Source organism: Sphingomonas sp. Leaf10 (genome assembly GCF_001421245.1).
In the GTDB taxonomy this organism is placed as follows: Bacteria; Pseudomonadota; Alphaproteobacteria; order Sphingomonadales; family Sphingomonadaceae; genus Sphingomonas.
Genome location: NZ_LMKE01000013.1, coordinates 16,756 through 73,902 on the forward strand (window position 1 = coordinate 16,756; position 57,147 = coordinate 73,902).

52 protein-coding genes and 1 tRNA gene (1 of these 53 only partly in view) are annotated in these 57,147 nt (G+C 65.7%); 19 read left to right on the top strand and 34 right to left on the bottom strand.

Annotated features, from left to right (window positions below; genetic code table 11):
- The first annotated feature begins 19 nt into the window (after positions 1–19).
- Positions 20–472 carry an Lrp/AsnC ligand binding domain-containing protein gene (locus ASE59_RS10730; RefSeq protein WP_056455935.1) on the top strand — a complete coding sequence of 151 codons (453 nt, stop codon included), beginning with the start codon at positions 20–22 and terminating at the stop codon, positions 470–472.
- Here ASE59_RS10730 and ASE59_RS10735 read toward each other — a convergent pair.
- On the bottom strand, positions 444–1,502 hold the full coding sequence (locus ASE59_RS10735) for a DUF6976 family protein (RefSeq protein ID WP_056455937.1): 1,059 nt from the start codon (positions 1,500–1,502) through the stop codon (positions 444–446). The two genes, ASE59_RS10730 and ASE59_RS10735, sit on opposite strands and share 29 nt — an antisense overlap.
- Complete coding sequence (locus ASE59_RS10740; RefSeq protein ID WP_235515729.1) at positions 1,499–1,747, bottom strand: hypothetical protein; 249 nt, start codon at positions 1,745–1,747, stop codon at positions 1,499–1,501. Before ASE59_RS10740 ends, ASE59_RS10735 begins: the two co-directional genes overlap by 4 nt.
- A gap of 188 nt (positions 1,748–1,935) precedes the next feature.
- Here ASE59_RS10740 and ASE59_RS10745 point away from each other — a divergent pair, with 188 nt between their 5' ends.
- Positions 1,936–2,466, top strand: a complete 531-nt coding sequence (locus ASE59_RS10745; protein WP_056455940.1) for an alpha/beta hydrolase — start codon at positions 1,936–1,938, stop codon at positions 2,464–2,466.
- A gap of 342 nt (positions 2,467–2,808) precedes the next feature.
- On the opposite strand, the gene ASE59_RS10750 is transcribed toward ASE59_RS10745, so the two are convergent.
- Positions 2,809–3,264 (bottom strand): Lrp/AsnC family transcriptional regulator, encoded by a 456-nt coding sequence (locus ASE59_RS10750; protein WP_056455942.1) that lies wholly within the window; start codon positions 3,262–3,264, stop codon positions 2,809–2,811.
- Positions 3,265–3,386: 122 nt separating this feature from the next.
- Here ASE59_RS10750 and alr point away from each other — a divergent pair, with 122 nt between their 5' ends.
- Positions 3,387–4,496: an alanine racemase gene (gene alr, locus ASE59_RS10755; protein ID WP_156360031.1), complete on the top strand. Its 1,110-nt coding sequence runs from the start codon at positions 3,387–3,389 to the stop codon at positions 4,494–4,496.
- Positions 4,484–5,734 carry a D-amino acid dehydrogenase gene (locus tag ASE59_RS10760; protein ID WP_056455946.1) on the top strand — a complete coding sequence of 417 codons (1,251 nt, stop codon included), beginning with the start codon at positions 4,484–4,486 and terminating at the stop codon, positions 5,732–5,734. The genes alr and ASE59_RS10760 overlap by 13 nt, the downstream gene beginning before the upstream one ends.
- On the opposite strand, the gene ASE59_RS10765 is transcribed toward ASE59_RS10760, so the two are convergent.
- On the bottom strand, positions 5,728–7,701 hold the full coding sequence (locus ASE59_RS10765; RefSeq protein WP_200913238.1) for an EAL domain-containing protein: 1,974 nt from the start codon (positions 7,699–7,701) through the stop codon (positions 5,728–5,730). The genes ASE59_RS10760 and ASE59_RS10765 overlap by 7 nt on opposite strands.
- Before the next feature lie 285 nt (positions 7,702–7,986).
- Here ASE59_RS10765 and moaA point away from each other — a divergent pair, with 285 nt between their 5' ends.
- From moaA to ASE59_RS10785, 4 genes are all read left to right on the top strand, one after another.
- A complete protein-coding gene (gene moaA, locus ASE59_RS10770; RefSeq protein ID WP_056455950.1) occupies positions 7,987–8,985 on the top strand; it encodes a GTP 3',8-cyclase MoaA in 999 nt (332 codons plus the stop codon).
- Positions 8,982–9,749 (top strand): NAD kinase, encoded by a 768-nt coding sequence (locus tag ASE59_RS10775; protein WP_056455951.1) that lies wholly within the window; start codon positions 8,982–8,984, stop codon positions 9,747–9,749. The genes moaA and ASE59_RS10775 overlap by 4 nt, the downstream gene beginning before the upstream one ends.
- Before the next feature lie 338 nt (positions 9,750–10,087).
- Positions 10,088–10,162: transfer RNA gene (locus tag ASE59_RS10780), tRNA-Asn, on the top strand.
- Positions 10,163–10,367: 205 nt separating this feature from the next.
- A complete protein-coding gene (locus tag ASE59_RS10785; RefSeq protein ID WP_200913240.1) occupies positions 10,368–11,393 on the top strand; it encodes a ParA family protein in 1,026 nt (341 codons plus the stop codon).
- 147 nt (positions 11,394–11,540) lie between these two features.
- On the opposite strand, the gene ASE59_RS10790 is transcribed toward ASE59_RS10785, so the two are convergent.
- From ASE59_RS10790 to ASE59_RS10820, 7 genes are read right to left on the bottom strand one after another with little or no spacing between them, the layout of a single operon-like run.
- Complete coding sequence (locus ASE59_RS10790) at positions 11,541–12,071, bottom strand: hypothetical protein (RefSeq protein WP_156360032.1); 531 nt, start codon at positions 12,069–12,071, stop codon at positions 11,541–11,543.
- Positions 12,029–12,208 carry a hypothetical protein gene (locus ASE59_RS20110; RefSeq protein ID WP_056455955.1) on the bottom strand — a complete coding sequence of 60 codons (180 nt, stop codon included), beginning with the start codon at positions 12,206–12,208 and terminating at the stop codon, positions 12,029–12,031. Before ASE59_RS20110 ends, ASE59_RS10790 begins: the two co-directional genes overlap by 43 nt.
- Positions 12,205–13,287 (bottom strand): MazG-like family protein, encoded by a 1,083-nt coding sequence (locus ASE59_RS10800; RefSeq protein ID WP_056455956.1) that lies wholly within the window; start codon positions 13,285–13,287, stop codon positions 12,205–12,207. The genes ASE59_RS20110 and ASE59_RS10800 overlap by 4 nt, the downstream gene beginning before the upstream one ends.
- Positions 13,274–14,482 (bottom strand): hypothetical protein, encoded by a 1,209-nt coding sequence (locus ASE59_RS10805; RefSeq protein WP_162235307.1) that lies wholly within the window; start codon positions 14,480–14,482, stop codon positions 13,274–13,276. Before ASE59_RS10805 ends, ASE59_RS10800 begins: the two co-directional genes overlap by 14 nt.
- A 16-nt stretch (positions 14,483–14,498) precedes the next feature.
- Positions 14,499–15,170 carry a hypothetical protein gene (locus ASE59_RS20700; RefSeq protein WP_235515730.1) on the bottom strand — a complete coding sequence of 224 codons (672 nt, stop codon included), beginning with the start codon at positions 15,168–15,170 and terminating at the stop codon, positions 14,499–14,501.
- The gene (locus tag ASE59_RS10815; RefSeq protein WP_056455960.1) at positions 15,131–15,604 is read right to left on the bottom strand and encodes a hypothetical protein; all 474 of its coding nucleotides are present in this window, start codon (positions 15,602–15,604) and stop codon (positions 15,131–15,133) included. The genes ASE59_RS20700 and ASE59_RS10815 overlap by 40 nt, the downstream gene beginning before the upstream one ends.
- 59 nt (positions 15,605–15,663) lie before the next feature.
- A complete protein-coding gene (locus ASE59_RS10820) occupies positions 15,664–15,846 on the bottom strand; it encodes a hypothetical protein (protein WP_056455962.1) in 183 nt (60 codons plus the stop codon).
- Positions 15,847–15,889: 43 nt separating this feature from the next.
- Between ASE59_RS10820 and ASE59_RS10825 the strand changes: the two genes are divergently transcribed.
- Positions 15,890–16,159 (top strand): hypothetical protein, encoded by a 270-nt coding sequence (locus tag ASE59_RS10825; protein WP_056455964.1) that lies wholly within the window; start codon positions 15,890–15,892, stop codon positions 16,157–16,159.
- Positions 16,160–16,476: 317 nt separating this feature from the next.
- On the opposite strand, the gene ASE59_RS19190 is transcribed toward ASE59_RS10825, so the two are convergent.
- The 4 genes from ASE59_RS19190 to ASE59_RS19835 all read right to left on the bottom strand — a co-directional run bounded on the left by ASE59_RS19190 (position 16,477) and on the right by ASE59_RS19835 (position 18,079).
- Entirely contained in the window at positions 16,477–17,031 is a 555-nt protein-coding gene (locus ASE59_RS19190) for an ImmA/IrrE family metallo-endopeptidase (RefSeq protein WP_162235309.1), read from the bottom strand.
- A 2-nt stretch (positions 17,032–17,033) separates the two neighbouring features.
- A complete protein-coding gene (locus ASE59_RS10830) occupies positions 17,034–17,393 on the bottom strand; it encodes a helix-turn-helix domain-containing protein (RefSeq protein ID WP_056455966.1) in 360 nt (119 codons plus the stop codon).
- A 294-nt stretch (positions 17,394–17,687) separates the two neighbouring features.
- On the bottom strand, positions 17,688–17,930 hold the full coding sequence (locus tag ASE59_RS10835; protein ID WP_056455968.1) for a hypothetical protein: 243 nt from the start codon (positions 17,928–17,930) through the stop codon (positions 17,688–17,690).
- Positions 17,930–18,079, bottom strand: a complete 150-nt coding sequence (locus ASE59_RS19835; RefSeq protein ID WP_156360033.1) for a hypothetical protein — start codon at positions 18,077–18,079, stop codon at positions 17,930–17,932. The genes ASE59_RS10835 and ASE59_RS19835 overlap by 1 nt, the downstream gene beginning before the upstream one ends.
- A 474-nt stretch (positions 18,080–18,553) precedes the next feature.
- Here ASE59_RS19835 and ASE59_RS10845 point away from each other — a divergent pair, with 474 nt between their 5' ends.
- On the top strand, positions 18,554–19,231 hold the full coding sequence (locus ASE59_RS10845) for a CC0125/CC1285 family lipoprotein (RefSeq protein ID WP_056455970.1): 678 nt from the start codon (positions 18,554–18,556) through the stop codon (positions 19,229–19,231).
- A gap of 201 nt (positions 19,232–19,432) precedes the next feature.
- On the opposite strand, the gene secA is transcribed toward ASE59_RS10845, so the two are convergent.
- The 3 genes from secA to ASE59_RS19195 all read right to left on the bottom strand — a co-directional run bounded on the left by secA (position 19,433) and on the right by ASE59_RS19195 (position 23,406).
- Positions 19,433–22,180: a preprotein translocase subunit SecA gene (gene secA / locus ASE59_RS10850; protein ID WP_056455972.1), complete on the bottom strand. Its 2,748-nt coding sequence runs from the start codon at positions 22,178–22,180 to the stop codon at positions 19,433–19,435.
- Between the two features lie 89 nt (positions 22,181–22,269).
- The gene (locus ASE59_RS10855; protein WP_156360034.1) at positions 22,270–22,524 is read right to left on the bottom strand and encodes a hypothetical protein; all 255 of its coding nucleotides are present in this window, start codon (positions 22,522–22,524) and stop codon (positions 22,270–22,272) included.
- Between the two features lie 96 nt (positions 22,525–22,620).
- On the bottom strand, positions 22,621–23,406 hold the full coding sequence (locus ASE59_RS19195; protein WP_162235310.1) for a TonB family protein: 786 nt from the start codon (positions 23,404–23,406) through the stop codon (positions 22,621–22,623).
- 68 nt (positions 23,407–23,474) lie between these two features.
- On the opposite strand from ASE59_RS19195, the gene argJ reads away from it, so the two are divergent.
- Positions 23,475–24,701 (top strand): bifunctional glutamate N-acetyltransferase/amino-acid acetyltransferase ArgJ, encoded by a 1,227-nt coding sequence (gene argJ, locus ASE59_RS10860; RefSeq protein WP_056455976.1) that lies wholly within the window; start codon positions 23,475–23,477, stop codon positions 24,699–24,701.
- Here the strand turns inward: argJ and ASE59_RS10865 are convergent.
- The 12 genes from ASE59_RS10865 to ASE59_RS10920 form a co-directional block, all read right to left on the bottom strand.
- Complete coding sequence (locus tag ASE59_RS10865; protein ID WP_156360035.1) at positions 24,679–25,278, bottom strand: hypothetical protein; 600 nt, start codon at positions 25,276–25,278, stop codon at positions 24,679–24,681. The two genes, argJ and ASE59_RS10865, sit on opposite strands and share 23 nt — an antisense overlap.
- Entirely contained in the window at positions 25,278–25,601 is a 324-nt protein-coding gene (trxA, locus tag ASE59_RS10870) for a thioredoxin (protein ID WP_055760313.1), read from the bottom strand. The genes ASE59_RS10865 and trxA overlap by 1 nt, the downstream gene beginning before the upstream one ends.
- Before the next feature lie 45 nt (positions 25,602–25,646).
- Positions 25,647–29,072 (bottom strand): double-strand break repair helicase AddA, encoded by a 3,426-nt coding sequence (addA, locus tag ASE59_RS10875; protein ID WP_056455980.1) that lies wholly within the window; start codon positions 29,070–29,072, stop codon positions 25,647–25,649.
- Positions 29,059–32,028, bottom strand: coding sequence for a double-strand break repair protein AddB (addB, locus tag ASE59_RS10880; protein ID WP_056455982.1), 2,970 nt, complete (start codon positions 32,026–32,028; stop codon positions 29,059–29,061). The genes addA and addB overlap by 14 nt, the downstream gene beginning before the upstream one ends.
- Complete coding sequence (locus ASE59_RS10885; protein ID WP_056455984.1) at positions 32,021–32,776, bottom strand: nucleotidyltransferase family protein; 756 nt, start codon at positions 32,774–32,776, stop codon at positions 32,021–32,023. Before ASE59_RS10885 ends, addB begins: the two co-directional genes overlap by 8 nt.
- Positions 32,773–33,732, bottom strand: coding sequence for an aminoglycoside phosphotransferase family protein (locus tag ASE59_RS10890; RefSeq protein ID WP_056456433.1), 960 nt, complete (start codon positions 33,730–33,732; stop codon positions 32,773–32,775). The genes ASE59_RS10885 and ASE59_RS10890 overlap by 4 nt, the downstream gene beginning before the upstream one ends.
- The gene (gene tsaE / locus ASE59_RS10895) at positions 33,729–34,172 is read right to left on the bottom strand and encodes a tRNA (adenosine(37)-N6)-threonylcarbamoyltransferase complex ATPase subunit type 1 TsaE (RefSeq protein ID WP_056455986.1); all 444 of its coding nucleotides are present in this window, start codon (positions 34,170–34,172) and stop codon (positions 33,729–33,731) included. Before tsaE ends, ASE59_RS10890 begins: the two co-directional genes overlap by 4 nt.
- A complete protein-coding gene (locus tag ASE59_RS10900) occupies positions 34,172–36,505 on the bottom strand; it encodes a sensor histidine kinase (protein ID WP_056456434.1) in 2,334 nt (777 codons plus the stop codon). Before ASE59_RS10900 ends, tsaE begins: the two co-directional genes overlap by 1 nt.
- A 168-nt stretch (positions 36,506–36,673) precedes the next feature.
- Positions 36,674–39,685: a TonB-dependent receptor plug domain-containing protein gene (locus ASE59_RS10905; protein WP_056455988.1), complete on the bottom strand. Its 3,012-nt coding sequence runs from the start codon at positions 39,683–39,685 to the stop codon at positions 36,674–36,676.
- 209 nt (positions 39,686–39,894) lie between these two features.
- A complete protein-coding gene (gene ahcY / locus ASE59_RS10910) occupies positions 39,895–41,304 on the bottom strand; it encodes an adenosylhomocysteinase (RefSeq protein WP_056455990.1) in 1,410 nt (469 codons plus the stop codon).
- A 92-nt stretch (positions 41,305–41,396) separates the two neighbouring features.
- A complete protein-coding gene (locus tag ASE59_RS10915; protein ID WP_082458270.1) occupies positions 41,397–42,227 on the bottom strand; it encodes a sterol desaturase family protein in 831 nt (276 codons plus the stop codon).
- Positions 42,228–42,265: 38 nt separating this feature from the next.
- Positions 42,266–42,826 carry a YqgE/AlgH family protein gene (locus ASE59_RS10920; RefSeq protein WP_056455994.1) on the bottom strand — a complete coding sequence of 187 codons (561 nt, stop codon included), beginning with the start codon at positions 42,824–42,826 and terminating at the stop codon, positions 42,266–42,268.
- A 328-nt stretch (positions 42,827–43,154) separates the two neighbouring features.
- On the opposite strand from ASE59_RS10920, the gene ASE59_RS10925 reads away from it, so the two are divergent.
- The 3 genes from ASE59_RS10925 to ASE59_RS10935 all read left to right on the top strand — a co-directional run bounded on the left by ASE59_RS10925 (position 43,155) and on the right by ASE59_RS10935 (position 45,576).
- Positions 43,155–43,637, top strand: a complete 483-nt coding sequence (locus ASE59_RS10925; RefSeq protein ID WP_056456435.1) for a peroxiredoxin — start codon at positions 43,155–43,157, stop codon at positions 43,635–43,637.
- A gap of 100 nt (positions 43,638–43,737) precedes the next feature.
- Positions 43,738–44,052 carry a hypothetical protein gene (locus ASE59_RS10930; RefSeq protein ID WP_056455996.1) on the top strand — a complete coding sequence of 105 codons (315 nt, stop codon included), beginning with the start codon at positions 43,738–43,740 and terminating at the stop codon, positions 44,050–44,052.
- A 72-nt stretch (positions 44,053–44,124) separates the two neighbouring features.
- Positions 44,125–45,576, top strand: a complete 1,452-nt coding sequence (locus tag ASE59_RS10935; protein ID WP_056455998.1) for an AMP nucleosidase — start codon at positions 44,125–44,127, stop codon at positions 45,574–45,576.
- A gap of 166 nt (positions 45,577–45,742) precedes the next feature.
- Here ASE59_RS10935 and ASE59_RS10940 read toward each other — a convergent pair whose 3' ends face one another.
- Positions 45,743–47,269, bottom strand: coding sequence for a lipopolysaccharide biosynthesis protein (locus ASE59_RS10940; protein ID WP_056456000.1), 1,527 nt, complete (start codon positions 47,267–47,269; stop codon positions 45,743–45,745).
- A 157-nt stretch (positions 47,270–47,426) separates the two neighbouring features.
- On the opposite strand from ASE59_RS10940, the gene ASE59_RS10945 reads away from it, so the two are divergent.
- On the top strand, positions 47,427–47,810 hold the full coding sequence (locus ASE59_RS10945) for a DUF305 domain-containing protein (RefSeq protein WP_056456002.1): 384 nt from the start codon (positions 47,427–47,429) through the stop codon (positions 47,808–47,810).
- A gap of 34 nt (positions 47,811–47,844) precedes the next feature.
- Here the strand turns inward: ASE59_RS10945 and polA are convergent, their stop codons facing one another.
- Positions 47,845–50,604, bottom strand: coding sequence for a DNA polymerase I (gene polA, locus ASE59_RS10950; RefSeq protein ID WP_056456004.1), 2,760 nt, complete (start codon positions 50,602–50,604; stop codon positions 47,845–47,847).
- Positions 50,605–50,771: 167 nt separating this feature from the next.
- Here polA and chrA point away from each other — a divergent pair, with 167 nt between their 5' ends.
- The gene (gene chrA / locus ASE59_RS10955) at positions 50,772–51,950 is read left to right on the top strand and encodes a chromate efflux transporter (RefSeq protein WP_056456006.1); all 1,179 of its coding nucleotides are present in this window, start codon (positions 50,772–50,774) and stop codon (positions 51,948–51,950) included.
- A gap of 58 nt (positions 51,951–52,008) precedes the next feature.
- Positions 52,009–52,506 (top strand): TlpA family protein disulfide reductase, encoded by a 498-nt coding sequence (locus ASE59_RS10960; RefSeq protein WP_056456008.1) that lies wholly within the window; start codon positions 52,009–52,011, stop codon positions 52,504–52,506.
- Positions 52,507–52,644: 138 nt separating this feature from the next.
- Here the strand turns inward: ASE59_RS10960 and typA are convergent, their stop codons facing one another.
- Positions 52,645–54,489, bottom strand: a complete 1,845-nt coding sequence (gene typA / locus ASE59_RS10965) for a translational GTPase TypA (protein WP_056456010.1) — start codon at positions 54,487–54,489, stop codon at positions 52,645–52,647.
- 388 nt (positions 54,490–54,877) lie between these two features.
- On the opposite strand from typA, the gene ASE59_RS10970 reads away from it, so the two are divergent.
- The gene (locus ASE59_RS10970; protein WP_056456012.1) at positions 54,878–56,071 is read left to right on the top strand and encodes a toxic anion resistance protein; all 1,194 of its coding nucleotides are present in this window, start codon (positions 54,878–54,880) and stop codon (positions 56,069–56,071) included.
- Positions 56,072–56,075: 4 nt separating this feature from the next.
- On the top strand, positions 56,076–56,777 hold the full coding sequence (locus ASE59_RS10975) for a hypothetical protein (protein WP_056456014.1): 702 nt from the start codon (positions 56,076–56,078) through the stop codon (positions 56,775–56,777).
- A gap of 9 nt (positions 56,778–56,786) precedes the next feature.
- Here ASE59_RS10975 and ASE59_RS10980 read toward each other — a convergent pair whose 3' ends face one another.
- Positions 56,787–57,147, bottom strand: partial view of a hypothetical protein gene (locus ASE59_RS10980; protein WP_056456017.1) — the 3' portion only. Its footprint extends 56 nt past the window's final position; the window shows 361 of its 417 coding nt (coding positions 57–417); its start codon lies beyond the right edge, outside the window — the gene reads right to left on this strand; its stop codon occupies positions 56,787–56,789.

Below are 57,147 nucleotides of genomic sequence, written 5' to 3' on the forward strand. Positions count from 1 at the left end.
GAGGGGAGGACGACGTTCTATGGACCAGACCGACCGGAAACTGCTGCGCGTTCTGCAAGGCGACGGGCGCATCACCAATCAGGCGCTGGCCAGCCAGTGCGGCATATCGCCCGCCGCCTGTTTCGAACGCGTCCGGCGGTTGCGCGAGGGCGGGGTCATTCGCGGCTATGCGGCGCTGCTCGACCCGGCAAAGCTCGACCGGTCGCTGCTGGTGTTCATCGAAGTGCTGCTCGACCGCACGACCGACGACGTCTTCACCGCTTTTGCCCATCACGTCCGCGACCTGCCGGAAGTGTTGGAATGTCATATGGTTGCGGGCGGTTTCGACTATTTGTTGAAGGTTCGCATGGCCGATATGGCGGCGTATCGCGCGTTCCTCGGCCGGACGCTGACGACCGTACCGGGGGTGCGCGAGACGCGGACCTATGCGGTGCTGGAGGAGGTCAAGTCGACGACTGCGCTGCCATTGTGACCGGTCCGTCGCGATCGACGGTCACGTACACCAGTGTCTGGGTCATCAGCATATAGGCGATTTCGCCGAACGACATCGGCCCGGTCAGACCCGAGGTATGCCGCCCCTCCAGTCCGGCATAGGCATAGTTCAGCACGCAGTTGCAACTGAACACGATCTCGCCACGCGGCGTGCCCAGCTGTTCGGCGAACAGGCGTTCATAATCGTCGATCGGCCGGGCGAAGCGATATTCCATGCCGGGATGGACGGGCGCGAAGAAATTGACCTGGCCCCGGTCGGTGTCGACCCACTGCGTCGCGACATTGACCATCGCGCCATTATAGTCGGCGACCAGCGGCAACCGGGTGTCGATGCCATGGGCGGCGATGTGGTCGACCAGCCGCGTCGGCACGCCATCGACCTTCGCCCATTCGACGGTGAAGGCCGGTTCGTCGCCGACCTCGCCAAAGGTCAGTGCCGGGCCGTCGGTATCCGGGACGAAGAGGTTGACGATATCGATCCGCGCAAAGGCATCGTCGGGCAGCGCGACGTGCAGCACCAGCGCCTTATCGGTCGATGCGGTGCCGGTGCGGCCATCGAATACCTTCGGCACGTCGATGCCAATGCGATCGTTCGCGACCCCGGTGACCCATCCGGCCAGCGGGCGGGCGAACATGCCCGGCCATTCCAGGCTGTGCAGCGCAAAATCCTGCTGGATCGCGCTCTGCCCCGGCATCAGCACGATGGTATAGCCATTGCCGGCACCACGTTCGGCCATGGTCGGCAGCGAAGCGCGGTCGAGCAGCCCGGCCCACGCGATGGTGGCGATGTCGGGCAGTTTCTGAACGAGGATGCGATCGCGGTCGAAGGTGCCACCGACCTCATGACTCATGAAGAATGGACTGGTGCCGCCGATCCAGTTGCCGCGCGGCAGAGCGGAGAGCGGCGCTTCCTCGGCCGCGAGGATCAGCGCCTCGCCAGCGTCGATCATCGCCGCGACCTCCGCCACCGAAAAGAGCGAGCGGGCGGCGTCGGGGAAAAGGCGGTTCATCGGGCCGCTCCTGCAAAAATCGTCTGAAAGTCTTCGGCAGCGAAGCGCATATTGTCGGCGAAGAAGGTGCGCAGTTCCTCGATTACCGCCGGCCGGTTCGCATCTGGATGCTGATAGGCATGGGTCAGGCGAATCATCAGGATGCGCAGCGCGAGGCAGCGATAACCCGGCCGGGCGTGCCCCGACAGCAAATCGTGCCAGCGACCATCGCCGGCAGGGGGAATGACGTTGTTCATGTGATCCATGCGCCTGCAAGCGTTTGTTGTCGCGGAAATGGACCGGTTTCCGTAAAGATACCGTAACCCGGGCGATCGCGTGGTGCACGGTTCGCGGTGGCCAAGCGTCGCTTTGCCGCCCCGCAACCTTTCCGCCGTTGCGCAGGTTGAGCGCTGTGTTAGCTTTCCTGTCGAGATCCTGAACGGGAGACGAAATCATGGTCGCCATCGCCGCTGCCCGCTGTTCGGTCCTTGCGCTGTTCGATGGACCGCCTCCGCCCGCGCTAGGCGAGGCGATCGAGCGGTTGCGCGCGACGCTGCTGCCGCTTGGTCGCGAAACCGATGGCGATCGCAATTTGCTGGGCGCGCGGATCGATCGCTTCGTGGGCGAGGCGGATCGGCAGGTTATCCTGTTGGCGCATGGCGCCGGCTGTCGTGCGGCGGCATGGTGGGCGCGGTTGTCGCCCAGCCATTATGTGCAGCGCGTCGCCGGGGCGATCCTGGTCGATCCGACGACCCAAGCCGGTGCGGACCGGTTCGCGTCGCCCGCGACATTTCTGCCGTTCCGGTCGGTGACGGTCGACCGCTCGGGCCAGATCGAGGCACTGGCCCGCGAATGGGGCAGCGAGTTGCTGGCGCCGGACAGCGCGGTGCGTGGTGGCGGGTTGCTCGGACTGATCGAGCGGTTGAGCGGCGCGGTGGTCGCGCATGATGTGCGGACGGCGGAGAAACTGGCTCGGTTGCGGTAGGGGATCCTCTCCGCCTTCCCTTTCCCCATTCCCGTTCGCTTCGAGCGCAGGTTCGAGCCTGTAGAGAACCGTAGTCGAGAAGGTGGTGCCCAAGAGAGGCGTTCTCGACGGACGCTTCTCGACTTCGCTCGAAGCTGCTCGAACCGAACGGGAAAAAGTTGAGTTGGTCAGGTCTCGCGGGGATGGGAAATTCATTCCGTTCGTGCTGAGTAGGGGCTGAGCTTGTCGAAGACCCGTATCGAAGCACACGCCTCGGACTGTCCTTCGATACGCCCTTTCGACAAGCTCAATGGCTACTCAGGACGAACGGAGACTCGCGCGAACGGGGGTGTGGCGTAACCCCTACCCCCGCCGCCGTGGCATCAGCGCATTGCGCATCGCGAAACTCGAATTGATCCGCGTCACGCCGGGCAGCCGCGAGAGGATATCGGTGTGCAGCGCCTCGTACGCCGCCGCCGACTCCACCGCAACGCGCAGCCAGTAATCGGACTGGCCGGTCATCAGCCAACATTCCTGAATTTCGGCATGGCGGCGCACCGCCGCTTCGAAGCGGGAGAGATATTCCTCGGTCTGTCGCTCCAGCGTCACCTGTACGATCACAGTCGCGCCGTGATCGCCGGGGTCGGCGCGGGTGACGACGGTGTAGCCGCGAATGACGCCGGCATCCTCCAGCAGCCGCACCCGGCGCAGGCAGGCCGATGGCGACAGGCCGACCTCCGCCGCGAGGGCGTTGTTGGTCCGGCGGGCATCAAGCCGGAGCAGGTTGAGCAATTTGCGGTCGATCGCGTCGAGGTTCATGCAATGTTGCTTTCATACCGCACGACGTTGCGCGAACGAGCTATTATCGACAATCCTGCGCCACAAACGCACATTTTGCACGTAAATCCGCATTAAGATCCGCAATGGAGACGATACCGCTTATGACGCTGACCGTCGACCTGAACGCGCTGGCCACCAACTACCGGATCGTCGCGGAGACGGTCGCGCCGGCGCGGGTCGCGGGGGTGGTGAAGGCCGATGGCTATGGGCTGGGTGCGGCGCTGGTCGTCGGAGCGCTCTATGGCGCGGGGTGCCGCGATTTTTTCGTTGCGCTGACCGGAGAGGCGAGCGCGCTCCGGCCGTCATTGCCGATCGATTCGCGGTTGTTCGTGCTGAACGGCATTGCGCCGGGCGAGGAAGCGGCGCTGATCGCGGCGGATGCGGTGCCGGTGTTGAACTGTCCGGCGGACATCGCCCGCTGGGCGGCGGCGGCGCGGATCGTCGGGCGACGGCTGCCGGCGGCGGTGCAGGTCGACAGCGGCATGTCGCGGCTGGGCCTGTCCCCCGGCGACGTCGCGGCATTGGCAGCCGACGGCGGACCGCTGGTCGATCTCGATATCGTGCTGATCATGAGCCATCTGGCGTGCGGCGACGAACCGGATGCGGCGGCCAATGCGGCACAGCGGGCGCGGTTTGCGGAACTGGCGGCGATGCTGCCACCTGCCCCCCGTTCGCTCGCCAATTCGGGCGGGGCGTTTCTCGGCGCCGGGTTTCATGGCGATCTGGTGCGGCCGGGGATCGCGCTGTACGGCGCGGCGCCGCAGATGGGGCGCGACAATCCGATGCGGCCGGTGGTGTCGCTCGACGCGCGGATCGCGCAGTGGCGCGACGTACCGGCGGGGACCGGGGTCGGGTACGGCCTGACCTCGGTCGCGGCGCATGACCGGCGGATCGCGACGCTGTCCTATGGCTATGCCGATGGCTGGCCGCGGTCGCTGAGCAATCGGGGGGCGGCCTATGTCGGCGGCCATCGTGCGCCGATCGCCGGGCGGGTGTCGATGGACAGCATCTGCATCGACGTGACCGACGTGCCGGCGGACGTGCTGGCGGCGGCGGGCCATGCCGAATTGATCGGACCGCACCAGACGATCGACAAGGTCGCCGAGGATGCGGGGACGATCGCCTATGAAATCCTGACCGGGCTGCGCCACCGCCATGCGCGCCGGATCTTGGGCGTACAGCAAGAGGGGGCAGTGCAATGCGCGTCGTGATCCTGGGCGCGGGGGTGATCGGCGTCACCTCGGCATGGTATCTGGCACAGGCGGGCCATGAGGTCGTGGTGATCGACCGGCAGGCGGGGCCGGCGCTGGAGACCAGCTTCGCCAATGCCGGGGAGATTTCGCCGGGCTATGCCTCGCCCTGGGCCGCGCCGGGCATTCCGGCCAAGGCGGTGAAGTGGCTGTTCATGGAACATGCCCCGCTGATCCTGCGGCCGCAATTCGACCTGGCGATGCTGCGCTGGCTGGTGGCGATGCTCGGCAACTGCAACGCGCGCGACTATGCGGTGAACAAGGCGCGGATGGTGCGGCTGGCCGAATATAGCCGCGACAAGCTGATCGAGCTGCGCGGCGCGACCGGCATTTCCTATGACGAGCGGTCGCAGGGGACGCTGCAACTGTTCCGCGAAGAGAAGCAGCTGGCCGGAATCGACAAGGATATCGCGGTGCTGAAGGCCGACGGCGTCGCCTATGAGGTGCTCGACCGCGCCGGGTGCATCGCCGCCGAGCCGGGACTGGCCGGGAGTAACCAGCCATTGGCGGGCGGCCTGCGCCTGCCGGGCGACGAGACCGGCGATTGCTTCAAGTTCACCAACACGCTGGCGCAGATGGCGGCGGATGCCGGGGTCGAGTTCCGCATGGGGACGACGATCCAGCGACTGGTACGACAGGGCGACCGGATCACCGGGGTCGAGACCGATGCCGGGACGGTGACCGGCGACGCGTATCTGGTGGCGATGGGCAGTTTCTCGCCGAAGCTGGTGGCGCCGCTGGGAATGCGGGTGCCGGTCTATCCGGTGAAGGGTTATTCGATCACCGTGCCGATCGTCGACGAAGCCCGCGCGCCGGTGTCGACGCTGCTCGACGAGAGTTACAAGGTGGCGATCACCCGGCTGGGCGACCGCATCCGCGTCGGCGGCATGGCGGAGATTTCGGGGTTCAACAACGATTTGCCCGAAGCACGACGGGCGACGCTGGAATATTCGCTGGGCAGCCTGTTCCCGGGAGCGGGCGATACGTCGCGGGCGAGTTTCTGGAGCGGGCTGCGTCCGATGACACCCGACAGCACGCCGGTGCTGGGGCCGACCAAATTCGGCAACCTGTTCCTGAACACCGGGCACGGGACGCTCGGATGGACGATGGCGTGCGGATCGGCGGCGGTGATCGCCGATCTGATGTCGGGCAAGCGCGCCGCGATCGAAACGGCCGACCTGTTGATCGCGCGTTATTGATCGAGCAGCTTTTCCAGCGCCGGGACGGTGAGCGGTCCGGCGCACAGGAATCCCTGATATAATTGGCAGCCTTCGGTCGCGAGCGCGTCGCGTTGTTCGACCGTCTCGACCCCCTCGGCGATGATCGTCAGGTCGAGCGAGCGCGCCATGTCGATGACGCCGCGCACCACCACCCGGTCGCGATGCGACCCGAGGATATCCTGCGTCATCCGCCGGTCGAGCTTGAGATAGTCCAGCGGCAGCGCCTTCAGATAGGCGAGGCTGGAATAGCCGGTGCCGAAATCATCGATCGCGACCCGGCATCCCGCCGCGCGCAGCGTCGCCAGCAGCCCCGCAGCCTCGCCAAGTTCGGCGATCAACCCGCTTTCAGTGATCTCGACGGTCAGCCGGTCGCGCGGGAAGCGGCTGGCATCGGCGCGCGCCAGCAGCGTATCGGCGAAATCGGCATGGGCGATATCCTCGGCCGTGACGTTGATCGACAGGCGCAGGCCGGACAGCGGCGCCGCCCAGCCGGCGGCGATGCGCAGCGCGCGGTGCTGGACGTGCCCCGACAGCGCCTCGACCAGCCCGGCCCGGGCGGCGGCGGCGAAGAGCAGTTCGGCGCCCAGTTCGCCGCGATCGGGATGGTCCCAGCGCGCCAGCGCCTCGACCCCGACGATCGCGCCGGACAGCAGGTGGACCTGCGGCTGGAACCGAATGCCGATCTCGCCGCGATCGATCGCGCGCAGGATTTCCGATGCCAGCGATTCGACTTCGTCGACGGGACGGTGGGCCTGCGCCTGATCGGCCGTACTGCCGGACAGGCCGCTGCCGACCCGGTGCAGCAACGCCCCGCCATCCTCATCGGCGTGGACCATGCCATAGGCCTGTTGCAGCGTCAGCGTCACCATCACGCTGCCGGCGACGAACGGCCGGGCCAGCGCCTGCGCCAGCGCGGTGTCGAGCCCGGCATCTGCCCCATGCGGCAGCAGCACCGCAAAGTCGGCGCCACCCAGCCGCGCCAGCGCCGCGCGCGCCACCCCGGCGTCACGCACCGCACGTTCGATCCGCCGCTCGACCGCGCGCAACAGGGTATCCCCCGCGCCGCGCCCCTGTTGCCGGTTGACCGCATCGATCCCGGCGACGGTCAGCATCCGTACGCCCGGCCGTTCGCCGGCAAGGATGCGGCGGTCGAGCCATGCGCGCGCGCCCGCCAGGTCGCGTACCGACCCCAGCGCCTCGCGCACCGCCGCCCCGATATCGCCGATCCGCGCGAGCGGTTCGACCAGGGCGTGCAGCCGGTGGGTATGCGGATCGCGCGCGACATGCTGCACCGCCCGCCCCAGCCCCGGCAGATCATGGGCGAAGGCGGTGGCGGGCAGCGTATCGCCCAGCCGCCGGATCGCGTTCAGCGCGGTCCGCCGCCCCGCCCGCCCGATCGTGCGCAGCGCCGCGCGCGAAGATCCGAGTTCGGGCAGACCGGTCGCCTGCGCCAATGCCGGGGTCAGTTGCAGCGTGCCGCGTTCATCGTCGTGCCGCCAGCCGAGCGCGGCACCGCCGCCGGCCTGCGGATCGTGCCAGCCCCCGCCCATGCGCACGACATGACGCTCGGCCGAGCGCACCGCCTGCAGCAGCACCTCCGCAGCGATCGGACTGACGAGCAGATGGGTCGCGCCGGCATCGTGCAGTTCGCCCAGCCGGTCGCTGTCGTTGCGCGAGAGCAGGACCACCAGCGCATCGCCATGACCGGCGACCTGCGCCAGTTCGGCGGTAGCGGCGATCCCCGCCTCCACCGCGCCCCGCGCGTCGATGATGGTGATCGCGGCACCGCTGGCGGCGACGCGCTGCCGCAACCCCTCCGCCCGTCGGGCAGCGACGACATGCCAGCCGCCCCGCGACAGGATCGCGGCCAATTCGTCGCGCTGCCGGAACGACAACAGGAACAGCGCGCGCTGTCGCGCGGCGTCCTCACCCTGCCAACCGGTCATGCCCCCCGTCATTCCGCGATTGTATGAGGCGGCCGGCGCGGCGGCAATGGACAGCTTGTATGGTTCGGTGGCGGACGGAGGGGTCGGGTCGCCCTGCCCCCCGAGGAGGGAAAACCTCGGCGCAGGGGTATGATAAGAGGCTGGCTGCCGGGCAACGCATACCATGCGTGCGATGCGCGTTTGCGGCGGCGGCCGTCGCCCGAACGATGCGGCATGGATGCATCCAGCGTTCCCGGACCGCCTGCGCCTTGTCCTCCCCCGCATCCGCTCCTAACTTGGCGCATAATGTCCTGCGCCCCCAACCTGATCGACGCGCATGGCCGCACCATTCGCTACCTGCGGATATCCGTTACCGATCGCTGCGACCTGCGTTGTCGGTATTGCATGGCGGAGGCGATGACCTTCCTGCCGCGTGCCAAGGTATTGAGCCTTGAGGAAATCGCGCTGATCGCCGAGCGGTTCGTCGCACGCGGGATCGACAAGATCCGGCTGTCGGGCGGCGAGCCGCTGGTGCGGCGGGGCGTGACCGAATTGTGCCAGCGGCTGGGGCGGATGGTCGGAGGCGGCCTTGACGAGCTGACCATGACGACCAACGCCACACGGCTGCGCGACCATGCGCCGGCACTGGCCGATGCCGGTATTCGCCGGATCAATGTCAGCCTCGACAGCCTCGATCCCGCCACCTTCCGCTATGTCACGCGCCACGGTGATGTTGCGCAGGTGATCGATGGCATCGCCGCTGCGCGGGAGGCGGGCATCGCCGTCAAGATCAACATGGTCGTCCTGAAGGGGCTGAACGAGGATCAGGTCGGCGACATGCTCGACTGGTGCGGGCGCGAGGGGCATGACCTGTCGCTGATCGAAACGATGCCGCTGGGCGCGATCGACGAGGACCGCACCGATCGCTTCGTGCCGTTGACGCGGGTGTTCGATACGCTGTCGCAGCGTTTCACGCTGACCCGCGACACGCACCGTACCGGCGGGCCGGCGCGGTACTGGCGGGTCGGGGAGCATGGCAACCGGCTGGGGCTGATATCGCCGCTGACCGCGAATTTCTGTGCGGGGTGCAACCGCATCCGGCTGACGACCGAGGGCAAGCTGTATCTGTGCCTCGGCCATGACGATCATGTCGATCTGAAGGAGGCGCTCCGCACCGGCGGGCTGGAGGCGGTCGATGCCGCGCTCGACGCCGCCTTGCCGCGCAAGCCCGCCGCGCATGATTTCCGTATCGAGGCTGGGGCTGCCCCCGCCGTCGCCCGTCACATGAGCGTCACCGGCGGATGACGCGCCTCGCCCTGCTCGCATCGCCGACGGCGCAGGCGCGGGCCGCCGAGGAGACGCTGCGCGCCCGCTACGAGTTTCGCGGCGTCGAGGATGCCGACCTGATCGTGGCACTGGGCGGGGACGGGTTCCTGTTGCAGGTGCTGCACATGCTGCTGGAGCGGCGGCGGACGGTACCGGTGTTCGGCATGAACCTCGGCACGGTCGGGTTCCTGATGAACGAGTGGCGGATGGATGAGCTGGAGCGGCGATTGGGCCGGGCCAAGCCGTTCCGGGTATCGCCGCTGACGATGACTGCGACGACGATGGACGGCGAGCTGCGCGTGCTGCCCGCGATCAACGAAGTTTCGCTGCTGCGCGAGACGCGGCAGACGGCGAAGCTGGAAGTAGCGGTCAACGACCGGGTGGTGATGCCCGAACTGGTATGCGACGGCATCCTCGCCGCGACGCCGGCCGGGTCGACGGCGTACAACCTGTCCGCCAATGGTCCGATCCTGCCGATGGGATCGGCAATGCTGGCGCTGACCCCGATCAGCCCGTTCCGCCCCCGGCGCTGGCGTGGCGCGATCCTGCCCGACAAGGCGCGGATCACGCTCAAGGTGCTGGAGCCGGAGAAGCGCCCGGTATCGGCGGTCGCCGACCAGCGCGAGGTGCGCGACGTGGCGCAGGTCGATATCGCGATCGACCGCGTGCGCGACCTGACGCTGTTGTTCGATCCCGAACATGCGCTGGATGACCGGATCACCATGGAGCAGTTTGCGGGGTAGGCTTCGGGCTCGAAGAAGAAATTGGTTCGCGCGGAGGCGCGGAGGCGCAAAGCGGTTGGGTTCGACGCAGCCCTTCCCCGCGCCAGCGGCCTCATTCCCCCTTGCCAGCTTCAATCGGTCTTCCGTTCACGGGCGGCCCGCCCAATGCGCATCCTCTCCGCGCCTCCGCGCCTCTGCGCGAGAATTTACCTTCTTCTTCGCACCCTTTGCGTGAACCCAATCCTTTTCCGCGCCGAAAATCCGCAGAAAACCGCCCCCTTCCGGCATTCTTCCAAAAATCCGAAAATAACCGCTTGCAAAGCCCGATTCCGCTGGTAGAGACGCGGCCTCGCAGTTGTTCCCTGATAGCTCAGCGGTAGAGCTCTCGACTGTTAATCGAGCGGCCGTAGGTTCGAATCCTACTCAGGGAGCCAGCGAACCCCCCGGAAAACCTAGACTTTCTCCGGCGGGGCGGGCCGAATGATTTTGGCATTCTGACAAGCGTTCAGACACACATTCTGACATTCGCCATCTGTTCTCGACTGAGTCTTTTGATCCGTACCCGAGTCGATGCCTCGTTTGAACAGGCCTCTATCGCTATCCATTTCGGTGCAAACTAACCCGTATGGGGTGGCCTTAATGGTTGACCAAAAGATAGAACGCACCCCAATTGCTGCTGACAAGCGCGGGAGGGGTGGAATGATTCCAGTTATTTCGTTGTTCAATCACAAGGGCGGGGTCAGTAAGACCACAACGACCTTCAACCTCGGTTGGAGCATGGCGGAGCGAGGGAAACGGGTGCTGATTGTGGATGGCGATCCACAATGCAACCTTACCGGGACGGTCTTGGGTTTCGCCGGCATTGAGAACTTCAGCGATTTCTACGATGCGAACCCGAATGGGAACATCAGCGATGCGCTGCAGCCGATCTTGCAGGGGGCGCAAACTCCCCTGGTCCCGGCCGGCATCGCGCCGACAGGACATCCGAACCTGTTCCTTTTGCCGGGCAACATCGAACTAGCTGAAAGCGAAACACAGATCTCGGTCGCGCTGTCGACAAGCGCGGCGATCCCTGCACTCCAAAACATTCCCGGTTCGATCGGCGCTCTTCTCCGCATGACAGCTGAAGAACACAAAATTGACGTTGTCATCGTCGATATGAGCCCGAGCGTTGGCGCGCTGAATCAGTGCTTCTTGATGAGTAGTGACTTCTTCATTGTTCCGACGTCGCCAGATTATTATTGCTTACAGGCAATGTCGTCTTTGGCCCGGGTCCTGCCGCGGTGGAACCAGCAAGTCGCCAGCTTCCGTAACCCTAACCTGCTCTACCCATTCCCGTCGTCGCCTCCGAAATTCGCAGGGATCATTTCTCAGCGATATCGCCCGAGGCTCGGTAACCCGGCTATGTCGTTCCAAGGCTGGATCGACAAGATCAAACACGCCGTCACCGACGAACTTGTTCCAGCACTAAATTCTCAAAACATGTCGATTTCTGCCGCCTTGTTCAACGCTGCCCATCCCAGCGACACTCCTTACAATTTAATCAACATTGCGGATTTCAACTCGCTTATCGCCCAGTCCCAGAAATACAGCACCCCGGTTTTTTGCGCTCTCCGACGGTCAAATCGAACAGGCGGGCGTAATTTTAGCGACTATGAAGACTAGCCGTGACAAATTCCGTATGGCTTTCGATAGTCTTGCTAAGTCGGTTGAGATAATCGTCGGAGTTTAAAAATAGGTCGGGTCGCAGATGCATAGCAGATGCGACCTTGCTTAATTTTTACAGTTGCCGACGTATTTGCCGGGAGATCGTTAGGCCGATGTACTGCACTGCGCCTGTCTGTCGGCTGGGTAGCTGATGCCGATTTCCATCTGCATCGCTCTGCCCATGGCTGCGAACACGGCAGCCTTGTAGCTGGGCGGCAATGGCTCGGTACGGTCCGGATCAGCCGCCCATGCTTCGTCGAGATGCCGGAAGCGCGCCCGTCCCTCCTGCGTGCGCTCGTAGCGCGGCCGGAGCCATTGCTTCTCGCGCGCGATCCATGCTGCGTCCGGCATCCCGTGCTTTGCCGCCAAGCGATCGCGGGTGGCGAACGCGCCCTCGGCGACGGCATTGTCGACGTCGCCGTCCTCGATAGCCAGCGTGCATAGCGCGATCAGTGACCAACCGTGGCTGCGCGTCGAATAGGCGTTCAGGCCGTCTAACCCCGGATAATCCGTCTGCCCTTGGCAGTAACAGTCGGCCGGCTGGTGGCCGAGGCACCAGGTGCAGACGGTGCCGTCCGCTCCGCGCGGGCGCATCAACCGGTTCGCCGGCGGGCGGATGCGCGCCCGATCGGCCACACGGTCGACCCTTCGTACCGATAGAGCATGCTTTCGAAGCCGGAGACGGTCATGCCCAGCCGCGCGGCGGCGTCCACCTTCGTGACGCCCTCGATAGACATGCCGCGCACGAGCACCAGGCGCTCGGTCGGTGTCACACCTCGGCCTTCGTGGGCGGGAATTGCAGGGCGAGCCGGTGTGGCAGGTCCACCTTCGCGCTGGTCGCATTGAATTTTGCGACCGTTGCGGCTGCGAGGTCTACGCCCTTCCGGCGGGCCAGCTTGTCGAGGCAGATCAGCACGTCGGCGCATTCATCGGCAAAGTCTCCGGGGGCGGCACGCGACCCGCGCCAACCACGGTCTTCGCGTTCCAGTTTCTTGACGACGTTCAGCAACTCGCCGACCTCGCCGCCAAGTTCGGCGGCGTCGAACAGGATGCCGGCGTCTTGTGCGTCGCCAACCCATGCCCGGTAACGATCGGTGTTGATGCGCCGAAGCTGCGTCAGGAAGTCCTCTGCTGCCGCCGGACGCGGGCGGGCAATGATGGAGCGGGCCTTCTCATAGGCAAGCGCGGGCCAAGCCCCACCAGCAGACATGATATTTGACGAAGCCTCGTCCGGTGTCACGCCGTCGTCGCAACCAGACCAGTATTCCATGGCTTCGCATAGGTCCGTCAGCGCTTCTCGCTCCCCCATCTCTGCGTGCAAGCTGTCGAACACCGACCAATCGCCGTCCGGATGGTATTTGACGGAGACCGTTTCACCGTTGGGCGAGCGGGCGAGGATCGCAGCGAGGAAATCCTCCTTCGACTGCACTGGGTCGTTCCATGGCTCGACCATTGCCGGCCGGCGGGCGAGCGCTGCAGCATCCAGCGCAGCTTTAGCTTGTGCCGTCCACCCCGGTCGGCGCTGTTCAATATTCTCGTCATAGTCGCCAATGCCGTTGACCCGATCGCACATAGCACGCGCCGCCGCTTCGATTGCGTCTCCATCTCCGGCAGGCGCCGAAACGGCGGTGCGGCTGGCGTCGCTCAGCGCGAACCGCCCGTCGGTGAACTCCGCGCTGTTACGCGCCCATATCTTCCCGTCAGCGCCGCGATACACGACCAGCGCCGCATTCTCGTGCTGTGGGCGGCTGGCCTGCAATTCCGCGACGCCGAGCACCTCGTATTCGGTGCCACGCTTCAGATGGCGCCACCGCTGCCCCTCGGCGACCTCAACCGTCTCATACTTCAGCATCGTCGTCTCCCTTGCCCACGGCCGCGCCACCACCGACCAGCGCGATATGCTCGCGCCGGCGGCTGGCGATCCTGACGGCCTTCTCCTGGTTGGCCTTGTTGTAGATCCGCGTGACCTCGAGCGTGCTGTGTCCGCTGACCGCGCGCACGTCGTCGGTGCCGCTGTCGCCGATCTCGGTGATTCCGCCGTGGCGGAAGCTGGTGAACTTCAAGTCGTCGGGCAGCCCGGCCGCCTTGCGGATCCGCCTGTGCAGCTGGACCTGATAGGTGGGGGTGTAGGGCTTGCCGGTCCGCTCATCGCGGACGATCAGCGCGTCGTCGGCGCCGCGCTCCATCCGCGCCAGTTCCGCCTCGAGCTCGGGATACAGGTCGACCCGATCCTCACCCGCGCCGTCGACGAGCGGAATGTCGACCACGTTACCGGTCTTCGACTGGATGAGCCCGATCCGCTCGGCTGGCACATAGCCGCCCCATGTCACCCCGCGCGTGACGCGCTTGTCCGGATCCTCGAACCCGAAGGCGTCATAGACGCGCTGGCACGCCTCGAAGCAGATCGCCGCGGCTGTCGCCATGCTCTGCTTGCCCATGGCGCGCGCGGCGGCCCGGTAGGCGTCGTATTCGGCGCGGGTGGCGGCGCGGTTGCCCCGCCCTGCCCCGCTGCTCGACTGGATGCCCATGCCGGCGAAGGGGTTCTCCTTCACCCCCGTCGCCTTGCCGTGCCGCACCGCCTGGTTCCAGACGAGGCGGCATACCTGCATCATGTAGGCGCTCTGCCGGTCGCCGTGCTTCGCCTTCGCCTTCTTGTAGAGGCTGTCGGCGGCGGTGGCGTCGATCGCGGGCGCGCGGCGCTGCCCCAGCGTGCCGGAGCGCATCTCGATCGCGCAGACCTGCTCCATCGCCAGCTTGTAGCCGGCGCGGGTGTTGTGGCGGAGCGCGGTGAAGCGCTCGAGCTTGCGGTACCAGTCGAACAGCCAGCGGACCGAGCCGGGCGACAGCTTGGCCTGCTCGCCCTTGCGCCACTGGTCGAGCGCCTCGTTCAGCGCGTTGGCGCGGGTAATCGCGGTCGCGACGTCGGTGCCAAGCGCGCTGGACACGACCGGGCACGTCTTCCCGTGCCGCTCGGCTGGCGGCTTGGCCCATGACGGGCGCGTCCAGAAATAGCCGCGCTTGCCGCCCGCCAGCTTCTTCGGCGTCACATAGCGAGGCAGGCGCTCAGTCGCCAAAGTCCATATCCTCAGCAGGTTCGGAAAACAGGTGAGCGAGCGCCGCGTCGAGGTCCGATCGCAGCGCCAGCGCGCCGCCGCGCGGGCCGCGGGCGCGGAACTGGACCTTGCCCGTGCGCTCCCACGCGCGCAGCTGCGCCTCGGCGACGCCGGTATAGGCGAGCGCCGCGTCGCGGTTCATGGCAGCCGGCCAGTCCGGCAGATCACGGAGGGCCAGCGCGCCCATCAGACGCAGCCGCCCATGCGATAGCGCCGCCAGTACCGGTCCCAGCGCACGGCCGCGCCGGCGGCGATCGTCGCGCAGCTGAGCGACCGGCCGTCCGGCAGCATGCAGCGGGCGACGACGCGACTGTAGCTGCGGTCGACCGGCTGGCAGCGCATGACCTTGCGGAGCGTCAGTCGCTCGACGATCCGGCGGCTGGCGCGCGCCTTGACGTCCGAGCAGGTAGGCATGCTCGCCGCCGAACCGTTCGCCCGTCCCGTTTCCGACCAAGACCGCGTCGGGGAAGCGCGCTTTGATGAACTTGCGGAAGCGGCGAATCCACCGGCGCTCGAGGTGCTTGGCCTCGGCGCGATACAGTTGCTCGCGCGCTTCGCAGACCGCGTTACAATATGCGAACTTCACCACCGGCGATGCTGGCGGCAGAGCGTTCGTCGGCATCTATATCGACTATAGCGAGCCGGACAGCGGCGATCCGGCCGCCTACCGCTGGACACGCCTGTCCCTTGCTTGACCGACACCGCCACATTGCGGGGCAGCTGGCCCGGCTTCGTCACGCCGGCATACGTTGCGTTCAGGACGATCGCTGCACTACCGAGGTCGAGCGCGAACGGTGACACCCCGTTCGCACCGTCCGCACCCCGGCTGAGTGACCAGACATAGGCCGCCGGGTCTTGAATGTCGGCGACCTGATAGTCGGTCCGCAAGCCGATGTACCGGCGGTTCAGCGCCTGTGCGTCATCGGTCGTGAAGTCGACCGAGCCGTCAGGCGCGTTCGCATAGGCTGTGTGGACGTAGGGCGTGCGGCCATCGGCGCCCGGCGCGCCGGGCAAGCCGTTGTTGCCGTCAAGGCCGCGCAGCTGGTCCGGCTGCAATGCGCGGTGCTCGCGGCGATCGGCCAGCCGATGCGCGACGACTGCCCGCGCTGACAGCTTTACCGCTCGAGCGCCATCACCGCGACGACCGCCATCTCGCGGAACTTGCTCTGCCACGTCGCACCCGCCTGGTCCCACGGCGTCGCGACCTCAAACTCGCCCATGCGGCTGTCCCACATCTTTTCCGCGACGCGCTCGACTAGCGCTTCGCGGTTATTCGTCGTGCAGAGCCGGCACGCCATATCGAATCCTTGCGTTGATGTTCCCTTTCCGTTCCATAGGCGGATGGGGCGGCACGAGCGAGTCATCATCGAACTGGCGGTAGCCGTCCTGCGCCAAGGCGTGACCCGGTGCGGCGAAGAGCGCGTCGACACGCATGCGGTGCGGCTGGCGCTGCGCTGTCTCCTGCCCCACTGCCGCGAGCGCTGGCCGCTGGTGTCATATTGGGAGGGAGCGGGCGGCGAGCATGAGCTCGGCCGGGCGCAGACGGTGACCGCGGCGTTCAATGGGATCGTGCGGCAGTTGCGTCTATCCGGCGCTTGGGAGGATGCATAACGAAAGCCGCCGGTCGTGCTGGGGCACGACCGGCTTGGAAATCAGGAAGAGTTGGTCCGCTTACGCAGCATCAACGAGGATCCGGAAAGCCTTCTTGCCATACCAGCTGGCATAGACGCGCTTTCCATCCCGCGTGATCCACTTCACGAACACCCACTTCTTCCCCTCAGGGGCAGGAGTCGATGACACAACGTGTCTCCGAATGGGCGGCCCGACGTTATTGCTTCCTTCACCGAAAGCGATTATCTCGCACCTTGTCACAGGGCTTCGGTAAGGATCGCTCACCCGTTTCAGGGGCCGCGTTCTGATCTGGGCTTTTAAGGGGTCTGGCGCATGCTGGGCCCCTTATCCATTGCGAACGGCAGACCGAGCTTGCTTGCTCGGACCGTGGCCGCTGCCTTTGTGATTTTGAATCGAGCTGAAATCTCGTCTGCCGACAGACATCTCCGAACGGAATCAGCGGGTGCTAGAAAGGCTGCTGCGAAGCAATCGGCCTGCCATTCTGGGTCACGGTACGGTTTAACTGCACCTCTCGCTAGTTCTACGCGTCTGCCGGTGTGAAGTAAAAGATGCCCTAGTTCGTGCGCCAACGTGAACTGATAACGAAGATGGCCATCCGAAAGAGCGCGATAGCATCTTTCGCTGATCCGAATGCATCTTTCGTTCATTGAAGTAGTCGCCTCGGCATCGCCTAGTTCACTGTTCGGTACAATATCGTACCAGAATCCTTCCAACGCATCTGGCAATTGAAGCTCTATGAGTTTTAGCATCTCGACTGCTTGGTGGTCGTCGTAACCGAGTGTACGTCGCACCTGTACAGCATACTCTTCGATCTTAGCCTTGCTCAAAGGCGCTACGACCACCGGGTTCATACTCATTTATCCTCACCTCGAACAATGCTCTGGATACGAGTCTTTGCCTCAGGTGTTAGGCGAGCGAATTCATGAGCGAACTCGTTCGCGATGAATTTGTCCTGGTCGCTTGCGGAGCTATCAAGTCTGATTTTGAACTCGCTTACCGAGAGGGCTTCAGCTGAGCGAAGAGCTTCGATCGCCGTAGCATCAAGTCCAAACATCCTTACGACCTTACCGGTCATATCGGACGGGATTGCCTTTTTCCCCGTTTCGATCTGGCTTAAATAACTAGGGCTCATGGCTAGAGCCTCAGCCATTTCGCCCAGCAGCATCGCATGGTCGATCCGGAGATGTCTGATCGCTTTGCCGTAAGGGGTCATCGCGCCTGTCCTTTCCCGCCAGTGGACCCCCCACGTACAATAGCCGTCCCATTAGCTTTTCCTCGCATTAGATTACCCCCCGGTGTTGCCGAATCGCTTTTAACCGATCGGTAAATTTATTGCAAGGCAGGTAAACCAGTCGCGGCGCTAGGGAAGCCAGGCTGCTGCGGTTATCATGCGCATGGAAGGACTAGGCCAGCAGCCAGCGCACGGCAGTTGCGACCGTCGACGTGACCGCCAGCGCCATCAGCACCGCGATCACCGTCGCCTCGATCTGGAACAGCGTCGGTCGTTTCATTCCGCCGCCTCGGCTGGCGTCCACGGCTCCCGCGCGCCCAGCCGCCGTTCGTCCACCCGGAAGTGCTTCGCCAGCACCAGCCGGTCCGCCTCGTCCAACCGCGCCGGCGTCCCGCGCGTTACGAACTGGTGCAGGTAGGCGGCGTTGCGGCCGATCAGTCGCGACAGGGACGACAGACTGTCGCCGCGATCCTCGGCGAGCGCGACCAGTGTGGCGCGGACCTCGTCGGGGGACGGCATTAGACGTCGAGGCCACGACGCTCGATCTCGTCCGCGAGCGCATCCTGCTCGGGATCGCCGGCTTCGGCGTCGCTCTCGATGTAGGCGCGGCGCAGGTCATGGTCGGACATTGCAGCGATGCGTACCTGCCGTTCGTCAGTGTCTGTCATCGGCCGCCCTTCCCTGCCCGGCTATCGGCCTAAACCGTCGCCTATCGCCTATCGCCTGCCGAATGTCGAGTGGTGACACGGTTCAAAACCGACACAGCTTTCGACGCCAGCCGCCATTCAGACAAATTCGATATCCCCAGAGGGTATCAACGCGGTACAGAGCATGAAAACCGGTGAACGCGCGTTGAAAAATAACGGTTTACGCTCGACTGTTAATCGAGCGGCCGTAGGTTCGAATCCTACTCAGGGAGCCAGCGACACCCCCCGGAAAATCTGGAATTTTCCCCGATCGGGGCACCGCGTTGTTGCGGCAAGGTGGCGGTTGTTTTCGGCGTCGGGCTACACCCGATGGACGTCGCCGGAAATGCTTCGTCACACAATTGCTGAACCGGCGTTCAGCATCGGGTAATCTGATGTACGCCACGCTCCGTCGTGCTGCGTCCCTGGACCCGAACCCACGGCGGATCGTTCTTTATGGCAATGGACGATCGCCATGAGTCGGTAGCCATGGCGGCATTGGAGAAACTGATGTTGCTGCATCCTACCCCGCGTGCCCGCATTCGCGCGATCGGCACCACTCTTGTTGGAGCGCTGGCACTGGCCGCCTGCGCGACGCCGACCCCGTATCAGCCGGCATCCGGGTCCGGCTTCTATCGCAACGGCTATACCGACCAGCAGATCGAGCCGAACCGGTATCAGGTGGCCTTTTCGGGTAACAGCCTGACCTCCCGCGAGACGGTCGAGCGCTATCTGCTGTACCGCTCGGCGCAACTGACGCTGGAACGCGGTTACGACTATTTCCTGATGGCCGACCGCGATACCAATCTGCGCAGCCGGACCTATTCGACGCCGGGCGTCGGTGGATTTGGTGCGGGGTTCGGCGGCTGGGGCGGTGGCTTGGGCTGGGGCGGCTGGGGTCCGGCATGGCGCTATCGCAGCCCGGCGTTCGGCTGGCGCGCATGGGATCCGTTCTGGGGCGATCCGTTCTTCGGCAATTCGATGGATATCCGCACGGTCGACAAATATGAGGCGATGGCGGAGATTGTGCTGGGCAAGGGTCCCAAGCCCACCAACAACATCCGCGCCTTCGACGCGCGCGCGGTGTTGCAGAGCCTCGGGCCGAGCGTGATGGAGCCAGAACCGCGGCGGTAACGCCGTCATCCGGGCTTGAATATGGAAAGGCCGCCGTTCCCATGGGGAGCGGCGGCCTTTTCTATGGCGCTGTAGACATGCGCCGGGCGATCCATCGTATCCCCGCGCAGGCGGGGATCCAGGGTTACGAAGCGTAACGCTCTTGGCTCTGGATTCCCACCTGCGCGGGGATACGGGAAGGTACCGGACTACGCGGAGTGCTTACGCGACCAGCGCGCCGTGGCAGTGCTTGTACTTGCGGCCCGAACCGCACGGGCAGGGCGCGTTGCGGCTGACGCGGCCTTCCCAACTGGCCGGATCGTCGCCCAGATCCTCGTCGGGCACCGGCGCCGCCATCTGCAGCATCGGCACGCGGGTGGTGATCAGGCCCTGCGCGCCCTCCCCGCCCCAGCTGTCGTCCTCGCCGGTCAGCGGGTCGATATGCATGGTCAGGAAATCGGGCAGTTCGGGAAGCTCGGGCGGTGCCTGGAAATTGAAGTTGGCGTGCGCCATCGTCCGGGTCACGTCCTCGCGGATGCTGGCGAGCATCCGTTCGAACAGCGCGAACGCCTCCTGCTTATATTCGTTGATCGGCGTCTTCTGGGCATAGGCGCGCAGGTGGATGACCGCCCGCAATGCGTCGAGCATCGCCAGATGCTCCTTCCAGTGATGGTCGAGCGTCTGGAGCAGGATCGACTTTTCGATCTGGGTCCAGCTGTCGGCATCGAGTTCGGCCGACTTCGCATCGACCAGCGCGTCCGCATCCTTGCGAATGCGCTCTTCGAGGGTTTCGGCGTCGAGGCCGTCCTCGTTCGCGATCCAGTCGGCGACCGGCGCATCGACGCCAAGCAGCTCGGCCGCACGCTCCCGCAGCCCCTCGACATTCCATTGTTCGGGATAGCTGTCGGGCGGCACGGCGTCGCCGACCACGGTGTTGACCGTCGCATGGCGCATATCGACCACGACGTCGCCGACCGTCTCCGCGTCCATCACGTCGGCGCGCTGTTCGTAGATGACCTTGCGCTGGTCGTTCATCACGTCGTCATATTCGACGACCTGCTTGCGCACGTCGTAGTTGCGCGCCTCGACCTTTTTCTGTGCGGTTTCGATCGCGCGGCTCAGCCACTTGCTGCCGATCGCCTCGCCGTCTTCGATATTGTTGCGCATCATCTTGGCGAACAGCGTGTCCGGTCCGAAAATCCGCAGCAGATCGTCGTCGAGGCACAGGTAGAAACGCGACAGGCCCGGATCACCCTGACGCCCCGAACGGCCGCGCAACTGGTTGTCGATGCGGCGGCTTTCGTGGCGTTCGGTGCCGAGCACGAACAGACCGCCGGCCTCCAGCACCTTCTGCTTTTCCTCGACGATCTCGGCGCGAACGCGAGCCAGCGCGGCGTCATATTCGCTGGTGCCCTCGACCAGATCGGGGTGTTCGTCGAGCATGCGGAACTCCGCATTGCCGCCCAGCTGAATGTCGGTGCCGCGCCCGGCCATGTTGGTGGCGATGGTCACCGCGCCCAGACGGCCCGCCTGCGCCACGATATGCGCTTCGGATTCGTGGTAGCGCGCGTTCAGCACCTTGTGATCGACGCCCTCCTGCGTGAGGAAGTCGGACAGCATTTCGGACTTTTCGATCGAGACGGTGCCGACCAGCACCGGCTGCCCCTGCGACGCATGGACGCGGATCTTCTTGGCGATCGCGCGGAACTTGTCGTCGAGCGTCTTGTAGAACTCGTCCTCTTCATCGACGCGGCGGACGGCGACGTTGGTGGGGATAGAGACGACGTTCATCTTGTAGATGTCGAAGAATTCGGGCGCTTCGGTCGCCGCTGTGCCGGTCATGCCCGACAGCTTCGGATACATGCGGAAATAATTCTGGAAGGTGATCGAGGCGAGCGTCTGGTTCTCTGGCTCGATATTCACGCCTTCCTTGGCCTCGGCGGCCTGGTGCAGCCCGTCGGACCAGCGGCGGCCGTCCATCATGCGGCCGGTAAATTCGTCGATGATGACGACCTTGCCGTCCTTCACGATGTAATCGGTATCGCGCTTGAACATCATGTTCGCGCGCAACGCCTGATTCACATGATGCACGACCTGCGTGTTTTCAAAATCATAGAGGTTGGCGCCGACCAGCAGCCCGGCCTCCTCCAGCATCCGTTCGACCTTCTCGGTGCCGTCCTCGGTCAGAACCACCGACTTCTGCTTCTCGTCCTTCTCATAATCGTCGGACGCCAGCCGCTTCACGATCTCGTCGACCGAGCGATACAGGTCGGACTTGTCGTCAGTCGGACCCGAGATGATGAGCGGGGTACGCGCTTCGTCGATCAGGATCGAGTCGACCTCGTCGACAATCGCGAAGTTGAACGGCCGCTGCGTCATCGACGCGCGGTCGAACTTCATATTGTCGCGCAGGTAATCGAAGCCAAATTCGTTGTTGGTGCCGTAGGTGATGTCGGCGGCATAGGCTTCGCGGCGCTGGTGATCGGGAATGTTCGGCACGATCACGCCGGTCGTCAGGCCAAGGAAACCGTACACCTGCCCCATCTGGGCCGCGTCGCGCCGTGCCAGATAGTCGTTGACGGTAACGACATGGACGCCCTCACCCGGCAGCGCGTTCAGATAGCAGGCGAGCGTCGCGACGAGCGTCTTGCCCTCGCCGGTGCGCATCTCGGCGATCTCGCCGCGGTGGAGGACGATACCGCCGACCATCTGCACATCGAAGTGGCGCATGCCGAGCACCCGACGCGCGGCTTCGCGGACAGTGGCGAAGGCTTCAGGCAACAGCGAGTCGAGCCTGGCACCGTTCGCCAGCTGCTCGCGGAACTTCGGGGTCTGCGCCGCCAGTTCCTCGTCGGACATGGCGGTCAGGGTGGGTTCGAACCCGTTGATCTTGTTGACGATCGAACCGAGCGACTTGACGTAGCGGTCGTTGGACGACCCGAACAGCGATTTGGCGAGGCCACCGAACATGGATGTGCTTCCTTGGGAATGCGGAGCGCGCGCCGCGAACGATCCGGCGGCTGCGCGTTGGAAAAGGGACGGAGAAGCGCGGGTGGGCGCTATTCGTGGGTGCGCAGCGTCCGGTCGCGGACGGCGACATGCGGGGCGGGCGTCAGGAACAGCGGTTGCGGATCACCGGCGAGCGGCTGTTCGGGTCGAACGATCGTGGCCGACGGCGCTTCGACGATCGCGACCGCGATCTGCCCCGCAACCGCCTGCGCAGCCGCCACCTGCCGCGCATTCGCGACTCCCACGCCGGGGAGCAGGCCGGTCAGGCCCGTCAGCAGCGCAGAGAGGAACAGCAGCAAACGCAAGCGATACGTCCAGACGGTTTGGTTTCGCGACGGGTCGCCCGGTCGCAAGTGGGCGAGACATAGGGAATGGGCGGCCCGGCGTCCACCCGGTCGGCGCTACTTGTTCGGCTGGAACGCCCAGCGTGTTTCGAAGGTCACCCGGTGAGGTCGTCCGTTCGATGGCGGTGTGTAGCTTCCCCGCGTTTCACACGGTACGATGCCTTTGCCTGACTCCCGCTGCGAACAGTCGGCAATCGTACCATCCGGTTGCAACGTGAAGTTTCGCTCCACTATCCAGTTCGGCGGCACGTCGCTGGACGGCGCATCTGCAGGCATTGGATCACCTTCCACAAGCTGCCTTACCGTGCGTGTCGCCACGCCGTTGCGATGCCGACCGGTCATAAACTGGCTGACGACCAACGAGTCGCCTACGCGCAGGCATACCGGCATTTCACTGCCCAGTTCGCCCGAGGCGCGTCCGGCACAGTCGGCAATATTGCCCTGTGCATCAAACGTCAGTTGCTCAATTAGCGCGAACGACCGTACCACCGTTGGCGCGACTACCGTCGACGGCCGGTTCCACTTGACCCGCATCTTCCATTTGCCCGCTACGGACCTGGCTTTGGCGTCGGTTGCGGGTTTGAAAGAGCCACGTTCCATTACCAGACGGCAGGTCGTGGTATCGAGAATTGCACTACCGCTGGACTGCGTCGTTTGACAGCTGGTCGGTTTACCGGCCGGATCGACCTGCGTTTCGAACGCGACGATGCCCGCTTCCCCCTTTTGCAGCGCTTCGGCCGGGTAATCGTCTTGCGTTACCCACAGATGGGCGTCCTTTGCTTGCGGATCAGTCTGCGCCCACGCCCCACCCCCACAACAAAGCGTTGCAACCGCCGCGCCCATGCGTAGGAACCGTCGCATCTCCACCCCCTGCCCCATCTGCGGCGCAGGCTAGACCGGACACCGCGCCCATGTCGACTGCCGTATCGCCGCTCGCCACGCCCTTTCCCGCGCTGCCGCCTATCGCGGGGGTGACGCTGCGCGTGGCGCGGGCGCGGTACAAGAATTGGGATCGGTGCGACCTGACCTTTGCGACGCTGGCCGAGGGGACGGCGGTGGCGGGGGTGCTGACCAACAGCAAATGCCCCTCGCCCGAAGTCGAATGGTGCCGCCGCGCGCTGGTGCTTGGGCGCGCGCGGGCGCTGGTGGTCAATGCGGGCAACAGCAACGCCTTTACCGGCGACCGGGGCCGCGCAGCGGTCGAGGCGATCGCGGCACGTACTGCGCAGGCGATGGGGTGCCAGCCCTCCGATGTGTTCGTCGCCTCGACCGGGGTGATCGGCGTGCCGCTGCCGATAGACAAGGCCGAGGCCGGGCTGGACGCGGCGTTCGTCGCCGAACCCAGTGACTGGGAAGCGGCGGCGGAGACGATCGGCACGACCGACACCTTCACCAAGGGCGCATTCACCGCCGCGAAGGTCGGCGACCGGACGGTCAAGCTGGCCGGCATCATCAAGGGGTCGGGCATGATCGCGCCCGACATGGCGACGATGCTGGGGTTCATCTTTACCGATGCAGCGGTCGATCCGGCGTTCCTGCAAGCCGCGCTGGAGGCGGCCAATCGCCAGACCTTCTCGTGCATCACGGTCGATGGCGATACCTCGACCAGCGACACGGTGCTCGCCTTCGCGACCGGCGCGGCGGGCGGACAGCCGATCGCGTCGTTCGATGACGACGGGGCGGATGCGTTCGTGGCGGCGCTCCACGACCTGTGCCGGCAGCTGGCGCATCTGGTGGTGCGCGATGGCGAGGGTGCGACGAAGTTCATCGCCGTCACCGTCGAAGGTGCGGACAGTGACGGCAGCGCCCACCGGATCGCAATGAGCATCGCCAACTCGCCTTTGGTCAAGACCGCCATCGCGGGCGAGGACGCGAATTGGGGCCGGGTGGTGATGGCGGTCGGCAAGGCTGGCGAGCCAGCCGAGCGCGACAAGCTGGCGATCCGGTTCGGCACGACGCAGGTGGCCGAGGGCGGTCTTGCGGTGGCGGGCTATGACGAGGCGCCGGTCGCCGCGCACCTGAGGGGACAGGACGTCGAGATCGGCGTAGACCTGAACCTCGGTGAAGGGCGCGCGACCGTTTGGACCTGCGACCTAACGCATGGGTATATTTCGATCAACGCCGATTATCGGAGTTGATGGTTCGCGGGTCAAAACCGTCAGGTAGATAGTCGTAATGGGTCAGGAGCAGGTCGGCTTTGACCATGCGGTCGACAAGCAGCAGGCGCTTGCTCATGCCCATATGACCATAGCGCCCTGGTCGCACCGTTTCGCGACCGACGAACCTGACCCGCCACAGCCGATACTGACCGTCGCGCTTGCCAAAATTGCTGGCAAAAGCCCGAGCAGCGCGCAGGTTGGACGCCTCGTCGACGTCGAACCAGATAGAAGGTGCAGTATAGTTACGTCCGCTCGGCCAATCGATCGGGACAAATCGGCGGCCTTCGAATTCATCTACGTAAATGCCGTCGTAGGAACGGGGTGGCAAAAAGTCGTAGCATCGGCGGGGACCGACGAACTGGTTAATCCTTGTTCCACCAACGCTTTCGATTTCGAAGCATCGGAATTTCGGGTCGTAACCGGTCAACAATCGAATACCGTTGTCGACCAACCGCTTCGCGGATGACGTGTCCGTGGGCGATGCCCAGCCAAGGCCGACGCAGACAAGAACCAAAAGGGCGAAGATCGTCCATCCGACCTTCACCCTCCGTGTCATCAGCCCAGTTCACCCTCGAGCCACGCCTTCAACTGGCTCTTCGGCCGCGCGCCGAGCAGGTCGGCGACCGGCTGGCCGTTCTTGAACAGCTTCAGCAGCGGGATCGACTGCACGCCCATCGAACCGGCGGTGTCGGGGTTGGCCATGATGTCGACCTTGGCGATCGTCACCTTGTCGCCCAGTTCGTCGGCGATTTCTTCGAGCGCCGGGGCGATCATCTTGCACGGGCCGCACCAGTCCGCCCAGAAATCGACCAGCACCGGCTTGTCGGATTGCAGGACGTCGGCGGAAAAGCTGGCGTCGGTAACGGTCTTGGTCGGCATATATATCTCCTTATGGCCGATATCTATGGTCGGGAGCGTGGCTCCTCAAGCTTCGCGAGGCAAGCTTTGTTCCCCTGCCCCCAAGCCGGGCTTGTGCGTGTCGAGCAGGTCGGCGGGCAGGACGAACAGCGTCGGGCCGGCGGTGTAGAGCAGTGCCGCCTCGATCGCGCGGTCGGGAAAGATGACCGCTAGCGCGGCGGCATAGGCGGCCATCTGCTTCAGGTGATAGACCGGAATGTCGTCGATCGAGGACGGCACGCGGCGACCGGTCTTGAAGTCAACGACGCGCACGATCCTGTCGCCGATGCACAGCCGGTCGACGGTACCGGCGACGACCTGCGTGCCGACGACGGCGGCGATCGGCGCTTCGGCAAGCGCGTCGGGACCGAACAGGTCGCCGAAAACCGGATCGTCGAGGATCGCCATCGCGTCGCGCGTGACGCGCTGGCGCAGCTTCGCGTCCTCGACCCCCGCCGCCCCGGCAAGCCAGCGTTCGGCGGCGTCCGCGCGGTCGGCGCGTGGCAGGTCGGGCAGGCGTTCGAACAACTGGTGCAGCAGCCGTCCGCGCTCGGCGGCGGCGCTCATCGTCGCACTGGGCGGCGGGTCGGACACCTCGTCCTCGCCCAGCGCGGACGGGGCAAGCGGGCGTGGCGGGCGCGCTTCTTCGGGTGCGGAAGCGCGCAGCCATGCCGGTGGGGCCTCTGACGCGGGTTGAGGTGTGCCGCGCCGGGTGCGAGCCGCGACAGGGGTCTGGCGGGTCAGGCCGGTGAACACGCGCTCGCCCTCCCCTTCCGGTACGCCGAGCGCGTCGAAAGCGGCGGCGGCGGCGCTGTACCAGCTGAGCGCCGGCGGCACGCCCTGGCAGCGGGCGGAGGGGGCACCGGCGATGACGAGCCGTTCCTCAGCGCGGGTCGCGGCGACGTAGAAGAGCCGCCAATGTTCTTCCAAATCACTCCGGTCACGCTTGGCAACTTCGTCGTCGACCGACGTGCCGCGTTCGCTGCTGCGCGGGCGGAACACCGGAAAGGAGGCTCCGTCATGCCCTTCCGGCGACCACGCGACGATATCGCGGCGGCTGTTGGCGGGATCGATCGCAGCGTCCGCCAGCAAAACCAGCGGCGCCTGTAACCCCTTCGACCCATGGGCGGTCATCACCCGCACTGCGCCGCCCGATGCACCGGCGTCACGCTTGATCTCCACCTCGCCACGGTCGAACCATTCGACGAAGCGCTGGAGCGACGAGGTCGCGACGCTTTCGAACGACAGGGCGGCGTTGAGCAGTTCGTCGATCGGATCGCGCGCTTCCTCGCCCAGCCGCGCGATCAGTTTGCGGCGGCCGTCGAGCTCACCCGACAGCAGTTCCTCGAGGAAGCGATAGGGGGTGGCGAAATCGGCACGGCGCAGGATGCGCGACAGCGGCTCGACCGCGTCGCTGTTCGTTTGGCGAAGATGCCGCCACAGGCTCCCGCCCTCGCGCAGCGCGCCGGCCAGCAACTGTTCCTGCGTCCAGCCGATCAGCGGCGATACCAGCAGGTTCGCGAGGCTCAGATCGTCCTCGGGTTGGAGCGCGAAGCGGATCGCGGCCAGCAGATCCTGCACCGCGAGCGGCGCATCGAGGCGCAGCCGGTCGACACCCGCGACCGGCACGCCCTCCGCATAAAGCCGCGCTACGATCAGCGAGGCGAGGTCGCCGCGCCGCTTGACCAGCACCATGATGTCACCGGCCTGCAGCGTCCGCCCCTTGGATTCCAGCGGCAGCGTGCCGATCCAGCGCTTGATCGCGCTAGCGATGTCCCGGGCGATCACGCGGGTCGAATCGTCGATCCAGCCTTCCTCGTCATCGACCGCCGCCTCAACGACGGTCGGCGCCCACAGAGCGACGGTGCCCGGACCAGGCACTTCACTGTCATGGGTTTCGGGCGTGTCGATGCCCATGCCGGGATCGGGCAAGGCGGCAATAGCGGCGTCGACGAATTCGAGGACCGGCCGCGTTGTCCGAAAACTGTGGGTCAGCGACAGCGTGTCGAGTTCGCGTGCGTCGCCGCGATATTCGCTCGGCAGTTCGGCGCGACGGGTAAAGTCCTGATGCGCGGCGCGGAAATAGATCGGGTCGGTGCCCTGGAAGCCGAAGATCGCCTGCTTGTAATCGCCGACGACGAACAGCGTCCGCATGCCCGCCGCGCGCACCGCGTCGCCGCTGAAAAATTCCTCGACCAGCGAACGCACGATCGCCCATTGCTGCGGATTGGTGTCCTGCGCTTCGTCGATCAGGACGTGTTCGGTGGTCTGGTCGAGCTTGAAGCGGACCCAGTCGCCAATGCCGGGTTGCGCCAGCAGGTTCAGCGTCTCGCGGATCAAATCGTCGAAATCGACCGCCCCGGCGCGCCGCTTGGCGCGGACATAGGCATCGGCATAGGCGCGGCCTGCCTCCAGCGCACCGGCCAGCGCGTCGGCATAGCCGGCCTGTGCGCGGATCGACAGCAGTTCGGCGGCGCGAGTGCCGACCGCATCGGCCAATTCGTCGTAGTCCGGATCGGCGGCGATCAGCTTGGCCGATGCTTTTTTCAGCGTATCCTTCTGGGTAAAGAACATGCCCCGCACGTCGCCCAGCCGCAGCGCGCGCTCGGCCGGCGGTTGCGCGAGCCAATCCATGATCGCGCCATGCAGTTTCTGCCCCGTCGCGGTGCCCCAAAGGCGATTGGCCTCCGCCAAACGTTCGAGCGCGTCGCGGTCGAATTCGTCGTCGCTGCACGCCTGCGCGATCACCTCGTCGACATCGCCCGACGGTAGGTGGAAGGCGCGGCGCAGGAAGGGCTGGATGCCGCTCGGCAACTCGGCCATCGCCTGCGGATTGCGCGCACATTCGCGCAGGAAACCCTCCGCCGCCCCCTCGCCCATGCGCAGCGACATGGCGGCGATGGCGTCACCGATCCGGGTAGAGCCGGTGCGTTGTTCTTCGACCAGCAATTCGGCCAGCGCCTCGCGCGCCATGCCGGCTTCCTCGCGCGCCTCCAACGGGCGGAAGCCAGGTACCAGCCCCGCCTCGACCGGAAAACCGGCGAGCAGGCTCTGGCAGAAGCCGTGGATCGTCTGGATCCGCACGCCGCCCCCCGGTGCGTCGAGCACGCGCGCGAACAGGGTGCGCGCTCGGGCCAGCAGCGCGGGATCGTTCACATCCTCGCCCAGCGCGAACAGATCGGCCTTCAGATCGGCGGTCGGCAAGCGGACCCAGCGCGCCAGACGGCTGGCGACGCGCTCGGCCATTTCCGCCGCCCCCGCCTTGGTAAAGGTCAGGCAGAGGATCGCCGCCGGATCGACGCCGCGCAGCAACAGCCGGAATACGCGCGCCGACAGAACGTGCGTCTTGCCGGTGCCGGCGGAGGCCGACAGCCAGACATGGCGATGCGGGTCGCTGGCCGCCGCCTGGTCGTTCTTCAACCGCTGGAGCGCGCGGACCTCACTCACGGCCATACCATTCGTCGCGGCGCATCAACTGGTCATACTCGGCATAGGGGGCATATTCGGGGACGAGCTTGGCGGTGAACGCCTCATCGCCGGTCAGAAATCGGGCGACGGCGTTTTCAAAATGCCCCTTGGCGATGGCAACGAAATCGTCGGCGACCACCCGCCCCTTCGATCCGTCAACATTGACCGGCGAGGTCATCTTGCCGAAGCGGTCGCCGTCCTTAGTCAGCGACCAATATTCGAACGCGGTGGCGGTACCGCGCACCCCGCCGAAGCAGCCGCGCTCCGCCATCAACCCCAACAGCCCCAATTGCAGGCTGTAGCCGGCGGCGACCGCCTTCGCACTCGGGGCCTTGCCGGTCTTGTAGTCGATGATGGCAAGGCTGCCGTCGCTCGCGCGGTCGATGCGGTCGGCCTTGCCCGACAGTTCGACGCCCGCGATCTCCAGCCGGCCGTCGCATTCGACGCCCGCGACGATCCGGCCCTCGGCCAGCTTCTCGTGGGTGAAGGCGGCGACCCAGTCGATCGCCTCGCGCAGCCGCGGCACCCACAAGGCGCGCAGCAGCGGGTGGGTGCGCGGATCGTCGGATAGGGCCTGCAACCGGCGATGCAGCTTCGCCGGGTCCAGCCCGTCCTCGCGCGCCCAGCGTTCGAGCACGCCGTGCACCGCCGTGCCGCGCCATGCGGCGGTCGGATCGGCATCGACCGCGTCGAGCGGCGACAGGCGCAGCATCCGCTTGGCGTAAAAGGCGTATGGATCGGCCTTCAACCGGTCGACCTCGGTCACCGAGATGCGGCGTGGGCGCTGCGCCACCGGCGGACGCGGTGCCGGACGCGACGCGGCGGCATAGCGATCCGGCGTATCGATCGCCCGCGCCCAGTCGCGCAGATGGCCGGCACGCTCCAGCCCGTCGTCCAATGCCTGCAAGCGCAGCCACAGTCGCGAGGCGATGGTCGGCGCTGTCGCATCGCGCGCCGCACGGGTCAGGATCACGTCGCGCGCACCCAAGGCCCCGGCAAAATCATGCGCGGCAAGGCCGATGCGGCGTTCGAGGCCGGGCAAGCCAAGGTCGGCACGGATGCGCGGCGCAAGCCACGGATCGGGCGACGGCAGTTGCGGCCAGACCCCTTCGTTCAGACCGCCGAGGATCATCAGGTCGGCGGTCTGCAAGCGTGCTTCGAGCAGGCCGAGAATGGCGAGCCGGGGATGCGCCCCCTGCGGCGGACGCACCGCGACTTCATCGAGCAGCGTGCGCAACAGTGCCGGCAACGTGCGCGGGTCGATCGTAGGCGGTCCGATCGGTGCCTGTTCCTCCAGCGCGGCGATCAGTTCGGCGGCGGCGCGCCCCTCGGGTCGGCTCCACGCGGCATCGCCCGCCAGTTCGCTCGCGGTCTCGCGCAGCAGCACCAGCAGATCGGCCAGCGGCTGTGCTCCGGCGGCAAAGGCGGTCGCCAGCGGCGTCAGCAACGGGCAAGCAATGTCCCAAAAAGACTGCGCCGCCGCGCGGATCGCGGCATCGCGCGGTTCGCCCTCGCGCAGATGTCGCTCGATCCCGGCCAGCCCCGGCGCCGGGCGCGGTCCGCGCAGGGCACGGTCGAGTCGCCGCACCCCGTCCAGCCAAACGACGCGCTGTTCGGCCTCGCCGCTGCGCACCAGCGGATGTTTGAGCAGCGCCAGCAGCGCGACCGGCGCGAAACCCTGCGCCGCCGCCTCGACCAGCGCCAGCAGCAGCGTACCGGGGGCCAGCAGCGACAGTGGCTGTCCGGCGGAATCGTCGACCGCAACGTCCCAGCGCGCCATGTGGGCCGCGACCCGCCGGGCAAGCGCCCGGTCCGGCGTGACCAGGGCGGCGGTGCGGCCGGGCGTCTCCAACGCCTCGCGCAGCGCGATGGCGATCGCCTGTGCTTCCTCGGCAGGGGTCGCGAGTTCGACCATGCGAACGCCCGACAGCCGGCGATCGGCAGCGGGCACGTCAATCCAGTGATGCGTGCGATCGGCGGGGCTGAGCGCGGTGGCGATGGCACGGCTGCGCGTCGGCGTCGCGTCATGCTCGCTCGCCGCCTGCCATCGGACGAATTCGCGGCGGTTGACGCCCATCCGGTCGAGCAGCAGTTTCAGGTGATATTGCGGGTGGGTCTCGATCGATCGCCTGCGCCGCCCGGTCACCGGATCGGGCGCATGCGGCCCCAGCGACGCCCATTCATCGTCATCCATCGCGAGGTCGAGGCCCGGCAGGACCACCATCCCCCTGGGCAGTCCGGCGACGCATTTCTGGATGCGGGCGATGGCGGGCGCGTTGGTGGCAATGCCCGCCGCGCAGACGAACCCCTTGGGCGGCTGCGCGGTCCAGCGCGCGCACAGCCGCTTGAGCAGGCGCGTGCGACGGTCCGCCAAATCGATCCGCCCCAGCGACGCCAGCTCGCCCGGCCAGCGATCGAGCACGATGCGGAACAGTTCGAGCGAGCGTTCCCAATGCGCCGACAGTGCCTCATCGAGGTTCAGGTCGCGCAAGGCCGCCGGATCGACTTCCTCGACCAGCAGCTGGTCGAGCGTCGCGGCAAGATCGCCCGCCAGCCGCACCGCCTCCGCGCCATCGACCGGGCGGCCGGCGCGCTGGCGCTCCTCCGCGACCAGCCGGGCGAGGATCATCCGCCGGGCCAGCGGATCGATCGCGGGCGGGATCGGCGTGGCATCGGCGGGATCGGCGAAGCTGCCTGCCCCTTCGTCCAGTTCGGGATCACCGATCGCGACCAGCCGGGGGAGCAGCAGACCGCCGCCGCTGGCGCGGACGAACGCCTCCTGCACCGTTCGCTTGGCACGGTTGGTGGGGACCAGCACCATGCCCTGTGCCAGCGCGATCGGATCACTGCCGAACCGGCGGATCAGCCCGACCGCGAGCGCGTCGGCGAACGCGCGGTGGATCGGAATGGTGTAGAGGCCGAGGCGCTTCGCCTCAGCCATCGGCGAGGAACGCTTCGGTCATGGGAATCGCACTGGGCGTGCCGACGTCGAACCACAGTCCCTGATGCACGACACCGTAGGCGCGGCCCGCCTCGATCGCGCGGTTCCAGAACAGGTTGGTGGAAAAGGCACCCTCAGGCCAGTCGGCGATGACGCGCGGCGACAAGATCTGCACGCCGGTGAACACGAACGGCGCGAGGCGACCGGGCTTGCGGCGGCCGGTGATGCGGCCCATCGCGTCGATATGGAAATCGCCCGGCCCGCGATGGCCGTGTGCCAGCGCCTGCGGCACCAGCAGCAGCAGCGCGTCCATCTTCGCATCGTCCCACAACGCGCTGAGCAGCTTGATCGAATCGACCGGGCCGTCGACCCACAAATTGTCCGAATTGACGCAGACGAACGGCTGGTCGCCGATCAGGTCGCGTGCCTGCACCAGCCCGCCACCGGTCTCCAGCAACTGCGCGCGTTCGTCGGACACGGTGACGTCGATGCCCTTCACCCGGTGCTTCAGATGCGCTTCCATCGCATCGGCGAGGTAATGGACGTTCACCACCGCCCGCTTGACCCCCGCTCCGCGCAGACGGTCGAACACGTGGTCGATCAACGGCTTGCCCGCCACTTCGACCAGCGGCTTCGGACGCATCGCGGTCAGCGGGCGCATCCGCTTGCCCAGCCCCGCCGCCAGCACCATCGCGGTTTCGGGCACCTGCGCCTGCGGATGGGGGCGGATCGAACGGAGCGTGGTCATGCGAGTTCCTGCGGATCGCCGCGTTTGTGCGGCGGAATGTTGAGATCGAACCAGCGCGCGACCCCGGCCAGCGCCGGATGGGCGAGATCGCGTTCCAGATAGCGCCACACGCGCGGGCACAGCGCCCCATAGCGCGGCTTGCCGTCGCGCCGCCACAGCCGGGTGAAGATGCCGAGGATCTTCGCATTCCGCTGGGCGCCGAACAGGTGATAGGCGGCGTCGAACCCCTCCCCCACGCCGGTCGATTCACGGTAGCGGGCGATCATCGACGCCTCGACCACCGCCGGCACGTCGCGCCGCGCATCCTGCAACAGCGACACGAGGTCGTAGGCGGGATGGCCGGCCAGTGCGTCCTGAAAATCGAGCAGGCCCAGCCGCGCATCGTCGAGCAGCATCAGGTTTTCGGCATGATAGTCGCGCAACACCGTAACGACCGGCATGTCGGGCAGCGCATCGAACGCGGCATTCCACACCGCGGTGTAGCCCTCGCGATCGACCGACAGCGCCAGCGCATCGCAATACCATTCGATCAGCAGATCGGCTTCGCGCAGGATGAAGGCGCGATCATAGGGCGGGACCGGTGCCGCTTCATGCCGTTGCAGCCGCAGCAACTGGTCGACCGCCGCCGCGTACAGCCGCGCCTCGCTTTCCGGTGCGGCGTCGACGGTCTCGCGCATTCGCATGTCGCCGAAATCCTCCAGCAGCATGAAGCCGGCGGCGGCATCGTCGGCGAGGATCGCGGGTGCGGCAAATCCCCGTTCGGCCAGCCACGCCGCCATCTGCGCGAACTTGCGCGTATCCTCGGGCGGGGGCGCGTCCATCAGCACCGCCGTCCGCCCGGTGCCGATTACCCGGTAATAGCGGCGGAACGAGGCATCGACCGCCAGCGGCAATATCTGGGCATCGCCCCATCCGGCTTGCGTCAGGAAAGCAGGTGCCGCATCGCGCGGGTTCAGGTCAGCGGCCATCGACCTTCCCAAGCGCCCGGCACCCGCGCTGTCAAGCGCCGCCCGCCGCCCGCATCGAAGGCGAGGGTCAGCCACAGCGCATCGGGCCATGGATCGTCGCCCAGCCGTTCGGGCCATTCGACCACCAGCGCGGCGTCCTCCAGCGCCTCGTCCAGCCCCAGTTCGCGCGCTTCGTCGGGATGCTCGATCCGGTAGAGATCGACGTGCAGCACGCTCATCCGCACCTCGGGCGGGTCATAGGGCTGGACGATCGCGAAGCTCGGCGACGGTGCCTCGCCCTCCAGCCCCAGCGCCGCCAACAGCCCGCGCGCGATGCTGGTCTTGCCTGCTCCCAGCGGCCCGGACAATGCGACGACATCGCCCGGTTGCAATACCGCGGCCAGCCGCGCACCCAAGGCGTGGGCGGACGTTTCGTCGGGCAGATGCATCACGGTTCGCGCGGCAGGTCGATCGTAACCAGCGTGCCCAGCCCCTTTTCGGACACCAGTTCGATCGTGCCACCATGCGCCTCTACCGCCTGCCGTGCAAGCGGCAGGTCAAGGCTGAGCGCGCGTTCGCCGACCCGCGCCGCCCCTGCCTGCGCGAACCGGTCGAAAGCGCGGGCGACGGCATCCTTCGACATGCCGGGACCATCGTCGGACACGACGACCTGCGCCCGCTGTGCATCGCCATCGACGTGCAACAGCACGCGTCCGCCCTGCCGCAATCCGCCCAGCGCATGGTCGAGCAGATGGCCGATCGCCTGCCGCAATCGCCGTGCATCGCCCAGCATCACCCCGGCCGTCGGCATAACTTCGACTGCCAGTTCGATGCCGCGCGCGATCGCCGTCGGGCGCGCCGCCTCCGCCGCTTCGGTAGCGATCATCTTCAGCGCGACCGTCGCCCGCGCCACCGGCAGCGTTTCGTTGGCGGTCAGGTCGAGCGTGTCGTCGATCAACCCGCTCAGTCGTTCGACCGATTCGAGGATCGCGTCAGTATAGCGCCCGCCATCCTCGCTCAGCTTGCCGGCATAGCCCGCCTGCAACATCTCGGCGAACCCCTTGATCGAGGTCAGCGGCGTGCGAAGTTCGTAGCTCATCGACGCGACGAAGGCGTTCTTGACCCGGTCGGCTGCCTCCAGCGCCTCGTTCCGGTCGCGCAGCGCCTGTTCCATCCGCCGGCTGTCGGAAATGTCGAGCATCGTCAGCAGCGCGTTGCCATCGGGCAGCGGCACCGCGCCGAATTCATAATGCCGTCCGTCGGCCATCGCGAAGCGCCCCGAACGCTGCATCCGCTGTTGCGTGGCGAAACGGACCAGTTCGGGGATCAGCGCCGCGCGGCCCGGATTGGCGAGACTGTCGGCGACCCGCTCGGCCAGCGCGTCGACGCGGGGATGCGCGTCGAGAAACGCATCGTCCAGCCCCCAGACCTGCCGGAACTTCGCGTTCCAGATCTGCAAACGGCCATCGGCGGCGAACACACCCAGCGCCTCGAACAGATTGTCGAACGTCGCCGTGCGCACGCGCAGCAACGTGTCGCGCGCGCTGGCCAGCTGCACTTCCTCGGTCCGATCCTCGAAGATCACCAGCAGTCCGCCTTCCGGCAGCGGCTGGGCGACGACGCGCAGATGGGTGCCGCCGGGGACATGCCATTGCTCCTCGATCGCGCCCTCCGCCGCCCGGAACCAGTCGCGCCGCTCGGCCTTCCACCCCGGAAAGTCGCGCACTTCGGGCAGGCGCTTGGCCTCACGCATACGGTCGAGCACCCGATCGAATTCGGGCCGGTCGGCCAGCCATTCGGGCTTCATCGCGAAGGTGCGGATGAAGGGCTGGTTGTAGAATACCAGCGTCCGGTCGGGTGCGAATTGCGCCACCCCCGCCGACAGCCGGTCGAGCATCGCCCGCTGCGCATCGCGGCTGCGCTTCAGCTTGCCGCGCGCCTCCTCGATCTCGTGCACGTCGATGGCGAAGCCACCTGTACCGCCATCGCGCAGCGGCATGTCGTGAACGCGCAGCATCCGCCGCTCGCCATTGATCGTCGCCGGCATCGCCGCCTGTTGCGGCTGCCCGGTATCGCGCGCGATCGATGCGCTGGCCAGCGGGCCACCCATGCCGACACCCTCGACCAGTTCGACCTGACGGCCGATGACCTCCCCCGCATCGGTCGCGTCGACCGCGTGGACATAGGCGGTGTTGACCATGGCAAGGCGCAGCGAATCGTCGCGATACCACATCGGCATCGGCGCGGCCTCGATCAGGCTGGATAACGCATCGAACGCCGAGCGATATTCCTCGGCCTCGGCGCCCAGCGTGGCGATCTCGTCATGGAATTCCGTCGCGTCGAAGAACCACACCAGCACCCCGCCCGGCGTGTTCAGTTCGGGCGGGGCACGGTCGCCGATCGCGAACAGCGAGCGGGCCGATCCGGTGGCACGGATGACGGTACGGAACGGTTTGCCCCCGCGCAGCGCACCGTTGATCGCATCGAGCAGCCGGTCGGCGCTACCGGGCTCCAGACCATTGTCGGGATTGCCCAGATCGGCGGCGGTCGCGGGCAATTCGTCCTGGCCCAATCGGTCGGCCAGTGGCCGGTCGATCGACAGCCGCCCGTCGGCACGCACTACCATCGCCAGCGCCGGCGACCCTGCCAGCGTCGCCCGCAGCGAATCGTACAGCCCCCGATCCGCCTTCGCCTGTCGCCGCGCCGACAGTCCGGCGTACAGCGCCCACACACTGCCGACGATCAACACCGCCAGCACCGCTCCGCACAACAGGGCGGTCATGGTCGTGACGGTAATCACGGGCGATCTCCAACGGGCGGCGGCAGACAGGCAAACGTGAACACCATCCCTGCCTAGTCCTTCGCCGCGTCATAAAAAAGGGGCGACACCGCATGGCGCCGCCCCTTTCTAACGTCATGCGACGGACCGTTGCGGTCCGCCGCGTCGGTATCACATCTTAACGCGTGCGCCGGCAAAGACGTAGCGACCGACGATCTGCTGAATATAGCTGCTGTCCGCCAGGTCGGGACGCTGCCCGAACAGATTGTTGACGCCGCCATAGAACTGGAAATTATCGGTCGCGTCGACCGCCAGATACAGTTCGTGCTGCCAAACCTGCTTGATGTACTTGTACTCAGGGGCAACGACGTCAGGATTATTGTCGGTGGTCTGATTGCTGTACCGCAGCGTCTTGTCGAGGAAATTGATCCCGTAATTCACCGTCAAATTGTCGAGCGACCAGGTCAGATCGGCGGTCGCGGTGAACTTCGGCGCGCGGAACGCCGATTCCTGACGACGGTTGGTGATCGGCGCGCCGGGCGTGCCGATGAACTCCAGCTTGTCGAGATAGTTGCCGATGAAGCGCAGGTTGAAAGTACCAGCCTTCGCCGTATCGAGCCGGTAGTTGACGTTCAGGTCGAGGCCGGCGGTGTTGAACCCGGCAACGTTCTGCGGACCGACGTTGAAGCCGACGATATTACCCGGCTGGGCGCTCCCGACCGCGACGTTGGTGCGCGTGATCGATTGGCAGAATACGTTGTCCAGCGTCGGCTGATCCACGCAGAGTTGCGCCAGCTGTGCCGAGGTCACGGTGTTGATCGCGCCAGCGAGCTTGATGTCGTACCAGTCGCCACGCACGGTAAGGCCGGGAATGAAGCGCGGCTGGACGACGACGCCGGCGGTCCAGGTCGTGCCCTCTTCCTCCTTCAGATTGGCGTTGCCGCCCGAAAAGCCCGGAATGTTCGAGGATCGCGTGTCACGATACGCCGCCGGATTCGCCACACCGAGGCCGGAGAGCAACGTCTGGCAATTCGCCCGGCGGAACTCGGTTCCGTTCTGCAATTGGTTGAGATTGCAGGGGTCGGTGATGAACTGGAACGTCTGCGAACGGCCGTTGAACAACTCGCCGATGTTCGGGGCACGCACCGCCTTCGAATAGGTGCCGTTGAACGTGATGTCGCGGATCGGTGCCCAGGTGCCGTCGACCTTCCACGTCGTGGTCCCGCCGATCGTCGAATAGTCCGACAGGCGCAATGCCGCGCTGAACGTCAGGCGGTGGAAGAACGGAACGTCGCGCAGCAACGGCGCACCGAGTTCGGCGAATCCTTCCTTCACGTCGAATTCGCCACGTGTCGCACCGAGTGCGTTAGTGAAGGTCAACCCGCGTGCCGCGATCGGATCGGGACGGAACGCGCTTTCCTCTTTCCGATATTCGCCACCCAGCACGAAGCTGACCGGACCACCCGGAAGCTTGAAGATCGCGCCGGTGTCGCCCGACAGCGATCCGGTGACCACCTGCTGGCGCAGCGTCGACCGATCGGTGGTGTTGGCGCGGACGAAGTCATAGGCGGCCTGACTGGCGACGCCTTCGCCGAACAGGTTGAGCGGAACGCACTCGCCGGGTGCGAAGGTGGTCGGCTGGAACCGCTGGCGGGTCGAGTTGTACGGCTGGTTCGGACGCCAGCTCGGGTCGACGTTGACCCGGCAGGTGATCTGTCCATTAGGACCGCGTACCGCGTCGATCGCCGCATAATAACGATCGTCGTAGACGTCGTTCACATACCGGTTCTCAATCCGCGACTGTCCCCAGGTATAGGATAGTTCGTAATTTGCGTTAGGAGTCACCGCGCCGCGGACACCGCTGACGCCGCGCATCGTCTCACGAGCGATCGTCGCGCCACGCTGCCCGATATCGAAATTGTCGCGCGTCACCAGAACGCCACCGTTGACCAGCGTCGGCAGACCAGCCGGCAGGTAAGGATTGTCGGCCGGGATCAGCAGGTTGAAATCGAACGACGGCTGCCCGAGCGTGTAGGCGGTGCTATGCGCATACTTGCCCTCGACGAACACTTCGAACGCCGGGCTGAATTCGAACCGGGCAATGGCGTTGGCGTTGTGGCGCTTGATTTCGGGAAGCAGATCGTTGCCGAAATCGGACACCAGCGTCGCATTGCCACCCTGCTGATACGCTTCCGGTACATAAGTACCCGGATCGAAGGCGACCAGCCGGCCTCCGTCGACGATGAAGTCGGGGAAGCCATCGAAGTCGACATCGATGCCGCCCTGCCGTGCGGTGTCGAAATAACGGATGTTGTTCAGCGGAACGTTGTCCGGGACGCCATTGTCCTCGCCATCGGGATCGGCGGGATTGGTGAAGAAGCCGACCTGTTCGGTCCCGCGCAGATACCGGCGGTCGCGGGTCTTCAGCCGGCTTTCATCACCATATTCATAGGCGACAGCGATGTTGCCGCGCCCGTCACCGAAATTCTTGCCGGCGGTGATCGCGATCAACCGCTTCCCCGCATCGCCATATTCCGAGATGCCGGCCTGCCCACGGGCGGTCACCCCCTCAAAGTCCTTGCGTAGGATGAAATTGACGACGCCGGTCACCGCATCGGCGCCATAAATCGCCGATGCACCGCCGGTCAGCACGTCGACGCGCTGCACCAGATCCGACGGGATGGTGCTGATATCGATTGCCTGGCTGCCCGGTACCGACGCCACCTGCCGGCGACCATCGATCAGGACGAGCGTGCGCTGCGTGCCAAGGTTGCGCAGGTCGAGCAGGTTGAGGCCCGCACCGCCGATCCCGGCACCACTGCCTGCCGTGTCCGCCGATGTGGTCGAACCCTGCAGCGCCGGAAGCTGCGCGAGGAAATCGGTGATGTTGGTCGTGCCCGACTGCTGGATCGTGGCGGCGCCAAGGCTGATGACCGGGCTCGGCGTATCGAAGTCCGGACGACGCAAACGCGAACCGGTCACCACGATTTCCTGCCCGTCACTCGCATCGGCGGCGCTCTGTGCGGCAGGATCCGATGGGATGGGAATGTTGCGATCGTCGCGCGACGGCGCTGCTTCGGTCGACACTTCCTGCGCGCCGGCCGACGCTGCGGCCAGCAAGGCGGTTAGCGCGATCACGCCGCGAGCGGCGCTCAATTGCCAGCGCGAGGTGGATTGTTTCATGTTCGGACCCCTTTTCCGAGTTGTGCGTATGCTTCTGCCGTTACATCTTCCACGCGCACATCCAACCGCCGGCCGCCGGAGATGCTCCTCTGTGCCGCGCTTTTGCGCCTGCGTGTTGTAGGATAGCAACACGCCGCCATATGCCAGCAATGAAAAGGGCGGGCACCCTCCCGGATGCCCGCCCTTTCCACGCTAACGATCGGCTGGGATCAGTAGCGATAGTGATCCGGCTTGAACGGTCCTTCGACCGGCACGCCGATATAGGCGGCCTGCTTCGGGGTCAGCGACGACAGCTTTACGCCCAGCTTTTCGAGGTGCAGCGCCGCAACCTTTTCGTCGAGGTGCTTGGGCAGGACATAGACTTCGTTCTTGTAGTTGTCGCCCTTGGTCCACAGTTCGATCTGCGCCAGCACCTGGTTGGTGAACGACGACGACATGACGAACGACGGGTGGCCGGTCGCGCAGCCGAGATTCACCAGGCGCCCCTTGGCCAGCACGATGATCTGCTTGCCGTCGGGGAACTTTACCAGGTCGGTGCCCGGCTTCACTTCGTCCCACTCATAGTTGCTGAGCGCGGCGATCTGGATCTCGCTGTCGAAGTGGCCGATGTTGCAGACGATCGACATCGGCTTCATCGCCTTCATGTGATCGGCGGTGATGACGTCGGCATTGCCGGTCGCGGTGCAGAAGATGTCGGCGCGGGTCACCGCTTCCTCCATCGTCACGACTTCGAAACCTTCCATCGCCGCCTGCAACGCGCAGATCGGATCGACTTCGGTGACCATGACGCGCGCGCCGCCGTTGCGGAGCGACTGGGCGCTGCCCTTGCCCACGTCACCGAAGCCCGCGACGCAGGCGACCTTGCCGGCCAGCATCACGTCGGTTGCGCGACGGATCGCGTCGACCAGCGATTCCTTGCAGCCGTACAGATTGTCGAACTTCGACTTGGTGACGCTGTCGTTGACGTTGATCGCGGGGAACGGCAGCTCGCCCTTCTTCGCGATCTCGTACAGGCGGTGGACGCCGGTCGTCGTCTCTTCCGACACGCCCTTCAGGTTCTTGACCGTCTCGGTCAGGTAACCCGGACGCTTCGCGATGAACGCCTTCAGCGCGCGCTGGAACTCGACCTCTTCTTCATTCTCCGGCTCGCCCAGCGTTGCGCCGGCTTCGAGCTTCGCGCCCCACAGCGCGAACATGGTGGCGTCGCCGCCATCGTCGAGGATGATGTTGGCGGTCTGGTCACCCCAGTTGAAGATGTCGCCGACATAGTCCCAATAGTCGGCGAGGCTCTCGCCCTTGATCGCGAATACCGGAATGCCCTTGGCCGCGATCGCGGCGGCGGCATGGTCCTGCGTCGAGAAGATGTTGCACGTCGCCCAGCGGACGTCGGCACCCAGCGCGGTCAACGTTTCGATCAGCACCGCGGTCTGGATCGTCATGTGCAGCGACCCGGTGATCCGCGCGCCCTTCAGCGGCTGCGACGCACCGAACTCCTCGCGCAGCGCCATCAGGCCCGGCATCTCGGTTTCGGCGATCTCGATTTCCTTGCGACCGAAATCGGCAAGGGCGATGTCGCGAATGACGTAATCGGTCTGCTTGTCGGCGATGGCGGTAGCCATGGATACTCCTGGAGCTGTGCCACGGGCGCGCCCGTGGCGGATGACTGCGCCTCTACCCACCCACCGGGCGAAACGCAAATATAAAGATTTCTTTATATCCGATCGGGCAGGTCCGGACGTCGCGCTGCGACGGCGACCGCCTGGTCATAGGCGACCGGCAGCGTGACCCATTGATGCAGCGTCCGTGGCTGGTCGACCTCGGCAATGCCGGTCGCCGGCCATTCGTCGCGCGCCGGCATCCATGCCGTGCCGAACAGCCGGTCCCACACGGTCGTGAACGCCCCGAAATTATGGTCGAAATGCTTGTGCTCGACCGAATGGTGGATGCGATGGAAGCGATTGTCGACGAGCAGCCGCGACAGGGGGCCGAGATGCCATCGGCTCGGGCTGTGGATGAAGGCCGCCTGCAATTGCATCAGGACCAGCATCGCCGGCACCACCGGCCCCGCTTCGGACGCGATCAGGCTGGTCGGGATCGCAATCAGCAGGATCTGGATAAACGGTTCGATCGGATGGTGGAACGCGTTCACCACCGACATCTCGCGGATCGAATGATGCACGGCGTGATAGCGCCACAGCCAGCGATGCTGCGCGCGGTGGCACCAATAGAAGAAGAAATCGTAGATCGCGGCCCCGACGATCGGCGCGACCACCCACGCCACCGGTCCGCCCCACCCTGCTCCGGTCGGCAGCGTCAGCAACGGCGGAATCCCGATCGCGCTCCATAGGGTGCGAAAACCGGCATAGGCGATGCCGCTGATCGTCAACCAGATCGCCCAGAACAACACGCCCGGCAGCCGTCCGCGCAGCGAATGGCGTTCGCGCGGTGCCAGCAACTCGATCGCCGTCATGACCGAAAAACTGAACGCCGTTACGCACAGCGTCGGCTTCACGGCTTCCCACAGTACGGACGATAGAGACATAGCCGCGAAGCTAGCGGCTCGTCCCTAACAAAGTCTTGTCAGGCGGTGCCGGCCCCCGGCGACAGCAGCCGCGTATCGATCCCCGCCCGGTCGAACCCGGACCGCCAGCGCTGCGCGGTCGGCACGTCGAACAACAGGGCGGCATCGCCATCGACATTCATCCAGCCGTGCCGCGACATTTCGGCGTCCAGCTGCCCGCCCTCCCAGCCGGCATAGCCGAGCGCGATCAGGAACCGTTCCGGCCCGGTCCCGGCCGCGATCGCGCGCAGCACGTCGACCGATCCCGACAGCGCCCATTTGCCGGCGACGTCGATCGTATCCTGCCCGCCCCAGCCGGCATCGTGCAGCACGAAGCCGCGCCGCGTCTCGACCGGGCCACCCTGATGGATCGGCACGTCGGGCGCCGCGCCCGGATCGATCTCCAGTTGTGCCAGCAGCGCGTGCAGCGACAGCCCCTCGATCGTATCGCCGATCCCGACCCCCATTGCCCCATCGGCGTCATGGCTGCACATCGCGATGACCGCGTGGTCGAACCGGTGGTCGCCGATGCCGGGCATTGCCAGCAATATCTGTCCGGTCAGGAATCGGGTCTGGTCCATGGTCATCCGACGCTAGAGCGGGTTGTGATCATAGGGAGGCGTCGTGATTGCCGTGTCGCGACGCAGCCGGCGGACGCGACAGGGCAACCGCTTTGCGGCGGGCCGATTTCGGCCCAGGGCGGAGTCGCTTGTCGGTCACGATGCCTAAGCATCGCTCCGCTCCTCGCTCCTTGCCCTGAACCAAAATCGGCTCCGTCACGATGCCTCCCTATGGTCACAACCCGCTCTAATCGCCCGATGGTCCGGGCGCCATGCTTGAAAACGGCCGAGACCGCTCCCACGCTCCGCCCGTGCGTATCGTTGCGCAACGAATTTTTCGGAGAAGATGATGACGATCCAGATCGGTGACCGCCTGCCCGACACCAAGCTGGTCAAGGTGACCCCCGACGGCCCCGATCAGGTGTCGACCGGCGACTTCTTCGCCGGCCGGCGCGTTGCGCTGTTCTCGGTCCCCGGTGCCTTCACCCCGACCTGCTCGGCCAAGCATTTGCCGGGCTTCGTCGAACAGGCGCAGGCATTCCGTGACAAGGGCGTCGACGAAATCGCCTGCACCGCCGTCAACGACGCCTTCGTGCTCGGTGCGTGGGCCAAGGCGGGCGACGCGACCGACAAGGTGACGATGCTGGCCGACGGCAACGCCGATTTCGCCAAGGCGACCGGCTTGGACATGGACGGCTCGGCCTTTGGCATGGGCATCCGGTCGAAACGCTACGCGATGCTGGTCAATGACGGCGTGGTCGAAGCGCTGCATGTCGAGGCACCGGGCGAATTCAAGGTCAGCTCGGCCGAAAACCTGCTCGCTTCGATCTGACGCGGTTGGCCGGTTCCAATATGCGGATGTCGGAACCGGTCGGCTTCTCCCGGGTTGATAAGTGGTTACGCAACCATATCGAACGGGAAAGGGAAGCGTCATGACCAACTCGACGACTACCAAGGATGTCAGCAACGACGTCGCCGAGGCTTCGGGCAGCTTTGCCGAAAAGGCTTCGGCGACCTATGCGTCGGCCAAGGAAAGCGTGAGCGACGCCGCCGCCAAGTCGCGCGATGCCGTAACCGATGCCGCCAAGTCGACTGCCGAGACGGTAAAGGCCCATCCGGCGGCCACCGCCGCGATCGTCGCCGGTGCCGCCGCCGCGATTGCCGGCGCAGCCTTTGGCGCATCGAAGCTGATCGACAAGAAGCGCGAAGCCGATGCCACGCCGAAGGTGCCGTCCTCCGCGACCTGACCGTTACGACCCGGTGCACACGGCGTGCGCCGGGTCTTGACCTGTTACGGCCGAACGCCTTAGCCATGGTCGATGACGCAGGCTTCCGATATCGTTGCCGAACTTGATCGGCTTTACACCGCTTCCGTGGCGCGACTGCGCGCCGCCCTCGACCGTTACCTGACCGATGGTACGCCGCCGCCCTCCTCGTCGCGGGTCGATGGGTCGTTCGCCTATCCCGAAATCCGCCTGACCTATCGCGGCGGCAGCGACCGGCCGATGCCCTCACGCGCCTATGGCCGGCTGAACACGCCAGGCGAATATCGGATCAGCGTGACCAAGCCGGCGATGTTCGCCGCCTATCTGACCGAACAACTCGACTTGCTGATCGCCAATCACGACGTCACGGTCGAGGCGGTCGGCGGTCGGCAGGAAATCCCCTTCCCCTATGTCCTCGACGCCGGTCACGCGCTCAGTCTCGACGCGGTATCGGCGGCTGAACTGGCGCGTTTCTTCCCAGCGACCGAACTGGCGCATATCGGCGACGAGATCGCCGATGGCCTGTGGGCGGCGCATGACGACAGCCGTCCGCTGGCGCTGTTCGACGGATTGCGCACCGATTTCTCGCTGGCGCGCCTTCGCCATTACACCGGCACCCCGCCCGAACATATTCAACGCTATGTGCTGTTCACCAACTATCACCGCTATGTCGACGAATTCGTCCGCTGGGCCGGTGAGCAGCTGAAGCCTGCCGCCGATGGCACCCCCAGCCGCTACACCGCATTGTCGGGGGCGGGCGGCGTGCTGGCGACGGCCGAGGACGACGCCGAACGCATGGTCAGCGACAGCGCGTGGCGGCGGCACCAGATGCCGGCCTATCACCTGGTCGCGGCGGACGGCACCGGCATCACGCTGGTCAATATCGGCGTCGGCCCGTCCAATGCGAAGACGATTTGCGATCACCTTGCGGTGATGCGGCCCGAGGCATGGTTGATGATCGGCCATTGCGGCGGCCTGCGCCCCAGCCAGCGGATCGGCGACTATGTCCTCGCCCATGCCTATCTGCGCGACGATCATGTCCTCGACGACGTCCTTCCGCCCGAAATCCCCGTGCCGGCGATCGCCGAAGTGCAGGTGGCGATGGCCCGCGCGGCGGAGATCGTGTCGGGCCAGTCGGGCGACGAACTGAAGAAACGGCTGCGCACCGGCACCATCGTCACCACCGACGACCGCAACTGGGAATTGCGCTTCAGCCGATCGGCGCTGCGCTTCTCGCTGTCGCGCGCGGTCGGGATCGACATGGAATCGGCGACGATCGCGGCGCAAGGATATCGCTTCCGCGTCCCCTATGGCACGTTGCTGTGCGTCTCGGACAAGCCGCTCCACGGGGAACTCAAGCTGCCCGGACAGGCCAACCGCTTCTACGAACGCGCGATCAACGAACATATGCGCATCGGCATCGAAGCGTGCGAACAACTGCGGCAGGAAGGCGCCCGCCTGCACAGTCGCAAGCTCCGCGCGTTCAACGAACCGCCGTTCCGGTAAGTGGGTTGCGAACCACCCTTAAGCATTCCCGAACCGTTCATCCTGAGTAGCCATTGAGCGAAGTCGAAAGGGCGTATCGAAGGACCGCCACAGGTGCTTCGATACGGGTCTTCGACTGCGCTCAGCCCCTACTCAGCACGAACGGCTCTCGGCCACGATACAATCGCTAAACCTTGTACCGATCCGTCGGAATATTGGCCTCGCTCGCCGCAGCGCTCTTGTGGAACAGTGCCTTGTCCTCGGGCCGGAACGCCCAGCGCCACAGCACCGCGAAATAGATGCCGAGCATGATCGGGATCCCGAACAGCAATTCCGCCCATTCATAGCGTTTCGGCAGCCGCATGATCAGCGACCCGGCCACCGCCGCCGCCAGCACCGCCCACACGAACGCCGGCCGGAAATCGCGGACGCTGACCCCCAGCAGCTTCGACAACAGCCCCGACTTGATGACCGAGCCGAGCGCGACCGAGATCGACAGCGCCATCGCCGGTCCGACCGCCGCATAATTTTGCGGCAGGGCCAGTCCGCGCATCAGCGCGACCAGCGCGAAGCTCAGCACCACCTGGAACGTCAGCAGCCCCATCGAAATCATCAGGTTCCGGTGCCGCGCGATATAGACCAGCGCCGCTTCCGACACCGCACCCTTTGCCGCCAGCACCTCGGCGATCAGCAGGAACGACAGCGCCCCCGCCCCGCTGACGAACTCGCGCCCGACCACGCCCATCACCCCGGTCGCCGGGATGCTGCCCGCCAGCGCCAGCGCCGCCTGCGCAGTGATGATCCAGAAACCGACCTGCCGCACCTGCCGCGCGACCGCCGGCTTGTCCCCGGCGGCAAGGCTGTGGGTGATGACCGGCCCCAGCACCGGATCGAAGCTGGTCTTCAGCTTCTGTGGCAGCGATGCGACCTGCTGCGCCATGTAGTAGATGCCGACGATCGCCGGCCCGAACAACAACCCGAGGATGAAGCGGTCGACGTTGCGCGTACCCCATTCGATCGCGTCGGCCCCGGCCAGCGGCATGTTGCGCTTCACCAGCGCCAGCATCGGCCGCAGGTGCGGCGACCAGCCATAGGGCAGGCCATAGCTGCGGATGAACGGCACGATCGATGCCGCCAGCGCCGCCGCCATCGACAGCACATAGCTCATGATCAGCCCGTCGCGCGTCGAATAGTAGCTGAGCGCCCACGCGGCGATCGAAATCGTCCACGGCTCGATCACCGCCCGCGCGGTTACCGCCGCCTTGACGTTCAGGCGGTAGGCGAGCGCCGCCAGGCTGACGTCGGACCACGCGATCGCGAATACGATCAGCGGCAGCAGCCGTTCGAACCCGATCACCTGGCTGTTCGGGTACATGATCTGCGGAAACACGAACAGCACCGCGCTCGCCGCGACCGACAGGATGAACGCCACCGCCAGCGCGTCCCACACGACATGCGCATGCGGCCGGTCGGTCGACGACAACGCCTGCGCCAGCCCGCGCTTCAGCCCCAGCGTCGCGACCAGCGCCGCCAGTTCGACCACCAACACCGCCAGCGCGAACCGCCCGACGATTTCCGGGCCATAGATGCGACCGGCGATGAACAGGAACGGCAACCGCGCGACCAGCCGCAGGACGAATCCGAACACGTTCGTCCGCCCGCCCTTGGCAAGTGCGGCGATATCGTCGGAGGGCTGGGTCGGCGCGTCGGTCATGCGGCGCGCGGGGGCTGGATCATCACCGCGTCATACGCGAGGGCGACGGCGGACCATAGCCCCCTGTTGCGCTTTGGGCGCGGGGTGCGGCTTGGCGGCAACGGTTGGAACGATCGGGCGGCGGGGCGCGTCTGTTCGGGACGGTTGGAGAATCACGATGAAGCCCTTTGCCCTGATCCTCGGCGCGCTCGCGCTGACCGCGTGCGGTGGCCAACCACCCGCGACCAGCTACCAGACCGACGGCGCACCCGACCCGCATGGCGACGCAATGCACGCCGCCCCGAACGACACCGAAGCGACCCGCGCCTACAAGCAATCGATGACGGCGATGATGACCGACGCACCGCCCTTTACCGGCGATGCCGATGTCGACTTCATGCAACAGATGCGCGTCCACCACGTCGCGGCGGTGGCGATGGCCCGTGCCGAACTGGCGCACGGCAAGGACGCGGAGGTGCGCAAGCTGGCGCAGACGGTGATCGAAGCGCAGCAGCAGGAAATTGCGCAGATCGACCGCTGGCTGCGAGCGAAGGGGCGGTGAGCGACGCTCCGACCTGACCGGTCGGAGCGCGGCATCAATGCGCCGCGCCCCAGCTCGGTCCCGTCCCGATCTCCACGCCCAGCGGCACCGACAGTTGCACCACCGGCTCGGCGGCGCTCTCCATCACCCGCCGGATCACCGGCGTAGCCGCCTCGACCAATGCTTCGGGCAGTTCGAACACCAGTTCGTCGTGCACCTGCAACAACATCCGCACCTCACCCAGCCCGGCTTCTGCCAGTGCCGGCCCCATCCGCGCCATCGCCCGCTTGATAATGTCGGCGCTGGTCCCCTGGATCGGAGCGTTGATCGCGGCGCGCTCGGCGCCCTGCCGCTCGTGCTGCACCTTCGACTTGATGCGCGGGAAATGCGTCTTGCGCCCGAACAGCGTCGTGGTGAAGCCGGTCGTCCGCACGCTCTGCGTCGTCTCGGCGATATAGCGGTTGATGCCGGGGAAGCGGTCGAAATAGCGATCGATCATCGCCTGCGCCTCCTCCGCGCTCACGTCCAGCCGCCCGGCTAGACCCCAGCGGCTGATGCCGTACAGGATTGCGAAGTTGATCGTCTTGGCACGTCCGCGCGTGTCGCGGTTGACCTCGCCGAACAGTTCCTGCGCGGTGATGCTGTGAATGTCGTCGCCGCGTTCGAACGCATCGCGCAGCTGCGGCACGTCGGCGATATGCGCCGCCAGTCGCAACTCGATCTGCGAATAGTCGGCCGCCAGGATGACATTGCCCGGTTCCGCCACGAACGCATCGCGGATCTGCCGCCCGACCTCGGTCCGGATCGGAATGTTCTGCAGATTTGGATCGGTCGACGACAGCCGCCCGGTCTGCGCACCGGTCAGGCTGTACGACGTATGCACCCGCCCGGTCGCCGGGTTGATCTGCGCCTGCAACGCGTCGGTATAGGTGTTCTTGAGCTTGGTCAGCTGCCGCCAGTCGAGCACCTTCGCCGCGATCACCGCGCCGGGCGAATCCTTGTCGGCGGCGATCCGCTCCAGTTCGTTGACGTCGGTCGAATAGACGCCCGACTTGCCCTTGCGCCCGCCCTTGATCCCCAGCGTCACGAACAGCACGTCGCCCAACTGCTTCGGCGACCCGATGGTGAATTTCAGTCCGGCCAGTTCATGGATTTCGCCTTCCAGCGCGGCAATCCGCGTGGAAAAATCCTCGGACAGTCGCGCCAGCACCTGCGCATCGACCTTGATCCCCGCCGTCTCCATATCGGCGATCACGCGGACCAGCGGCCGGTCGACCATCTCATAGACCTTGGTCGCCTGTTCGTACGGCAGGCGCGGCTTGAACCGCCGCCACAGCCGCAGCGTCACATCGGCATCCTCGGCAGCATAGCGGGTCGCGGTCTTCAGATCGATCTCGCCGAAGCCGACCTGCTTCTTGCCCGTCCCCACCACGTCCTTATACGCGATGCAGCTATGCTGGAGGTGCGTTGCCGCCAGTTCGTCCATACCATGCCCGTGTAGCCCGGCGTCGAGGTCGAAGCTCATCACGATCGTATCGTCATAGGGCGCGACGTCGACCCCGGCGCGCGACAACACGATCATGTCGTATTTCAGATTATGCCCGATCTTCAGGACGCTCTCGTCCTCGAACAACGGCTTAAGCGTCGCCAACACCGTCTCACGTGACAATTGCTCGGGACGCTCGGCGAACATGTCGGTGCCACCGTGTCCGATCGGCACATAGCAGGCGAGGTTCGGATGCAACGCCATGCTGATCCCGACCAGTTCGGCACGCGTCGCGTCCAGCCCCGTCGTCTCGGTATCGATCGCCACCCAGCCCTGATGCCGCGCGACCTGGACCCAGCGGTCGAGCGCCTCCTGCGTCACCACCGTTTCATAGGCATCATGGTCGCACGACGGTTCCTCATCCTGCGCGACCGGCGCCGCCGCCGGTGCCACCGGCTCGTCGGCGACCGTCGCCAGCTTGGTGAGCAGCGTGCGGAAGCCATGATGTTCGAGGAAGGCGCGCAAAGGCGCCTCGGGTATCCCTTGCATCGCCAGCGCATCGAGCGGTTCGGGCAGGCCGCCATCGCATTTCAGCGTCACCAGCACCTTCGACAACCGGGCATTGTCGGCATGTTCGATCAGATTGTCGCGCAGCTTGCCCTTCTTCATGTCGGGCGCGGCGGCGAGCACGGCTTCAAGATTGCCATGCTCGGCGATCAGCTTCGCGGCGGTCTTCGGCCCTACGCCGGGCACGCCCGGCACATTGTCGACGCTGTCGCCCATCAGCGCGAGGACGTCGCCCAACTGCTCCGGCCCCACCCCGAACTTCTCGCGCACATGGTCGGGGCCGAGCGTGCGGTTGTTCATCGTGTCGAGCATGTCGACCGACGGATCGGTCATCAACTGCATCAGATCCTTGTCGGAACTGACGATCGTCACCGCCCACCCTTCCGCCAGCGCCGCCTGCGTATAGCAGGCGATGATGTCGTCGGCCTCCAGCCCTTCTTCCTCGATACACGGGATCGAAAAGGCACGCGTCGCATCACGGATCATCGGAAACTGCGGCACGAGGTCTTCGGGCGGCGGCGGCCGGTGTGCCTTATACTGGTCGTACAGGTCGTTGCGGAACGTCTTCGACGATTTGTCGAGAATCACCGCCATATGCGTCGGCCCATCGGCCTTGTGCAGCGCATCGGCCAGCCGCCACAGCATCGTCGTATAACCATAGACCGCACCCACCGGCTCGCCATGCTGGTTGGTCAGCGGCGGCAGCCGGTGATAGGCGCGAAAGATATAGCCGGAGCCGTCGACGAGATAGAGATGAGGCATGGGCGGGAGATAGCAGCGCCCGCGCCCCCATGCGAGGGGGCGATCTTGACTTCGTACCCCACTCGGTGTGGATTGCGCATACGGGCCAGCGCGGACGCCCGTTCAGACGGGTTCGTCCAAGTTCCGCTCCACCGGCCGCGTCCGCGCGGTCTTGGGAGCGTTCGTCCATGGAAGTTGCCGTACCGTCTCGTCCGCCGGCAATCGGCCTGATCCCGTTGTTCCTCAAATTCCTGCGCTTCGGCTGTCTCGCGTTCGGCGGGCCGGTCGCGCAGATCGCGATGCTGCGACAGGCGCTGGTCGAGGAGGAAGGCTGGATCGACAAGGCGCGGTTCAACCGCCTGCTTGCGGTGTTGCAGGTACTGCCCGGGCCTGAGGCGCATGAACTGTGCGTCCATTTCGGCGTACTCGCGCGGGGACGGATCGGCGGGCTGCTCGCCGGCCTCGGCTTCATGCTGCCCGGCTTCTGCCTGATGCTGCTGGTCGGCTGGCTCTACGTCACCTTCATGCAGGAGAGCGGCGGCTTCAGCGGGATATTGCTCGGTATCCAGGTGGTGATCCTCGCCGTCATCCTGCGCGCGGTCGTGCGGATCGGGCAGCATGTGATCGAGGACCGGTTGCTCGGCGGCATCGCGGTTGCCGCGGCGGCCGCGACGCTGCTCGGCGTACCGTTCTGGATACCGTTGCTGGTCGGTGGCGCGGTCTATGCGGCGATGGCCCGCCCGGCATTGGCGGTCGTGATCGGTGTCGCCGGCATCGTCGCCGCGATCGGCGCGATGCAGCTTGCCGCCCCTGCCCCGGCCGGATCGGTCGCGCAGCCGCTGACTGTCCTTGCACTGTTCGTCGCGGGATTGAAGGGCGGGCTGCTGACCTTCGGCGGTGCCTATACCGCCATCCCCTATGTCCGCGCGGACACGGTCGGGCGCGGCTGGATCGGCGATGCGACGTTCCTCGACGGGGTCGCCTTCGCCAACGTGATCCCTGCGCCGCTGGTCATCTTCGCGACCTTTGTCGGCTATGTCGCCGGGGGATTGGCCGGCGCGCTGGCAATCACGCTCGGCATGTTCCTGCCCGCCTTCGCCTTCTCGCTGATCTTCTTCGAACGGCTGGAGGGGATCGTCGATGCGCCGTCGCTACGCCACGCGCTGACCGGGGTCGCGGCGGCGGTCGTCGGCATCATCGCCGCGACCTTCGTGCAACTGGCGCTGGCGACCGGCGAGCGGGTCGATGCGCTGATCGGCGCCCTGTTGTTCGCGGGCGCGCTGACGATGGCATGGCGGCTGAAGGGCGGCTGGGTGACGCCGCTGATCGTCCTGGTCGGGGCGTCGGCGGGATGGCTGCTACTATAGTCCCGCTTGACGCGCTCGTCGTGCCGGAGAAGATTGCCGTCCGGGGGGACTTTCGAACATGCGTATGAACATGCTGCTGCCGCTCGCCGCCGCGATGCTGGCGGCGACACCGGCCGGTGCCAGGGAACTGAAGGTCGGTGAGCCGGCACCGCCCATCGAATTGACACTGGTCGACGGGACGAAGACGACGCTGGCCGAGCACCGCGGCGAAGTCGTCATCATCAATTTCTGGGCGACGTGGTGCGTGCCGTGCCGGGTCGAGCTGCCGTTGCTCGACGGCTATTACCGGCAGGTGCGCAAACACCGGATGCAGGTGTTCGCGATCACGACCGAAGGGTCGGTCCCGGTCCACAAGATGAAGAACCTGTTCGCAACGCTGGCCATCACGCCCGCCAAACGCATCAAGGGCATGTCCGGCAGCCCGACCGCCGTTCCGACCAACTATATCATCGATCGCCGTGGCGTCGTCCGCTACGCAAAGGCTGGCGCACTGGATCTGGACGATCTGAACCGCGAAATCATCCCGTTGTTGAAGGAACCGGCTCCGGTCGATTGAGCACCGGGTAGCGGTGAATGCGAAACTGCCCCGGAATCGCTTCCGGGGCAGTTTTCTTGGCCCGACGTGGCGAAGCCACGTCGTCGGTCCTCGCCTTGGCGAGGCCGGCCGGGCGAGCCTTGTTCGGCTCGGCCGGGCTTAAGCCGCGGCCTTGGCCCGGCTCGCCTTCTTCCGCTCGTGCGGATCGAGGTGCCGCTTGCGCAGACGGATGTTCTTCGGCGTCACCTCGACCATTTCGTCGTCGTCGATATACGCAATCGCCTGTTCCAGCGTCATCTTCTTCGGCGGGGTCAGGCGGATCGCGTCGTCCTTGCCGCCCGATGCGCGGAAGTTCGTCAGCTGCTTCGCCTTCATCGGATTGACCTCTAGGTCGTCCGTCTTGGCGTTCTCGCCGATGATCATGCCTTCATACAGCGCTTCACCATGCCCGACGAACAGGATGCCGCGCTCTTCGAGCGGACCCAGCGCATAGCCCTGCGCTTCGCCGGCGCCGTTCGAGATCAGCACGCCGTTCTTGCGGCCTTCGATCTGGCCCTTGTGCGGACCGTATTTCTCGAACAGCCGGTTCATGATGCCGGTGCCGCGCGTATCCGACAGGAACTCGCCATGATAGCCGATCATGCCGCGCGACGGGGCGGAGAAGGTGATGCGGGTCTTGCCGCCGCCCGAGGGACGCATGTCGGTCATCTCGGCCTTGCGCAGGTTCATCTTCTCGACGACCGTGCCCGAATATTCCTCGTCCACGTCTATGATGACGGTTTCGTACGGCTCGGTCTTCTTGCCGTCCTCGTCCTCGCCGAACAGCACGCGCGGACGCGAGATGCCCAGTTCGAACCCTTCGCGGCGCATCGTTTCGATCAGCACGCCCAGCTGCAATTCGCCGCGACCCGCGACTTCATAGCTGTCGCGATCGGCCGCTTCGGTCACCTTCACGGCGACGTTCGATTCGGCTTCGCGGAACAGGCGGTCGCGGATCATGCGCGACGTGACCTTCGTGCCTTCGCGACCCGCCATCGGCGAATCGTTGACGGCGAAGCGCATCGACAGCGTCGGCGGATCGATCGGCTGCGCATGCAGCGGCTCGGTCACCTGCGGATCGCAGATGGTGTTCGAGACGGTCGCGACGGCCAGCCCGGCCAGCGAGATGATGTCGCCCGCCTTCGCCTCGTCGACCGGCACGCGCTCCAGCCCGCGGAACGACATGATCTTGGACGCGCGGCCCGTTTCGATGACGTTGCCGTCGTTATCCAGCGCGTGGATCGGCTGGTTCAGCTTGATCGTGCCCGAATTGACGCGACCGGTCAGCACGCGGCCGAGGAAGTTGTCGCGGTCGAGCAGCGTGACGAGGAAGGTGAACGGAACATTGTCCACTTCCAGTGCGGGCGGCGGCACATGGGCGACGATCGTCTCGAACATCGGGATCAGCGTGCCTTCGCGCGCGTCCATGTCGGTCGAAGCATAGCCGTTGCGGCCCGACGCATAGAGCACCGGGAAATCGAGCTGTTCGTCGTTGGCGTCCAGCGACACGAACAGGTCGAACACTTCGTCCAGCACTTCCTGGATGCGCGCGTCGCTGCGGTCGACCTTGTTGACCACCACGATCGGCTTCAGGCCCAGCGCCAGCGCCTTGCCGGTCACGAACTTCGTCTGCGGCATCGCGCCTTCGGACGAATCGACCAGCAGGACGACGCCGTCGACCATCGACAGGATGCGCTCCACCTCGCCGCCGAAATCGGCGTGGCCGGGGGTGTCGACGATGTTGATGCGGATCGATTCATCGCTGCCCGGCGGGGTCCAGTCGACCGAGGTCGGCTTGGCGAGAATCGTGATCCCGCGCTCCTTTTCGAGGTCGTTCGAATCCATCGCGCGTTCCTCGACGCGCTGGTTGTCGCGGAACGTGCCGGACTGACGGAACAACTGATCGACGAGCGTGGTTTTGCCGTGATCGACGTGGGCGATGATCGCCACGTTGCGAAGGCTCATGGTATTTCCTGGATCATGCGGGAGTGCAATTGGCCGCGCGCTTAGCGCATTTCCTGCGAAACCGGAAGTCCCCTCCGTGCTGCGTTGCAGCATGGGAAGAAGAAGAATTTTCGCGCAGAGGCGCAGAGGCGCAGAGAGGGTTCGCTTGGCGCGACTTCATCCGCGCCAGCGGCCTGCCTTCTTCGGTTAAACGTAACTACTCGTCTCCCGATCGCGCGCGTTCACCCCGATCGCGACCTCTTTGCGCCTTTGCGCCTCTGCGCGAACCACCTTCTTCCTTCTTCTGGCGAATTCGCGACCTTGCACCCCAAACGTGTATTACATAAATAGCACAGTTGAACGATACCGCGTCCGCATGGCATCACCCGGCGGACGACGTGGAGGAATTATGGCGACGCAGACTGAACAACCCGCGCTGGTGCTGACCCCGCCCGATCCGGTGCCGACGGTCCCTGCGGCAAAGGCGGCCGGGCTGGTGCCCGTGGACGACGTCAAGAAGAGTGAATTGCAGACCCGCGTCGACGACTTCATCGATCAACTTGTCGCGCAGGACGTGAACTCGCCTGAATTCGGCAAGCGCGTCGACGCGATCAGCAACCTTGGCGCGCGCGAAATCCGCGAGGCCGCCGGCCAGTCGAACCGCTTCCTCGACCGCCCCGTCCGCGCGATGGACCAGGAATCGGGCGTCGGCGCCGACCTGGCGCAACTGCGCCGCACGATCGAGGATCTCGATCCCGGCCGGCAGGGCAATCTGCTCGAGCCGAAGAAGCTGTTCGGCATGATCCCGTTCGGCAGCAAGGTCCGCGACTATTTCGACGGCTATAAATCCGCGCAGAGCCACATCGGCTCGATCCTGAAGCGTCTGCAATCGGGCAAGGACGAGCTGTTGATGGACAATGCCGCCATCGACACCGAACGCGCGAACCTGTGGACCGCGATGGGTCGTCTCGAACAGATGATCTACCTCTCGCGCGAGATGGACGCGAAGCTGGAGGACAAGGCCGACGAACTGGATCACAGCGACCCGGCCAAGGCCAAGGCGATCCGCGAGACCGCGCTCTTCTATGTCCGCCAGCGCAGCCAGGACCTGCTGACGCAGATGGCGGTGACGGTGCAAGGTTATCTCGCGCTCGATCTGGTCAAGAAAAACAATGTCGAGCTGGTCAAGGGCGTCGACCGCGCCAGCACCACCACGGTCGGCGCGCTGCGCACCGCGGTGACGGTCGCACAGGCGCTGACCAACCAGAAGCTGGTCCTCGAACAGATCACCGCGCTCAACACCACCACCGCCAACATCATCGATTCGACCGGCAAGCTGTTGCGGTCGCAGACCGCGACGATCCACGAACAGGCCGCCGCCTCGACCATCCCGGTCGAAGTGCTTCAGCGCGCGTTCCAGAATGTCTATGACACGATGGACGCGATCGACACCTTCAAGCTGAAGGCGCTCGATTCGATGAAGACCACCATCAACACGCTCGGCAACGAGGTCGAGAAGTCCAAGGGTTACATCGCCCGGGCCGAGGGCGCGTCGCAAAATGCCTCGGGTCAGGGCGAGACGTTCAAGCTGGAGGCGATGTAGGCTCATGTCGCGCAGCGACGAGGTATTGGAACGTGCCAGCCTGACGCTGGAGCGCGCGCGCGAACGCCACGGACAGGTCGCGCCGCGCGCCCGGCGCAGGCGTGAGGCTGAGGTGCTTCGCCGCCTCGGTCGCATCGCGCTGGCCGATGGCGCGATCCTCATTGCCGCGCTGGTGCTGGGCTGGTTCGTGCCGCTGGGCGTCGGCGGCGCGCTGCTGGTGGTGACGCTGCTGATCGCCGCGACCTTGCTGTTCGCGGCCCTCCCGGTCACGCGCCCCGTCGCGGTCGAACAACTGGTGCAGGCCCCGATCAAGTCGCTCCCGTCGCAGACCGAACGCTGGCTGGCGACGCAGCGCCCCGCTTTGCCGGCCCCCGCCGTCAGCCTCGCCGACGCGATCGGGGTGAAGCTGGACACGCTGTCGGCGCAACTCGCCACGCTTGGCGACGACGAACCGATGGCGGCTTCCGAAGTTCGCAAGCTGGTCGGCGAACAACTCCCCGAACTCATCCGCGGCTACAACCGCGTCCCCGAACCGCTGCGCCGCGTCGAGCGCAACGGCCGCACGCCGGACCAGCAACTGGTCGATGGCCTGCGCATCATCGACGGCGAAATCGCCGCGATGACGCAACATCTAGCGCAGGGCGATCTTGATAGTCTGGCGACGAGAGAGCGGTATCTGCAGATCAAATATCAGGGCGAGGAGTGACGCCGTTTATCAGGGTACCGACGGCAGAATCAGCGGATCGCTGGCAATATAGGTAATCGACGCCCCTTCGGCGGATGGCTCGCGTCGGAAGACACGCGCCTTGGACGCATCGGCGATCGACAGGACGCCAGGCCGCGGCCAGACTACGCTGATCCCGATGTTGCCCGCCCGTTGCAAATCGGTCGCGCCATGATCACTGTCGGCAACGAATACTTCAGTCAGCGTGTCAGTTGGAAGGATCGAACGGCCAAGCTTCACGATCGTCGCCGTGTCCGTCGTTGCACCGCAGTCGCGCGCTTCGACCAATGCATATCGGTCACTGCCCCGATCAAATGCCTTGTGCACGATTTCGGTCGAGCACGGAGGCGCC

Coding starts and splice junctions, on each gene's coding strand:
- ASE59_RS10905 (WP_056455988.1), bottom strand. CDS start 39,685: ATGAAACAATCCACCTCGCGCTGGCAATTGAGCGCCGCTCGCGGCGTG.
- ASE59_RS10735 (WP_056455937.1), bottom strand. CDS start 1,502: ATGAACCGCCTTTTCCCCGACGCCGCCCGCTCGCTCTTTTCGGTGGCG.
- ASE59_RS10945 (WP_056456002.1), top strand. CDS start 47,427: ATGAAGCCCTTTGCCCTGATCCTCGGCGCGCTCGCGCTGACCGCGTGC.
- ASE59_RS10825 (WP_056455964.1), top strand. CDS start 15,890: ATGGGGCGGCACGAGCGAGTCATCATCGAACTGGCGGTAGCCGTCCTG.
- ASE59_RS10745 (WP_056455940.1), top strand. CDS start 1,936: ATGGTCGCCATCGCCGCTGCCCGCTGTTCGGTCCTTGCGCTGTTCGAT.
- typA (WP_056456010.1), bottom strand. CDS start 54,489: ATGAGCCTTCGCAACGTGGCGATCATCGCCCACGTCGATCACGGCAAA.
- addA (WP_056455980.1), bottom strand. CDS start 29,072: ATGGCCGTGAGTGAGGTCCGCGCGCTCCAGCGGTTGAAGAACGACCAG.
- ASE59_RS10925 (WP_056456435.1), top strand. CDS start 43,155: ATGACGATCCAGATCGGTGACCGCCTGCCCGACACCAAGCTGGTCAAG.
- ASE59_RS10820 (WP_056455962.1), bottom strand. CDS start 15,846: ATGGCGTGCCGGCTCTGCACGACGAATAACCGCGAAGCGCTAGTCGAG.
- ASE59_RS10760 (WP_056455946.1), top strand. CDS start 4,484: ATGCGCGTCGTGATCCTGGGCGCGGGGGTGATCGGCGTCACCTCGGCA.
- ASE59_RS10970 (WP_056456012.1), top strand. CDS start 54,878: ATGGCGACGCAGACTGAACAACCCGCGCTGGTGCTGACCCCGCCCGAT.
- ASE59_RS10865 (WP_156360035.1), bottom strand. CDS start 25,278: ATGACACGGAGGGTGAAGGTCGGATGGACGATCTTCGCCCTTTTGGTT.
- ASE59_RS10900 (WP_056456434.1), bottom strand. CDS start 36,505: ATGACCGCCCTGTTGTGCGGAGCGGTGCTGGCGGTGTTGATCGTCGGC.
- addB (WP_056455982.1), bottom strand. CDS start 32,028: ATGGCTGAGGCGAAGCGCCTCGGCCTCTACACCATTCCGATCCACCGC.
- ASE59_RS10800 (WP_056455956.1), bottom strand. CDS start 13,287: ATGCTGAAGTATGAGACGGTTGAGGTCGCCGAGGGGCAGCGGTGGCGC.
- ASE59_RS19190 (WP_162235309.1), bottom strand. CDS start 17,031: ATGAACCCGGTGGTCGTAGCGCCTTTGAGCAAGGCTAAGATCGAAGAG.
- ASE59_RS10915 (WP_082458270.1), bottom strand. CDS start 42,227: ATGTCTCTATCGTCCGTACTGTGGGAAGCCGTGAAGCCGACGCTGTGC.
- ASE59_RS10935 (WP_056455998.1), top strand. CDS start 44,125: ATGACGCAGGCTTCCGATATCGTTGCCGAACTTGATCGGCTTTACACC.
- ASE59_RS10975 (WP_056456014.1), top strand. CDS start 56,076: ATGTCGCGCAGCGACGAGGTATTGGAACGTGCCAGCCTGACGCTGGAG.
- ASE59_RS10885 (WP_056455984.1), bottom strand. CDS start 32,776: ATGACCACGCTCCGTTCGATCCGCCCCCATCCGCAGGCGCAGGTGCCC.
- polA (WP_056456004.1), bottom strand. CDS start 50,604: ATGCCTCATCTCTATCTCGTCGACGGCTCCGGCTATATCTTTCGCGCC.
- ASE59_RS10930 (WP_056455996.1), top strand. CDS start 43,738: ATGACCAACTCGACGACTACCAAGGATGTCAGCAACGACGTCGCCGAG.
- ASE59_RS19195 (WP_162235310.1), bottom strand. CDS start 23,406: ATGGGCGCGGCGGTTGCAACGCTTTGTTGTGGGGGTGGGGCGTGGGCG.
- ASE59_RS10830 (WP_056455966.1), bottom strand. CDS start 17,393: ATGACCCCTTACGGCAAAGCGATCAGACATCTCCGGATCGACCATGCG.
- ASE59_RS10835 (WP_056455968.1), bottom strand. CDS start 17,930: ATGCCGTCCCCCGACGAGGTCCGCGCCACACTGGTCGCGCTCGCCGAG.
- ASE59_RS10765 (WP_200913238.1), bottom strand. CDS start 7,701: ATGACCGGTTGGCAGGGTGAGGACGCCGCGCGACAGCGCGCGCTGTTC.
- ASE59_RS19835 (WP_156360033.1), bottom strand. CDS start 18,079: ATGACAGACACTGACGAACGGCAGGTACGCATCGCTGCAATGTCCGAC.
- ASE59_RS10940 (WP_056456000.1), bottom strand. CDS start 47,269: ATGACCGACGCGCCGACCCAGCCCTCCGACGATATCGCCGCACTTGCC.
- ASE59_RS10740 (WP_235515729.1), bottom strand. CDS start 1,747: ATGGATCACATGAACAACGTCATTCCCCCTGCCGGCGATGGTCGCTGG.
- moaA (WP_056455950.1), top strand. CDS start 7,987: ATGTCCTGCGCCCCCAACCTGATCGACGCGCATGGCCGCACCATTCGC.
- argJ (WP_056455976.1), top strand. CDS start 23,475: ATGTCGACTGCCGTATCGCCGCTCGCCACGCCCTTTCCCGCGCTGCCG.
- ASE59_RS10960 (WP_056456008.1), top strand. CDS start 52,009: ATGCGTATGAACATGCTGCTGCCGCTCGCCGCCGCGATGCTGGCGGCG.
- ASE59_RS10845 (WP_056455970.1), top strand. CDS start 18,554: ATGGCAATGGACGATCGCCATGAGTCGGTAGCCATGGCGGCATTGGAG.
- trxA (WP_055760313.1), bottom strand. CDS start 25,601: ATGCCGACCAAGACCGTTACCGACGCCAGCTTTTCCGCCGACGTCCTG.
- alr (WP_156360031.1), top strand. CDS start 3,387: ATGACGCTGACCGTCGACCTGAACGCGCTGGCCACCAACTACCGGATC.
- ahcY (WP_056455990.1), bottom strand. CDS start 41,304: ATGGCTACCGCCATCGCCGACAAGCAGACCGATTACGTCATTCGCGAC.
- chrA (WP_056456006.1), top strand. CDS start 50,772: ATGGAAGTTGCCGTACCGTCTCGTCCGCCGGCAATCGGCCTGATCCCG.
- tsaE (WP_056455986.1), bottom strand. CDS start 34,172: ATGCATCTGCCCGACGAAACGTCCGCCCACGCCTTGGGTGCGCGGCTG.
- ASE59_RS10775 (WP_056455951.1), top strand. CDS start 8,982: ATGACGCGCCTCGCCCTGCTCGCATCGCCGACGGCGCAGGCGCGGGCC.
- ASE59_RS10785 (WP_200913240.1), top strand. CDS start 10,368: ATGGTTGACCAAAAGATAGAACGCACCCCAATTGCTGCTGACAAGCGC.
- ASE59_RS10750 (WP_056455942.1), bottom strand. CDS start 3,264: ATGAACCTCGACGCGATCGACCGCAAATTGCTCAACCTGCTCCGGCTT.
- ASE59_RS10730 (WP_056455935.1), top strand. CDS start 20: ATGGACCAGACCGACCGGAAACTGCTGCGCGTTCTGCAAGGCGACGGG.
- ASE59_RS20700 (WP_235515730.1), bottom strand. CDS start 15,170: ATGCCGACGAACGCTCTGCCGCCAGCATCGCCGGTGGTGAAGTTCGCA.
- ASE59_RS10920 (WP_056455994.1), bottom strand. CDS start 42,826: ATGGACCAGACCCGATTCCTGACCGGACAGATATTGCTGGCAATGCCC.
- secA (WP_056455972.1), bottom strand. CDS start 22,180: ATGTTCGGTGGCCTCGCCAAATCGCTGTTCGGGTCGTCCAACGACCGC.